Source organism: Dermacoccus nishinomiyaensis (assembly GCF_900447535.1).
GTDB lineage: Bacteria > Actinomycetota > Actinomycetes > Actinomycetales > Dermatophilaceae > Dermacoccus > Dermacoccus nishinomiyaensis.
The window spans coordinates 1-48,247 of record NZ_UFXX01000001.1; the positions used below are offsets into that span (position 1 = coordinate 1).

Genomic DNA, 48,247 nt, shown 5'->3' on the forward strand with positions numbered 1-48,247 from the left:
CCTGGCGATCTGGTGGCCGTCGTCGTCCTGGCCAGCGCTCGCACGATGCCGTCGCACGCGGTGATGGTGCACGCGCCGAGCGCGAGGCGTGGCCGCTTGTGCCCGAAGACGACGTTGGTGACGGCGTCGGCGCAGTCCTCAAGTTCCTGCAGCGCGTCGAGGTTGGCTTCGTGCGTGGACATGAGGTCGACGTGCTTGCGCAGGTAGGCGCACAGCCCGAGCGTGTCGTGGCCGTCGGGCGTGCGATCGTCGAGGTCGTGGTCTTCGATGAGCACCTGGCACCACCCGCGCACCTGCCAGTTCACTTCCTGGCGCACGTTGCAGACCTGGATGACGCGTGGGTCTCCGTGCCCGCCACCGGTGGCAGTACCGGTGGGCTCGAGCATGTCGGGCCACAGCGACGTGATGGTGGCGAGGGCGGCGGTCTACTGCGGCCGGCGATCTGGGCGGGCGTCAGCGGTTCCAGCCAGTCACCGGTGGGCGGGCCGTTCTCTGTGAGGTGGGCGGGGCATGTTGGATTCTCCCGTCGAGTGTTGGATTCAACAGAAACGAACACGAGCGCCCCGCACGATGGCGGGGCGCTCGCGGTCACCCTCCCGAGTCGCACTTGCGGTCGTCACGCGCAAGCATCGTCGAGCCGGTATCGGTGTCCTTGATGAGCGCGTGCCCATCCGACGTGCACGTCCAGTAGATCGAGCCACGGTCATGCACCCACTCGGGGCCGGGCGAGTCGTCATGCGTCACTGCGATGACACCGACAGTGACGATGCCGACGAGCGTCAGCACGGCTATGGCCATGTGCGCGATGAACCACGGGTCGCGCCACATGCTCCACGGCTTCATGCTTCCTCCCGATCGACAACGGTATGGAACCACTGGTCGACGGGTCCGGGGAGGTTGAGCTTCGTCTGGTAGCGGCGTCGCCACACGAAGATCAACCAGCGCCACCCGCGGTCGGCAGTCCTCACGGGTCGCCACGCGAACCACCGGAACCACGGGCCAACCGGCGTTCCGAACAGCGGCGCGCTCACGCTTCCTCCTTCACGATGTCGTATCGGACGAGAGCGCCGACTACTAGTGCGTATAGGCGAACAGTGCTCATGCGCACGTCGGCCTGGCTGGTCTCGAACTCCGTGACGGCAGCCTCCGAGACGCCCATATCTCGTGCCATGTCAGCGCGGCTCATGCCGTGTAGAAGCCGCAGGTACACAAGGCTTGCCATCGGCTCTTCTGGCAGGTGCCGGCCTCCCCGCGCGAAGGCGAGGCGGCGGTCATATCGGGCGATCGCAATACGGGCTCGGACGTCGCCAGGCTTCCTCATGCTTCCTCCCCGAGCGCCCGGGCTGTCTCGCACGGCCACACGTCATCACAGTCGCGGCAGCGCGACACGGGCCGGTCAGGGTACGCGTTCTCCCGGTGCAACTCCCTCACCCGCTCGATCGTCGCGTCGGCCTCCCTCAGGTCGTAGATGAGCGCGAGCACGTTGATCGGCGTCGCGGCCTTGAGGAACGTCTCCCACTCTCGGCGCACGCGCCCAACCTGGTCGATGCTGGGCGCCGTCACACGTGCCGTAATCTCGGAGCGCGCCGCCGCCTCGATCTCGTCGAGCTGGTCGGGCGTGAGCTTCCTGTTCATCGGGTCTGCTCGATCTGCGCGACGATGCTTCGGTAGGCGGCGGCGAGAGTGCGCAGGGCGTCGTCGATGTCGCTCTGGTCGTATTCGACGTGGATGGACACTTCGGGCGTCTTCTGGTCGAGCGTGCAGTGTCCGAGCTTGATGAAGCTCTCGATGTGCTCGTCGACGTGGATTCGGGCACTCATCGGGTCTCCTTGAGTAGGTCGAGCATCTGGTCGTGGCTGATCTGTGCGACGACTTCGTAGCTGACGATGGCGGTCGCGCCGTCGTCGCGGATGGTCGCGGTGCCGACGGGGTGTGCGGGAGCGTCGAGCCATCGCAGCCACGCATCTACGCCGGCGGCTGGCCGCTCGTGCATCGTCGCCATCGGGTCTCCCTCGCAGTCGACACACACGAAGTCGGGGCTCTCGTGCTCGCTGAGGCAACATGCGCAGTAGTAGGTCATCGTGTCTCCTTGATCTCGATGACGAGCACGTTGGCGCTCGCCTTAGGTGCGGTGCGATAGGTGACGGCGTGAACGAACTTGGGCGAGTCGTCGGGCAGTAGCCCGGCGTCGACGAGCCCGTCGATCGCCGCTTTCGCTGAGGGCGCGATCCCGTCGGCGTCGAGGGCGCGACCGGTGCGGTGCGCGGTAAGGGTGATGTGCACGGGCCGCGCGAAGACGTGCAGGGCGGCGATGGGCTCAGCGGCGTCGGCTGCTGCTTGGCGCCACGCCTTCGTGATGGGCGCCTTGACGCGGTGGTGCAGGCGCTGGTTCTGGGTGAGCCATGCGGCCTTCCCGTCGCGGCCGAGGGGCGCTGGCACCTCGACCGCGACGATGGGGCCTGGCGTCCGCTGGGGCATGGCCTAGAACGGGGCGGGCGCTGACGTGCCGCCCTGCCCGGCCCACGGGTCATCGCCGCCCTGCTGCCCGAACCCGCCGCGGCCGGTCGCCGAGTTGAACGACGACTCGCGGTTCGGCGTCCATGAGCCGTCGTCGCGCTGATGGCCGGTGTAGCCCTGCTGCTTGCGTTCCGCCTTCGCCACATTCGCCGTCGCGTAGCGCAGGTCGGGGCCGATCGCGTCGATCTCGTACTCGGTGACGGTGCGCTTCTCGCCCTCCTTCGTGTCGTACGAGCGCGACTTGATCCGCACGTCGGCGATGACACGCGTGCCCTTCGTCAGCGACTCGCTGATGTGCTCGGCGAGGTCACGCCAGGCGGTGCAGCGCGCGAAGAGCGCTTCGCCGTCGACCCACTGCCCGGACTGGTCTTTCACCTTCGGCGTCTGCGCGATGGTGAGGTTGACGACGGCAGCACCGTTCGGGGTGTATCGAAGTTCAGGCTCCGCGACGAGGTTGCCGACGAGGGTGGTCTTGGGTTCGTTCATGGTCATGCCTTCTTCGTGTTGGCTCGTTCGGTTGGGGTGAGTCCGCCTCGGATGCTGAAGCGTTCTGCGCTGCGTGTGCCCTTTTCGATGCGTAGCGCGTCGGTGGTGCACTGCGTTTTGACGGGGCACCCTCCGCAGATGGCGAGGGCGTCGTTGGTGGCGTCGAATGTTGGTTTGCGGCTCGTGGTGTGCTGTTCGAGGTCGGCGTCGTCGAATGTGCGTTCGTGGCCGATGCATGCGGCGCGGTTGTGCCAGTCATCTCCACGCGTGGACGGTGCGGGCTTCGGTGGGAGCCAGAGCGGTGAATGGGGCATCTGAGGGCCTTTCGTGGTCGTGGGGGTACTGGGAGACGTTTTCGGTGTCAGAGGCCGGGAGAATCGCGCTGGTGGCGCTTCACGGGCATGGTGGCGCTCACTCGTCCCAGCCGAGCGTCACGGTGCCGCGTCCGCAGAGGTAGGCCCACGTCATGAGTTCACTGTCTTCGTTGGCCCAGTACCCGTCGTGCTGGCGGCACCACCGCTCAGCCTTGCCGGACAGGCCATCGGTGACGACGATGCGCGCGCCGAACTCCTGCGGCTCGTCGGGCTGCGCGGGCGGGCAGGTGTGCCATTCGAGAGTCACCCACGCGAGGGTGCGCGGGCTGCCGGTCCACACCTGAGCGGTGCGCGTGATCGCTTCCCCGCAGTCGGGGCAGGGCAGCGTGACGGTGGCGTTCGTGGGCTTCTCGTCGGCGGGGCGGCGTGCTCTCGGTGCGCTGAGCGGTCGATTCTTCGTCCGCCCTCCTCCGCTCCATGACGACGTTGTTGCTGGTGTCGACGTACGTGTACCCGTACCTCGATACACGCTGGTAGATGTCAAGGATCGTGCGTTCGCGCTCCGTGCAGGTCTCGACGCGCTCCCAGCCGTCGGGGTCGAAGGCGGCGTACACGAATCCGTCACGAGCGAGGTACAAGATCTGCTTGCCGCCTCCTACGAGGCCAGGTCCCCACTCGGGGTGCTGGACGATGTCGCCGGGCTTCAGGGTGGTCATGGCTTTTCTCCTTGGTGTAGTTCGGCGCGGGCTGCGTCGAGTTGTTGGGCTTTCTTGCGTGCGGCTTCGTGTCGTGCGGCGTCTCGGCGTGCTTCCTGGTCGGCGGTCATCTGCCGGCGCTTCTGGGCTTCCTGTTCGCGTCGCTGCTTGTACGTCGCGCGCCATGACTTCGGGTCGTCGAGTGGCTTGAGGTTGGGGTCGGTCTTGCAGTCGTCGCAGGGGAACGGAAGGCCATGCGTGGTGCAGATGGCGCGTGCTTTGCGGCCTTCGATGGGTGTGTGTGTCCAGTGCTCGCCTTCGTCGGCGAGGAGGGCTGGTGTGGTGAAGCGGGGGCGTCCGTCTTCGGTGAGTGCGCTGACGTAGCGGCCGACGACGCTGACGTAGAACGCCTGGTGCTGGAAGCGTCCGGTGGCGTCCATGCGGTCGATTGCTTCGCCGCACGCTTTCGGATTCCAGTCGCGCGCTTCGACCATCGTCGTGACGAGCGCCGCCCGCATGCGAGGTGTCAGCACGCCACCCACCTCGAATCGCTCTCGTGGCCGCCGTCGCGTCGCGAGCCTCGCGCGTTACTACCGCAACGCTCGGCGGCAACAGTGACCACCGCTAAGGGAATGGCCCGGTTCGGTACGGTTCGGTTCGGTACGGGTCCCGTTACTACCCCTGTTAGTAACGCGTTACGTTCGGCGTTACGCGGGGTCGTCCTTCTTGCCTTCGCGAAGCCGCTGACGCCAGGCCCGCTGACGTTCACGGTTGCGCTCACGGTCGCGTTCGATCTCGTCGGACGACGGCTGGATATCGAGCCAGTCGTGGAACTGATAGCCAACCTCGCCGTCACGAGTTCCGTTGTGCCACAAGCCAGACGCGATGAGCGACTGTGCGAGTTTGCGGCCACGTGGGAAGTCGTGGGCGAACCATTCGGGCACGAAGCCGTCGGTCTTGTACTGCATCGACCACGACCCGCACAGGCACCACAGGCCCATGGCTTCGAGTCCGGCGCGGCGTGCTTTCGGGTGGCTGTGGAGCGTGTCATCTGTGCGGAACCACGCCATTGGTTTCGGCCCTCGTTTCGGTGGTTACTCATGGGTATCTCCCTCAGTTACTCGCGGGTATCGCGGCCGGTTTCGGTGCGGATGCGTGGCACGTACGTGTCGTGTGCGGGGCATTCTGGGTGGCCGCAGTAGCAGCGGGCGGGTGCGCAGTAGCGGGGGTGGCAGCGCGGGCAGGTGCTCATGTGCCGGCCTGCTGCGTACTGGGGTACGGGCACCACGCGCACGCCTTGAACGGGCATGGCGGGCAGTGAATCTGCTGCTGCCCGCTGACGGGGCCTTCGGTGTCGAAGTCGCTCATGCGGTCACCTCCGCGGCGGGGTGGCAGTCGCAGACGCTCCACTCGGCGATGTTGCGTTCGTATCCGATGCGCTTACCGACTTCGCTGCCATGCGAGGCTTCGTAGACGGAGCACTGGTAGATGTGCGTGTGCAGGCCTTGCAGCTTGACGTGTCCGCATTCGCAGTCGGTGGTGCCTGTCGCGGGTGTTGTCGTGACGAGTTTGTGCGTGACCATGTCGCAGGCCGCGCGTTCCGGGTGCAGCGGTGCCGGTTCGTCGAGGTGCGTGACGATGTGGCCGTCGCCGACGTCGACCGTTCGGGTGCTCATGCCTGCTCCTCGATGACTTCTCCGGTGGTCGTGTCGACCGCGGGTTCCTCGTCGGTCGCATCGGGCATGCCGAAGTCGGCGGCGCTGATCGCGGGGGCCTGGCGGGTCGCGGTGTGGCGGGAAGGGCCGCCGTCCTCCCTCGTCTCGTCGATCGAGGGGATGCCGTTGACGTCGAAGGCTCGGCGCAGCGCGTGGGATTCGGCGGCCTTGAGCGCCATTTCCTGCGCGTACTGCTTGTTGCCGCCGTTGACGGGGTAGCGGCCTGGGAACGTGAACGGGAAGCGCATGTCCTTGCGGTAGACGCTGACGGTGCACACCCACTCGCCGTCTTCGATGACGGGGTTCTTCTCGACGACGATGCCGTCGAGCTGGCCGGAGCGGTGCGCGATGTGCAGCAGCCCGTCTCGGGTGATGTAGACGCCGCCCTTGGGGATGACGATGACGTGCTTGAGGACGGGGTCGAGCTCGTAGCGTTCGCAGACGGCGACGACGGCGTGGCTCTTGGCGTCGTTCGGGTTGAGGCCGAGGTACTGCGCGATCGCCTGCTGGTTCGGTGCGAACGGCGTGTTCTGGGGTGCGAGTTCGTTGCTCATGCTTCGTCGATGTCCTTCCATGCCCAGGCGGGCACGTTCGCTTCGTGGGTGGGGTAGCCGGGCCAGGTGTCGGTGTTGGCGCATTCGGCGTAGAGGCGGATCGCTTTCTCGTTCTTCGCGCGGCCCATTCGAGGGCGTCGTCGCTCGGCGTGGCGAGGGTGACGAAGTGGGGTGCGGTCTTCTCGACAAACAAAAAGATGAAGGACGCGTCGGGTGTCCCGTTGAGGGCGAGCAGGTCGATGTACCAGGCGGCCTGCATCGCGTACCCGTAGTCCGCCATCGCGCGGTCGATGTTCTTCGGGGCGGCGCTGACGGTGGTCTTGACGTCGGCGACGACGGGGGTGCTGTCTGCCTTCTTGGTGATCCAGTCGGCGCGGCCCCGCAGTAGGACGCCCGTGTCGGCGTGCTCGGCGTAGATCGCCTTCTCGGCGTGACCGTTAGCGAGGATCGCCGCGGCCGTCGGGTGCGCCTTCACCGCGTCGGCGAGCGCAAGAGCGCGTTCGTGCTCGGCGGTGAGGATGGGCGCGACGCCGTCGGCGTGGGCCTGCTCCTTCGCTTCGCGGGCGTCCTTCGATCGCCATGAGTCGAAGTCGAGGACGCGATACCCGGCGCCCTTGCCGAGGATGAGTTCGTGGGCGACGTGCCCGAAGTCGTAGGCGTCCTTGTGTACCGGGTTGTCCTGCTGCCATCGGTAGCGGGCGGGGCAGTCGAGGAGAACCTTGGCGCCGCTGACGGAGAGGCTGCGACGGTCGCCGTGGTAGTCGCTCTCGGGCACATCGTGGATGCCGCTGGTGTGCTGGATCATCAGTCCTCCTTGTTCTCGTCGATGTAGCGGGTGATCATCCAGGCGACGAGTGCGAGCGCGAGGATGAGGAGTGCGGCGAGTTCGGCGACGTTGCTCATGCGGTCACCCCGATGCGCTCGAAGAGGCGTGCGAGGTCGTGGCGGCCGGCGCGCCGTAGGGCACGGCTCATCGCGGCGAGGGTCATGTCGAGGCGTTGGGCGATGCGCCACGGGTGCTCACCGGTGGCGAGCATGAAGGTGACGTCCTCGATGAGGATGTGGGGGCGGCGGGCGCTCATGCGGCGACCTGCTCGAGGTATTTGGCTTTGAGAAGCCCGTCCCACATGTAGAACTGCGGGAATCCGACCATCTCGCGGCGCGCGCTCTTGAGGTGTTCGCTCAGATCGTCGAGAGCTTCGGCGAGCAGGTTTGCTGTCGGCACGTTTGGGTCGACGATGGGCCACGAGCATTGGTTCACATGAGGGCCGCGTGCGATGTCGACGCGTTCACGCATCGCTTCGATGTATGCCCAGTCTGGGTACTTTGCGTGCCCGATGTGCCAGGTGTGGCAGTGCTCGCAGCAGTAGGCGTGCATGTTCGGCTCGTCCGGGTAGATGGTGACGATGGCTGCCCACGCTTCCCCGGCTGAGAGGTACTTGACCTTAGGTCGGCGTGAGTTGCAGTGCCCGTTCCGGTAGATGGAGATCCTGAGTTCCGTGTCCGAGAAGCGGGATGCGTCCTTGGCGAACTGTTTGCGGGTGGCGATTCTGCGCTTGCGCTGCTGTTTGCGGGCTTCGGCGGTGGTCATGTCAGTCGCCTTTCATTCGGCGCGGCTGGTACGCGGATGCTTCGGCGGGGCGCGCGGGTTGGCAGGTGTGGCCGAGCTTCCAGCGCAGCGCGGGCAGGAAGCGGGCGGTGTGCGCGGTGTGGCATGTCGCGCAGGTGACGGTGATCATTCGGTGCCTCCTAGTCGCAGTCGCGGTCGTCGTCGGGGTCTGGGTGGTCGGCGTCAGGGCGCTCGTGGAGCCAGTCGGTGAGGGCGTCGTATTCGGCGGGGTGGTGGTCGGCGGGACCGAACTCGCGGCTCATTCGCGCCACCACCAGTCGCCGAGCGCCTCAAGGCCTGCGAGGGCGCCGAAGATGGGGAAGGGGGAGGCGAGGGCGAGCCAGACGTCGAGGGTCATGACGCGCTCCAACCTGCGGCGTTCGCGGCGTCCTCGTGCACCTGGCAGCGTGGCGCGTCGTACTCGTCGCGGCCGACGGACGGCACGTCCCCACAGCGGCTGCACGGCGACTGCGCGAGGCGCATCATGGCCAGCAGGTCGGGCATGTCACCAGCGGCGGTGACATCGGCGAACGCTGCGAGGATGCGCGGTGTGATGAGCACCTGATCGGTGTCCGTCGTGACGGTGACGCCGAGACCGTCGACGTCGCTCGTGATCGTCATCGGGGTCATGACGCACGCTCCAGTTCGGCGCGGTTCGGGGTGCCGTACTGGCGGCGCCACTCGAACAAGTCCTCGCACGTGATCGACCACTTCGTGCCGGGATGCTGCACCGCCGGCAGCTCGCCCGACTTGATCGCCGCGAAGATCACCCGCTCCGACGCCGCGTGACACTCGGCCGCGTCCTGGATGCTGTGCAGCGCCTTCCCGCACGGGCTAACAAACGGCTCCTGGGTCTTCTGCTTAGGCATTCGGGGCCTCCTTGACGGTGGTGAGGTGGCGGCGCTGCAGCTGCTTCGAGCAGTCGGGGCAGGTCGTCCACCAGTAGGTCGTTGCGGTGTCGGGACTGACGAGGCCGAATCCCTTGCTCTGCGGCATGTCAATGCCGCACACGGTGGCGGTGGGCATGTCGGCGACGGCGAGGCCGCAGCGCTGGCAGCGCTCGTTCCGGCACCCGAGGCCATCGTCGAGAAGCCCGGGCGGGCAGTCGCACTGATCCATCCACAGCTCTGGGTGCTTGCCGGCCCACTCGACGTCGGCTTCGCGCGCTTGCTGCTCGCACTGCTCGGCGAACTCGGCGGGGGTGAGGGCGCCCATGTCAGATCGCCTCGGGGAATGCTTCGCCGGACTTGTGGCGCAGGATCTTGATCTTCTTGCCCTGGCGCCACGCGTTCCATGCCTTGATGAACCAGGCGAGGACTTCGCGCTGCTCACCGGACAGGCGCGTCGATCCTTCGACGGACAGTCGGTTGCGCAGGACGAGGATCGGGTCGCCCGCGTCGAGGCCTGCTCCGGTGCGTAGGAGCTGGAAGAACAGGTCTGCGTCCTTGCGGCTTTTCTGCGAGAACATGTAGTGCGCGAGGCCGAGGGTTGAGGCGGCGCAGCGCACGCCGTGACCGTTGCGCACGTGCTCGGCCATGGCGGCGGAGTCCTTCACCTCGGGGTGCGCTTCGAGGTAGGCCTGCATTTCGCGTTTGGTGGGCGCGAAGCTGTTGTTGTGCAGGTTGCCGCGTTCGAGCATGACGGCGCGTCGCAGGATGCTGGCGGTCGTCTTTGCCTTGTAGCCTTCCCCGGACAGTTCGAGGACGTTCGCCATGGTGCGTTTGCGGCCGTCGTCCATGGTGTCCTGGGTGGAGTTGGGCAGGTTCCACACGATGCCGAGGTCGAGGCTGATGCCGGATTTGACGATCGCGGCGAGGCGGTGTTGTCCGTCGAGGAGTGTTCCGTCGGCGGCGAAGCGGATGTTGTCGCCGTTGTAGACGAACGTGCCGTTGCTCATGTCGCGGGCGAGTCGGTTGATGTGGCGCTCGCTCATGTTGCGGTTGTTGTTGTTGCGGTGGTCGAGGACGCTTTGCGCCCAGTCGGGTGTGGCGACGATGAAGCCTTGCTGGGGGCCGATGACTTTGGCGCGCTTCCAGGTGACGGGGTTCATGGCGTAGCTGGACATGGGTAGACTGCCTTTCAGATTTCAGGGATGGAATCGATGACCTGGTGGAGCAGGTCGCTTGCTCGGAGAAGGTCGCTGCGGTTCGCTGTGGCGACCTTTTCCGCGTTCTGGGGGAATCGGTCGTCTTGGGTGAGGCGTCCGAGTCGTTCGGTGACCTTTGTGAGGTCGTAGGTTGCGCGCCAGAATGCGTCGGGTAGGGGCGCGCGGCGCGGCGTCTGCGGTTCGGGGCGCGTGTACTGCTTGCCGTTGGGGCTGGAAGCCGAGTGGGCTGGGGGCGAGTCTGCGTCCGGCGTATCGAACCCGGCGTCCGCGAGCGCGGTGTCGAGGTCGGCCTGGTCGGTGACGTAGTCGGCGGCCTGGTCGGTGACGTAGTCGGCGGCTGGGGTGGGCCGTGTCGCGGGGCGCTCGCGTCCATCGGCGGAGAGGCGACTGTCCAACTTGGACAGTTCACCCATTTCCTCGAGCGTCGACCGCAGGTTGCCCACCGTCGTCGGGCTCGCGCCGACGCGTTCGGCGTGCTGCCGGTCGGAGAGCTGCGGGTCAGCCATCAGTGACTTCGCGATGACTTCGCGCTTCTGCTCGCGGTTGAGGTGGCGCCGGTCGAGGTTGAGGCTGCAGGCGAGGGTGCGCTTGCCCGTCTCGTCGAGGTCGCGTGCCGTGTTGCGAGGGCACGGCAGACCGAGGCGGTCGGCGATCTCCTTGCGGTGGTGCCCGTCGATGACCGAGCCGTTCTCGTCGACAACGATCGGCACCTGAATGCCGTGCTCGCGGATCGACTTCTCGAGCGACGTGTATTCGTCGTCCGAGAGGCGGGGGAGGAACTGGTACAGCATCAGGCGTCACCGCCCGGTGTTGCGTCGCGGGAGCCGCCCGAAGCGGCTCCCGCTCCGCTACCTTCAGGAGTTCCACCACCTGAAGAAATGGAGGAGCCCTTATGGCTCGCATGCAGTTCCTTACCCCCGGCGGCCCCGTCGTCCTGAACTTCAAAACCGACGCGGAACTCGCCGACATGCTTGTCCAGACCAGGACGCAGTTCGCCGAAGACGGGGAGGCGAACTTCGGATGGGCGAACGAAGGGGGGGATGGCGTGACCTACTTCTTGATCCCGAGCAGTACGGCGTTGATGTTCGAGTTCGACGGTGATGTCCCAGATGACCTTCGCGACCGCATTGAGAAGGCGCGCTCGGCAGCGAGGTAGTAGTCGTCCGGTGACCGCCCGGTCCTGGCCGTCGCGCTGGGGCTGGGCGGTCATGCCGCTGCCATTTCGTCGAGACTCTTCGCATATGCGATAAAGGCAAACGCGTCTTTGAAGCCGAGGGCCTGCGCCATCGAGTCCATGTGGTCGGTGTCGAGGCGACGGCGGCCGGCGAGACGGTTGGAGAGGGTGGCCTGGCTGATGCCGAGCTTGGCTGCGAACTCTCCCTTGCTGAGTCCGATCTGTTCGAGGCGGACATTGACTGCCCGGGCAAACATCATCCGTGTTGTTTCCATGGCATGACAGTAACGCATATGCGATGACGGAGCAACGTGCGCGATAAAAAACGTCGTGATGGTGCTACTCTTATCGCATGGTGAAAAACGAGCAGATGCGCGCGCAGGGCCAGTTCTCCAGGCAGATCAGCCGCTTCATCGCGGGGATGCTGCGGGAGCGCGACGTGAAGCAGCGCGAAGTGGCCGAGCGGCTGGAGCGCACTCAGGCGTACGTGTCCGAGCGCGTCAACGGTAAGCGTTCATGGACGCTTGACGAGCTGGACAGCATCTCAAGCCTCCTGGGCTTCACGTCCGGCCTGAGCATGCTGGAGGAGGTGGCGGAGCGCGCACGCCTCACGCGGCAGCGCACCGACGAGCTCGCCGCTCGCCGCGACAAGGCGGGGTTGTCGGTGCCGCCTCGTAACCTCAGGGCCGTTGCCGACTCGAACGTCGGCGCAGACGAAGAGGTCGAGGGACGCCAGGAGGAACCGTGATCGAGATCGCCGAGTTGGTGCTGCTTGCCGAGGCGATGGGGGTACACGTCGAGTGGGGGCGCGACCTGCCGGTGCCGGCCGAGTATGACCACGCGCGGCGCGTCATCCGCATGGCCGACGGGCGCGGCGACTGTGTCACGCGATGCAGCCTCGCGCACGAGCTCGGGCACGCCGCGCTCCACCATGAGCCGGACGATGACTACCTGGCGCAGGAGCGCAGCGCGAACATGTACGCGGCGAAGCTACTGATCAGCGAGGACGCCTACCGTCGCGCCGAGCGCATCGTCGGTCACGACCCGCGCGCCTTGGCGAAGGAACTCGACGTCACGCTCGTCATGGTCGTCGCGTGGAGGATGTGCCACAAGGCCGCATGACGTTGCGATAGGGACATGGAGACACGAAAGCGCCCCCACCGAGATGGCGGGGGCGCTGATGATTGGCGGTTACTTGCAGGCCGACGTCTGTGAAGCGCCGTACGCAGCCTGGGCGGGCGTGAACTTCTCGCCATAGGCCGACGAGAGCTGATCGGTCAGCCCGGCGCACGAGAAGGCCTGCGTCTTGAGATAGCTCTGGGCGGACTTAACGGCCTGCTCGTTCCAGTCAACGTCCGTCAGCGAGTTGACGGCCTGGGTGGCGACCGACAGTGGGTACTTCTCGCCGTAGGGTGACGAGAGTTGATCGATCAACCCCTGCTTGGAGAACGCCGAGTAGGCGAGGTAGCTGCGCGCGGACGATATCGCGGAGTCGACTTGTCCGCCGGCCGCTGGCGTTTCGGCGGTTGTGGCTGGGGTATCGGCGGGGGATTCGCTTGTGGCTTCGTCGGTGGGGCCGTCGCTTGTCGTCGTGTCCGCCGCTTCGGTTCCTGGCGTGTCGGCGGTGTCGCTGGTCGGGTAGTCGCTCGTGCTCGCGGCTTCGGTGGCGTCGCTCGTTGCGGTTTGCGTTTCCGCCGAATCGTCCGTCTCGGTGGTTGCGGTGGTGTCGTCCGCAGCATCGGTCGGTGTGTTCGTTGCGCTCGATGGCGTATCACTCGGGGATGCGGCGCCTGACGGTGTCGCGCTGACGGTGACGGTCTTGGTCGCGTCACTCGATCCGCTCGAGCAGGCGGTGAGGGCGAACAGGGGCAGGGCTGCGAGCGCGGCGAGCTTCTTCATGTGCTCAGGGTAGGGCCTCCGCGAGCCCCGGAAAGCGAAAACCCCCGGCCAAGTTGGCTCGGGGGTTTTCGTGTGGCTGTCACGCCATCGACATCGCGTACTCGCGTACGCCTACGCGGCGTCGCATGTGGGCTGGGATGGCGCGCTGGGCGCGAACTGACATCTCCAGCGCCTCGAAGACCATTCCGATCGGGCTGTCGTCGTGGATCTCCGAGCCGCGCACCTGCACGGGGCGGTCGATGCCGTCGTAAGAGGACAGCATGGACTCCAGTTCGTCCCCCTTGCGCATGAGGATGACAGTGTGGATCTGACCCAGCATGTAGTAGTGGTGGAGGATCTCGCGAACTTCGCGTGCCGGGGTTTCGTACTCGACGGCGATGATGGGGTCGCCTGCGTCCATGCGCTCTTCGACGAAGTCCGTCAGGGCTGGCGATCCGAAGGCGAGGGCGTCGGCGACGGCGCGGGCTGTCGCGCGGCGTTCTTCGGTCAGAGTTGTTCGTTCAGTAGCCACGTTCCCACCTCTCTTGGTGCCAATCCCATTTGTCGAGCATGTGCTCTTGGGAGACCTTGAGTTCTTCTTGCATCGTAGTCCACGCCGTCGACTGCTCAAGCTCTTTGATGTTGACGTAGCACTGCGGGTTGCCGTTCTTGAAGAACTGGTGTTCGTGGATGTGATGGTGACAGCAATCGATCCGGGCGATGTCCTTCACCTTGGCGCCAGTGTCGTCGCCTTCGCAGTGCTGGTTGATGGCGTAGTCCACCAGTCGGCCGTTGTAGCGCCAGATACGGATGGTGATCTCCCAGCCCAGGCCGTAGTTGACCTTCCTGTCCTGGCCAGGGTCGGCAGTCGGGGGGCGTCGGTATGGCTTCGGTTCTGGGGTCCCGTCCATCTTGACGAGGCCCCGGTTGCGGCCTGACTTCCCTGGCTTCTGCACCAAACCACTCTACGTCCCTGCAGTACGATTCTCTGCATAACGCCGCATAGCGTTCCGCGTAAAGACCAACAGATAGACAACAGCGGTACGCTACAGGCGTAGTTGGTGAGGCGAATTCCGTTGTCTCGCAACGTAAGGGGCGGTAGCTCAGCTGGTCAGAGCAGGGGACTCATAATCCTCTCGAACGATCTTTGGTCAGCCGAAGCGAGTCTCGAAAAGCGTTGCACTGCAACGGAATACGTCTCACCCTGCCGGGTTGTCGGTGGCGCACGCTAGCGTCTGACAGCGTGCGATAGACAACAGATAGACAACAGCACGGGGTGAAAATGACGGACGACGACCACCGCACGCGGCCACGCAGACGCCGCGGCGAAGGAACCTACTGGACTCGGCCCAACGGCGTCGAGGTCTTCACGATGAAGCTCGACGGTGGCGGCACCCGATCCGTCAGCGCGCCAACTCACAAGGAGCTGCTGAAGAAGGTCGAGAAGCTCAAGTCCGAAGTCGCACGAGGTGTCGGCGCCGGCGGAGCTACCAAGCTGTCGGTGTGGGGCCGGTACTGGCTCGACGAGATCTGCACGACCAGGGTGAAGCCGACGACACTGCAGTCGCACCGCTCGAAGATGGAGCAGCACATCATCCCGGCGCTCGGGCAACGCCGGCTTCGTGACATCAAGCCCGAGCACGTGCGCGCCTTCTACGCGGACCTCGCTGAGCGCGAGTACTCGACAGCGACGATCCGCCAGGTTCACGTCATCCTGTCGCGCTGCCTGAAGGTCGCCACGATGGAGGGCAAAATCGAGCGGAATCCGTGCGACAACGTTGAGCCGCCGAAGACGACCGGGCCGCCCGAGATTCGGCGGCTCAGCGTGGCCGAATGCGCGACCGTCCTCGCATGGCTGCGCAAGAACCGCGAACCGAAGGAGGTTGCTCGCTGGTCGGTGGCGTTGCTCGGTGGGCTGCGTCAGGGCGAGGCGCTCGGCTTGGACTGGGAGCACGTCGACTGGGCGGCGCGCGCCATCCACGTGCGTCAGGCTCAGGCGTACGTCGGCGGCGAGTACATCCTGCAGACTCCGAAGACGGCGCGGTCGGTGCGCAGCGTGCCGATGATGAACGACCTGTATGCCGACCTGCACGCTTACTGGGTGGAGGCTGGTAGCCCGCGAACGGGCCTAGTGTTCGGCCCCGCCAACACCGGAGTCGACTCGCGGAAGTGGAAGAACCATCAGCGCCTCGCACGGATCGCTGAGCCCGTGTCGGTGCACTCGTGCCGCAAGACGACAGGCAGCATGCTCTCCGACGCTGGCGTGCCGTCACGCATCATCGCGGACATTCTGGGGCAGGAGAACCCGGAGGTCACCGACGCGCATTACATTCGGACGGAGTTGGACATCCGCCGGAAGGGCATCGACAAGGTCGGGAAGCTGCTGACGAAGGCGACGAAGCAGCTCGAGAAGAAGGACGCGCCCTGATGGACATCGACTCCCACCCCACGCCGACGCCGCCCGCTGAGGGCGAGGTCTCGCAGGACGTCGAGGTCGTGACGGCGGCTGATCTGCGCGCGGGCGACCGTGTCGTCATGGATGGTGACGTCGTCGTGGTCGAGTCGGTGATGCGCTCGGGCGATCGCGTGTACGTGCGCGCGGATGGCGTGCCGGTGTCGGCGCTCGCTGGCGTGAGAGTGGAGCGGGTGCTGTAGACGCACGAAAAGCGCCCCCCACCTCGCGATGAGGTGGGGGGCGCTTCGTTGCACCTGGCGGATGCCGGGGTGCTCTACTTTGCACGGTAGGGCTACAGCGTACCAGCAGCGTCGGGCTCTCACTCTCACTCAGAGTTGCACCAGAGTGCGACTGAAGTGTGAGAGTGAGAGTCAGCGTGCAGCGTCGGCTTTGGTATCGCTCGCCGTCTGGTCGGGGGGGATGACCTGCAGGTGGTCGCCCGCGTCGTCGGGGATGCCGTTGCCGTTGTCGGCGTGACGGCCACCGCGTGCATGCTCGTCCTCGCTGTCGCGCAGGATTCGCCCGTACTCGACGAGCTTGTCCGGGGTGAGGTACGCGGCGATGACGCCAGCGAGCCAGGGGATACCCGCGATCACCGCGTCGGGCACGCTGACGCCGGACGCGGTGATCGCCCACATGATCAGGGCCGTAATGAAACCGACCGCACCGCCGGCCGCTACCTTCGTGGTCGGCATCTTGTCCGTGCTCGTCACAGCTCGCCTCCTTCGATGGCGACGCCGAGCTTGAAGTACGTCTCGCCGCCAGGGATGCCGTCAACGACTGCACCGACCTTCGCCTGCACCTTGCTCCACGTCTCGCGGCCCGCGATGCCGTCGACCTTCGCGCCGACGAGCTTCTGCAGCGCGGAGATGGTGAGCTTGCCGGGGATGCCGTCGACGACGAGGCCGTGTGCCTTCTGGAACGCGCGCACGGGCCATGCGGGCAGGGTAGGCCGCGCTGCCTTCGGGGTGCGGAACACGCCGCGCTTGTCGCCGACGTTCGACCAGGGGCCGTCGTCGATGTGCAAATGCATGTTCGCGCCGGAGTGGTTCTCGACGTAGCCATAGATGCCGCACGTCACGGACAGGCCGTGGCCCCATGCGATGTGCTGGCCGACCTTCTCGAACCATGCGCGCTCGTCTTCGCTGTTCGGACCGCGGGGGTCGCGGTTGACGTCGCACGCGCACGCGCGACCGCCGTAGCCGGTCGCGGCGTGTCGCGAACCGTTGATGTGGAACGACGGGTTCGCCTTCGGATACTCGAGCGCGTAGCAGCCGAGCGCCTTGAGATCGTTGACGGCAGCGAGGAGGTGGGCGGCTGCGAGCTTGGAGTCAGCCCATGCGGAATCGACCATCAGACGTTCATCGCCTTCCACGTGAGGGGGCCGACCAGGCCATCAGCCGTGAGCTTGTGAGCGGCCTGCCATGCGGCGACCTTCGCCTTCGTGGCTGGGCCGTAGATGCCATCCGCGCTGGCGCCGACGGCCTTCTGGATGCGCGCTACGACGCCCTTGTCGGCGACGCGCACGCCGGAGTGCGAGCGCACCGTGCCGTCGTTGGGGCCGTACCAGTGGCCGGGGGGCAGCGGGAACGTGTTGCTCGGGGCAACGGCCGCGGCCTGGCCGAGGTAGCCGCGCACCTTCGCGATGTAGGTGTCCCACGGGAACGACGGGCCGGGGTCGGTGTGCCCGCCTCGGGGGCCATAGGCGTTCGTCGCGTCGACGTGGCCGATGATGCCGCGAGCGCCCGCAGCGAGCTGGCTGGGCGTCAGGTGCACGGCGGGGATGGCGTATCGGCGGCACAGGTCGGCGGTCAGGCGCGCGGACAGCTCGAGCATGGCGCGGGAGTAGTCGTCGCCCCACTGGCCGGGGTTCTGTGCGGCGTAACCGGCGTGTTCGATCTGGAGGCCGTCGGCGTTCGCGCCGGGGGTTGCCCACGCGGTGTTCGCTTCGTCGACGCAGCGCACGATCGAGTCGCTGTCGACGACGTAGTGCGCGCTCGAGCGGGCGGCCGCGGTTGCGAACCAGTTGCGCGCGACGTCCTCGGCGATCGTGCCGCGCTCGGGTGCTTCGACGGTGTGGATGACGACGACACGCACGTTGCGGGCGCGGCCTCGCGTGAAGTTCGGGGACGGGATCGTCGTGATGGGCAGGGACATCGCTTCTCCTTGCGCGGGGCATGCGAACGCCCCGGCCAGGTGGCGCGGGGCGTGGATGGTGTGGGGGTCAGAAGATGGACGGCGGCGGGTCGATGTCGATGCCCGCTTGGACGAGTGCCGCGTAGGCCTTGCGGTCCCATTTGGCGTGCTCGGTGAGGTAGTGGCGCTGTGATCGCTCACGCTCGTCGGACGCTTCGATGCGCTCCGTGAGATTTGCGACCTGGCGGCGCAGGTCGGCGATGTCGGCGCCGTCGCGTTCGATTGCGGTGCGTCGCTTCGCGTCTGACCATTCACGGAAGGTCGACAAGAAGCTGCGCGAGAGGATGCCGAGGACGCCGGCGAAGATCGTCGCTGCGATCATGATGCTCGACTGGCTGACGTCGACCTCGTTCACCTCGGCCCCTCCACTTTCTCGACGGTGACGGCTTCACCGGCCTTGATCGGCGCCGGGCCCGTGCGCCACCAGATCAGCCAGTGCATGAGCGTCGGCAGGATGAGTACCGACGCGCCGCGCACCCCGTCCAGCCAGGGGCGGGTCAGGGAAGCGGCGAGGATGCCGACCGCGAGCGCCGAGTACGTCACCGCGAGGATGCTGTGCCCGAGGTAGACGATGAGGTGGCGGCGAGCGCGCACGCCGTAGGCGAGGACGAGCGCGCCGAGGTAGAAGAAGATCGCCCACGCCCACATCGGCGCGAAGCCTTCGACTGCGGTGAGCGAGGCCGAAGCGTCGTCTCCGCTGCTGTAGTCGAATGCCCTGACGATCGGCATGATCATCAGGGCGTACAGGATGAGCATGTGGTCGGCGCTCGTGAGCCTGGCGGGCTGCCATGAGCCGCGCCGCAAGCGGTGCAGCCGGCGGCGTTTCACCCCTCGGCCCTCGCCTCGCGCACCTTCTGGACGACTGCTTTGATCTGGTCGTCGGTGACGGCTTCCGGGTTGGCGCCGGGGCGGGGGGTGGGCTGGTAGGTCGCGACGGCGTAAGCGTGCACGTCGCTGAGGGTATGGTCGTCGTCGACCCGGGCGGCGACGAGTTCGCCACGGTGCTGCTCGGCCCACCCCTGGGGGTTGTCGATACCGGCGACTTCGGCGGCAGCGATGAAGCGGGCGAGGAGGTCGTTGTCGTTGCGTGCGGCGATGTGCTGAGCGAGGGTTGCCATGATGGATCCTTTTGGGTTGGGGGTTTAGGCGGGAGTGCCGGGGAGTGTTGTGGGCCATCTGGGGGACGGGATGGTGACTTGTCCGCGTGCCTCCCCCCCGTGCGGTCGATTCTGAACCGGCCATTGGGGAGCACCCAGCCTTCCGCGCCCTTTAGCGGCACGAAGAATTGAGATGGGGTTGAGTAGTCGAGCGGGACATCCCAGCGGGAGGCTCCTGCGTCGAGCAGGCCGTCGATGATGAGGCGCAGGATGCCAGGCTCCCAGCGGGCGAGGACGATGAGCGAGGACCATGCGGCGGGCTGGTCGGTCGTGATTCGTCGCCAGCCCGTGCATCCGTAGACCACTACCCACGAGCTGCTGGACGTGCCCGTAGCGATCCAGCGCCATGCGCCGTTCGTGCCTGCCGTGTCGGTGTAGCAGGTGCCTGCTGCGGGCGGGGTGATGACGCCGTATGGTGAGCCTGTGCCGCGCATCTCGTACGCCGTCTGCCCTGTTCCCGACCCGCCGGCACCGTCGGCACCACGCGGGATTCCGAACGTCAGCTCGAGATTCGGGTACGTGCCCGAAACTGCGGCAGTCGCGGCAGCCCCGGCCGAGAGCGTCGACGCTGACGCCGTGAACACTGGCGCGGGCGGTGATGCGCCGTCCTTGCCGGGGGGGCCTGGGTCTCCCTTGGGTAGCGTCAGGTTGAGTACCTGGCTCGGCGATGTGCCCGTGATCGACGCGGCGGCCTGAGCGCCCGACGTCACGCTACCGATGGTGAGCACGTTCGCGGGGCCGGGAGAGCTCGTGCCGCTCCCGCCGCCGTCACTTTTCGGTAGCACGAGGTCAAGAATCTGGTCGGGCGAGGCGCCGCGAATCGAAGCCGAAGCTGTCGGCCCGCTCGTTACTGACCCGATGCTCAGCGTGTTCGCAGGCCCAGGGTCGCCCCGCAGTCCCTCGGCTTGGAGGCGCTTAATCTCCTCGCGTAGCAGGGATGCCTCGTCCGGGGCGAGCGGCCTTACCGTCGACACGTCGGCGGCGAGGTCGATGACCGATCCGTCGCCAGGGTCGGCGATCTCGACGCGCTGCCTGCGTGGCAGGAGGAATGTCCACGTCGCGCCCGGCACGGACTCGAGGGCAACGTCGCCGACCTGCCCACCCGAGACGGGGATCGCGACACGGTCATTGTCGATGAGCTTCCCGCTCGTCGAGCGCGCCGGGGTGGGCGACACGATCGCGACGATCGCACCGTCGGATGGGGTGCCGTCCGGGTCGACGATCGTGCCGGTGATGGTCCATGACATGTGGTGTCCTCTCAGCCCTTGTCGGCGCGCGTGTAGGTGATGCGAATCTGCGGGGGTGCGCTCGGGTGGCGGTGATTCGCGAAGTAGCCCTGGTTCGTGGCGCCGTAGAACCATGTCGGGCCGAGGCGCACGCCCGTTGACGTCGGGGTGATCCACGACGTCGGCACCGTCACCCATTGCCACTGCGAGCGCGTCGTGAACTTCTTCTCGACGCCCTTCTTCGGGTCGCCCGGGCTGGTGTCCGTCGCCGGGATCGACGTAGCACCCAGCGGTAGGAGCGTGAGGGTGCCGCCTGTCGCGTTCGACCAGTACAGCGATTGCACGCCGATCTCGACCTTGGTGACCGTCGCGCCGGTGAGTGCTTGCGCGATCGTCTTTCCCTTCTCGCCGAAGAACGCGGGGTCATTGCACACGAACGCTGAGTGCGTGAGGGCGTCGCCGCCGTGGCGCAGGATGCCCTGCTGATAGTCGGCATTGGAGTCGGCGCCGGCCTTGTCGAAGGAGCGGCTGACCGACGCCTTCCACTGGCTGACGAACTGGCTGACAGCCGCACCGCCGACCGGGTAACCCGTGTCGGGCACGTACGGTCCGATGTCCTGCACGGTGAGCAGCCACGCCGCCGCCGTTGGAACCGAGTATGTCATCGTCGCGTTCTTCACGGCGCTCGCCACGAGGATCTTCATCTGCACAGGCCCGCCCGCCTCGATCTGCGGCGTCAGTGTCGCCACGAGCGTGTCACTGACAGGCCCACCCGCCGCGGTCGAGGGCCTTACGCTGTACACGGTCGGCGACGTCGTCGTCGGCGTCGCAGGCGACGGCGACGCTTGCGTGCCAACCGCCGTGTAGAGGCACAGACCAACAGACGCGCCCGACGAAGGCGCGTTCACGTAGTAGGCATATGGCATCGTCACCTGATAGGTGCGTCCGGGCCACACTGTCGCGGTCACCACATGCAGCGGCGTGATGACTTCCGTCGTCTGCGCGGTAACTGCCCTCCCGGCGACGGTCTTGCCCATGTTGCTGATGCCCGCGAGCGCCCACGGCAGCGTGTCGAGCCATGACGCGCCCGACGATCCCGCGTATGGCAGGCGCTGGCCGATGAGGTCGGCGCCCGCGATCGACACGTCATCCGCGACCGTGACCGAGTTCGCGGCGACGTCACCGTCAGGGCTGATCGAAGCGCGCGTCACGCCCGCCGAGTCCGCGATCGTCAGCGAGTTCGTCGCCGCCGACCCGAGCGCCGTCGCCATGTACTGCGTTCCGTCCTCGGCGACCGTGTACGTCGAGAAGCCCTTGTCGTCGATGCGTGCGTAAGACTTCGACCAGTCGCCCGCCATGATCGCGCCCGTCGTGCCAATGCCGATCGACGCGTTCAAGAAGCCCGACTGGATATTCTCGGCCTTGACCGTCTGGATCGTCGCGAGCGCCGCGGCGATCTTGCCGGCGTCGATGTCGTCTGCGGTGATCTTGTGCGCGGCGAGGATCTGCGCGGTCAGCTTCTCGATGACGGCGTCACCGATCTTCGCGTCCGACGCCACAAGGTGCGACACGTCGAGCGTGAGGATCTGAGCGACGAGCGCGCCGAGGCTGTTCGTGTCGAGCTTCGGTGCGTAGATCGAGCCGTCGGTGATCCGAGTCGCGTCGAGCGGCATCGTCGCGATCTCTTCCATGCGCGCATCGACGCGCGCCGCTGATTCGGCGAGGTCGACCTTGAGCTGCTCGAAGACTTCCGGGTCGACGGCTGCGCCCACCTCGACCATGACGAGCTCGCGATGCTCACTGACCTTGCCCGGCAGGGAGCGTGCGACGATCGTCACCCACACCTCGCCCGGCTCGGCCATCCACGTCACCGACGCGCCACCAGGCGACTCGATCGTCGCGACGCGTGTCGTCGACATGGGCAGCGGGTCGACCTCGAAGTCCTGCGAGGCGCCGACGTGCACCTCGACACGCGCGAAGTCCATCGGTGCGACGGCGCCGTCCGCCCACGAGCCGTCCCACGTCGCCGTCACCTGCAGCTGCCCGCCGACGACGTCGAGGCCGGTCGGCGCCGGCGGGGGTGGGCCGGTCACGACGACGGGCGCGGTCGTGTCGTCGTGCTGCTTGCCGACGATCGCCGTCAGTTGCCCGTCGGCGTCGTAGTGTTCGATCGCGCCGTCCTCGACCGAGGAGTGCGCGAGCTGCGGGACGTTCTGCGCCTTCACGCCCTCCTCGAGGCGGCGCAGGCGCCGGGCGAGCTCACGGAACTCTCCGCTCATGTCGTCACCTCTCCTCGAGCCACCGTGAGGGTGGCTGTGTCCTTGTCGGGGCTGAGGGTGTAGCTGATGATGCGTAGCTGCATCGTCCAGTCACCCGCCCAGCCTTGCCCGTCGCCGCGGACGGTGATCGTGTCGCCCAAGCCCCATGAGCCGAGCGGCGCGTTCGGGTGATCGCGTACGACGATGGAGGCGATGTCAGCGCCGAGCGTCGCGGCCTTTCCCTCACGTGCGGCGCGGGCGTCAGCGTCGGCCTTCGTGCGCAGGCTCTTGTCGGTGACCGTCTTCACGCGGCGCAGCCGGCCGGGCGTCGACGCTTTCCAGGTGCCGCGCACCATCGCGCGGCCCTCACCGGCGCCGAGGACGACGACCTCCGTCGCGATCTGCTCGGCCTTCTCCGTCAGCGCAGGCGCCTCGACGATGTTCTCGCCGACGACGAAGCGCAGGTCATCACGCACCCGCCCGGCGAGCGGCGCGGCGAAGCGCAGCACATGGCGGGGCGCGTCACCGTCCCACGAGTGATCCTCGACGTAGTCGAAGTTGCCCTGCTCGCAGATCGTGTCGAGCTTCGCGCCGAGGTCAGCGTCCGCGTACCAGGCGAGGGTGAACGGCTCGAGCTGCTCGCCCTCCGTGTCCTCCTTCGGGGCCTGCTTCGTGGCGATACCGACCACGTCGAACAGGTCGGCCGGGATACCGTCTTCCGGGCCCTCCACCCACGAGACCTGGGTGTTCTTACGCTCACGCACGATCACCTCCGACCCAGCAGGCAGTGGCTTGGGCACGGTGCGCCGCGATTCGCCGTAGAGGGTTTCGACCACGGCAGGTTTCGCCGGCGTCGTCGTCACCGTGACCTTCTTCGTCTTCGGGTCAACCCGCTTCACCTTCACCGCCGGTTTCGCGGGCGTCTTCGTGCGCTGAAACCGCCACAACGTGCCCTCTGCCGGGAGCGCAGGCAAACGCGAGTTGTCCACGTACAAGGGCAACTGGTCCACGCTCTGACGGCCCAGCAGCACGCCCGACTTGTCAGACTCGAGCGTCAGCCCGAGATTCGCGCCCGGCTGTGCCTGAATGTGCTCCCACACGTGGCGGAAGACGTCGAGGGCGTCGGTGTTGACGAAGCTCTTTTCCCCGCCGTACGGGGTGCCCTTCGCGAAGCCGACGAAGCCGAGGCCGGACAAGCTGAGCTTGGGGCCAGCCTTCTCGACGTCGGTGAGAATCCACGCGCCGCGCGCTCGCCCGTCGAGTTCGACCCAGATCACCGTTGACCAGGCGATGAGCACGTCGAGGCCCGCGTCGGTGAGGTTGGCGACCTCGACGGGGATCGTCGCGCGCAGCGACGACGTACCTGACAGCGTGAACTCTGGTTCGACGTCGGCGAGGGGGAGGTCGGGGTGCAGCATCGTCTCGGTGCCGTCGCCGTGCAGTCGTGTCGCGAAGAATCGCCACGCGGCGGGCTGCCATTCCTTCGCGCGCTGCGCGTCGACGCGTGAGACGACTGCGGGCGCGTCGGGTAGCTCGACGCGCTTGTCGCGCCGCTCGAGCGTCGTGACGAGGATCGACGACGACTCCCACGGCCTCGTGACGTCGTCCTCGGCAGCGAACACGCACGTCAGCCCCTGCGGGGACTGTGCGAGCGCGCCGTACAGCATGAAGCGCCCATCGGAGGGGAAGTCATCGCGGCGAGCCCACGAAGCGCCGTCGTCGTAGCTGACGAGCCACGCCCACTCGCCATGCCATTCGACCTTCGCGGGCCGGCGGCGCACGAGGATGACGATGACACCGTCAGCCGTGACGGCGATCTCCGGCGAGCCGGACACGTCCGAGGCGATGCGCCGCTCGTACGTCCACGACAGACCATCCGGGGAGGAGGCGAGATGGATGCCGTAGTCGAGGTCGTTGCGGATCGCCATGAGCCACCGACCCGAGGGAAGCTTCACGACCTGCGGCTCTGACCAGCCCTTCTCACCGAAGTCGGGCAGGCCCGCCGGGATCGTCGGCGCGCTCCATGTCGCACCGCCGTCGCGTGTCGTCGTGATGATCGGCTGCCAGGTGCGCCCGCCCGTGAGCGCGCCGTACCCAGCGACGACCCACAGGTCAGCGTCGATCGCGAGGTCGCAGGCGAAGAACCACGACCACCGCTCGGCGAGGTCGACCTTACGCGTCCACGACCCGCCGGACGGTGACGTCCATAGGCTCGAGCGTAGGCCGCTTGCTGCCGACAGGCCGAGCATGACCCACCGCTTGCCGATCGGATCCCACGCCAGACCAGCAGGTGCCGTACCCGGCGGCGGTCCAGACTGCGCTACCGCGTCAGACCACGCCTGCGACTGCGCGTCGAAGCGAGCGCCGCGGATGATCGCCGCCGGGTCGTCGGCGTGCCCGTATGCCTTCGCGGAGCGCCACAGCGCGAGCGTCGACGCGCCATTCGTCGCGGCGTAGGGGAATGCCTCGTACCCGCCGGTGTGGCTGAGGGTGCGTGCCGTGGTCGGCTGCAGCTCAAGCATGTCGACCCTCCTGTCAGGTGGTGGAGGAGTCCGCGACTTCCTCGAAGGTCAGGTCGAGCGAGAAACCGGACCAGCCGTCGATGACGGGGCCGACACTTCCGAGCTTCTTCGCCCACGCCTGGAAATGCACCGAGCGGCCGCGTAGGTTCGCGGGGATGAGCATTTCGTCGACGACGGTGATGTTCTGTCGGCTCGGGTTGGACGCTTGGACGTTGTCGAACGCGAAGTCCTGCGACGCCTTGCCCCACGACTTGCCGTCCCAGTCACCGAAGCTGACCCACACGCGGCCCTGCACGTTACCGGCGGGCATGAGGATCGAAAGCCAGTCGGCGCGGATCTTCACGCGCGTCGCCCACTCAGGGATGAAGACGTCCTGCGTGCCGCCCTTGTTCGGCCAGTATTCGCCCTGCGCCGTCGCATTCGACAGGGTTTCCTTCTCGGTCCAGATCAGCGCGTTCGGGCGTAGCACGCGCTTCGTGCGAGGGTTCGCGACCTGGCGAAGGTCGGTGATCATCGCGGGCGTGATCGTGCCCGTCGACGCGGGGATCGTGATCTTCGCGAGCGGCACGTACGGGTACGCGATGCCCGTCAGGCTCGTCACGCGCTGCAGCGAGCAGTACGTCGCATCGAGCGGGTTGCTGGGCTGCTGCGAGGAGTCGAAGTGCCAGTCGTCGACGCGCAGGATGAGGTAGTCGGTGCGCGCCGTGCTCGACGTCGGCGGGATCGCCACCTGAATCGTCGCGTCGTTCGCGGTGACGTACGTCTGCGCCTGCGCGCGGCCGCCGAAACGGTTGACCATGAGCGCGCCACCGGGCGCGACGTTCACCGCGCCATCGGGCACGGGCAGCGCCGTCACCGCGAGGTCAGTGGCTTGCACGACCCCGTTCGAGCCGTTGGTCGCCGCCCACGCGAGCATCCGGGCCACGCTTGCGGGCACACGCCCACCATCGACCGCCCACGCCGGGGAAAGAGTCATCGTCAAGCCTTTCGATCAGAGGGGCACCGCGTCGAACCACTCGAACCGGCAGCGTGCCGTGTTCGACGGGTCCGACCCGGCGAAGGTGAGAGTCTGCGCGCCAGGCGTCAGCCGGGCCGTCAGCCGTGAGGCACGCGAGAGGCTGCCGGGCACGTTGACGCCGTCGAGCTGGATCGTCTGCGTGCGCGTGTCGATGACGAGCGTCGAGCCGGGCGGCACCGTCACGCTCGAGGCGATCTCCCAGCCGCCACCCGCGATGCGCGGACGCGACAAGGCGCCCGAGACGGGTCCGGTGATCGTCGCAGTGAACGGCGCATCGCCCGTGCCGCCGACGACGGTGCCGCCGTGACGCGTCGACGAGCCAGCCCGGAACTCGAACGGCGCGATCGCCGGCCACACGAGACCTCCCGACGTGTCCGTCGGCAGCAACGTCAAGTCGACGACATTCGCGCCCTGACGGGGCGTCTCGAGGTACATCGACGGCTCGGCGAGCATGAACGTCGCGACAACCTGCTGGAAGCCGTCGTCCTTGCGCGCGGCAGGCTTCAGGTCGAGCTTTCGAGGGCGCCCGTACATGCGATACGAGCGCCCGTTCCTGCGGTATCGCAACACCGACACGCCGCCAGGGCGACGGTTCGACGGGGCACGCCACACGCGAGTGAGGCCCGCGAGCTCCTCCCACACGTCGAGGTCAGAGCGCACGCCGAGCGTGAAACTCCACTCGGGCGCACCGAGCACGTCACGCCCGAAGCGCACACCGTCCCAGCCGTCGATCTCGGCGTCCTGCGCGCGGATCGACACTGAGCCCGGGTCAACACCCGAGCCCAGCGTCGTCACGCGCCGGTGGTAGCCGTGAATGCCGCCGAAGACGTACCCGTCGAGCTCGAACTCCTCCTCGAGCAACATCGTCATGCCCACACCTCCCGGTAGCGGCCGGCAGCGTCATGACGACGCAGCTCGTGAGTGATCTCCCGGGCGATGTCGGGCGCGGAGTCGTACTTCACGCCGGTGACGTTGACGTTGATGTCACCGCGACGATCACCGAGGACGTCTTCGGCGCGCACGAGCGGCTCGGGGCGCCCGAGCTTGTTGTGCACGACGTTGATGCCGGGAGCCAGCGTGCCGCCACGGTCGAAGACCGGCACGTCGCGCACCATGCCACCGTCGGCGTAGCCGTGCCTTGCACCACGGCCGATGTATCCCATGCCGGGGCCGTAGCGGTGCCGTGCATAGTTGATGCCCGCAGCGAGGTTCGCGATCGGGTCGAACACGTTGTTCGGTGTGCCGTCGACGTGGTACGCGCGGAACGTGGAACCGATGACCTGGACGAGCCCCTTGGCGAGGTCGCCCGTCTTGTTGTTGATGTCACCGATGTTGCCCTGCACGGCGTTGGGGTTGCCCGACGACTCCCACCCGATCTGCGTGATCCACTTCTGCACCATCGCCTCGGTCGGCGTGATCCCGTTGAGCCTGAGCGCCTCCTCGATCTGCGGACGCCACGCGGCGGCAGCCTTCGTTCCAGCACCCTCGCCGCCCTCGAGCGTCGCATCCGACGACTTACCGTTGCCCCAGCCAATCGCGCCGTCAACAGCCTTCTTCGCGATGCCACCGAGGATCTTCTTCGTGAAGTCGCCACCACCGAACTTGCCGACGGCGCCGTCGATGAGCTTGTAGGCGCCAGCCTTCAGCGGGTCGAAGACGGCCGACATGATCGCGCCGCCCACGCTCTTGAGACCTTCCACGATCATGTTCGTCTTCGAAATCGGGCCGTACTGCTTTTCATTCAGCACGCCGTAAAGGCCTGTGTCGACGTGAAGGTGGTCGTAGTGGCCCGGCCCGCGCCAAATCGTCGCCCACCCGGCGTCGATGAGCGCGGGAGCGAGACGATCAAAAGCCGCCGCCTCGCCGCCCGCCATGCCATCGGCGTTGACGTCCAAGGCCTGGCCGACATAGTGCAGCGACGTTGCCATGTGCGTCGGACGCGGTGCCACGCCACCGAACGCAGGGTGCTGACCGACGTCGAAACCCTTTTCGCGCAGCCATTTCCCGAGCGCGACGATGGACACCGACGGCCTATAGGACTCGTAGCGGCCCCTAGCCGTGTGCCCGACACCGGTATTCGCGTGCGGCATGCCCGCGAAGCCGCCGTCAGCGTGCCCCGGCAGCGTCCCGTGACGGTTGATGTACGCGAGGGCGCCGGGGTGCTTGCGCTCCATGCGCTGCGTCGAAGCCACCTTGGTGATGTACTCGCCAGGGTTGACACGCGCCGTCGGCACGCCCTTGTCGGAGATGCCGAGGACGTTGTCCGCACGCGGGCCGCGCCACGGGCCGGGGATGGTGCCGCCGCCAGCACGTCCGGGGATGCGCCCACCGTCGGCCTTGCCGCCGATCTTCGACAGCTCGTCGATGTGCAGCCCGAATGGCTTGCCGAGCTTGTTGAATCCCGAGATGAAGGGGTTGTTGATGATGCCGATGACGCCGTTGATCGGCGTCGTCACGATGCCCTTGAGCTTGTCCCAGATCTTGCCGACAGCCTTGACGGCAGAGTTGAACATGCCACGGATTCCGCCGTTGTCGTCCTTGCCGAGGATGTTGTTCAAGGCGGTCTTGGCCCCATCGACGGGAGAGGTGATGAGCTTCTTCAGTCCATCCCAAGCTCGCTTGAAAGCGCCGAACACCCAGTCCTTTACCGTAGTAAAGTTGGTCTTGATGTTTTCCCAACGCTGATGGATTTCATCTCGAGCCCAACCGAGAGGAGCAGAAAGAACGGTCTTGAGCGTGTCCCAGGCGCGCTTGAATCCACCAATCACCCAGTCCTTTACCGTAGTAAAGTTGGTCTTGATGTTTTCCCAACGCTGATGGATTTCATCTCGAGCCCAACCAAGAGGAGCAGAAAGAACGGTCTTGACCGTATCCCAAGTCCGCTTGAACCCACCGATCACCCAGTCCTTGACGGAGGTAAACTTCGAGACGATTCCGTCCCAATGCTTGACAATCCAACCCTTAGCCGAGTCAATCGGCCAAGAAAGAATCCGGACAATTCCGCCCCACCAGGACTTGAAAACGCCAGAGACCCAATTCCAAGCCTCGGTGAACTTTCCAGTGATCTTGTTCCACGTTCCGACGATGGAATCCTTGACCACTACGAAACCCAGGGAAATGTTGTCCCACACGCCCTTGATGCCGGGCCACAGCGAATCGCGCATCCAGTTCCACACGCCGAGCGCGGCACCCTTGATCGCTTCCCATGCGCCCGTGACGATGTTGCGGAACGTCTCAGACTTCTGCCACGCGATCATTAAGCCGACACCAAGGGCGACAAGCGCGAGGATGATGAGCCCGATTGGGTTCATGCTCATCGCGAGGTTTAGCATGCGCTGAGCCAAGGCCCAGGTCTTCGTCGCGCCAGAGATCAGCTTGGCCTTCCCCGCAGCGATCACCGACGCCGCACCCTGGCGCCCGACGTTCAACGCGGCGCTCGCCGCGTTGCGCCCAGCCTGAAGCGCGTTCTTCGCGAACTCCTTGCTCGCCGACCCTGCATTGCGCATCGAGTTACCGGCCGCAGTCCACGCCGTAGCGTTCGGCGGCTTCGCACCCGACAAGCCCGCCTTGAGCCCAGACAGCGCCTTCGACGTCGACGAAGCCGCCGACTTCACGCCAGAGATCGCAGTCTTTCCCGCGTCCCAGCCAGCCTTCGCAGCGTCCACACCAGACCTCACGCCACGGAACGCCGACGAAACACCGTCTACGGCCTTCTTCGCCGCATACAATCCCCCGAGGCCGCCGACGAGACCCTTCGTCAGGTCAGGATGCGCCTGCACGAACGAGGACACAGACTGCAGCGAGCCGCGCACCTTCTCGAGGGCGTCACGGAACTGCCCGCCCGCGCCCTCGCCGTCCTCAAACTGCTTCTGGAACTTCTCCATCGCAGGGATGACCTTCGTGCCGAGCACCTCGACAAGGCCGCCCTGCAGGGAGCGGATGAAGTTCTGCAGCTTCGCCTGCGGCGTCGAGTTCACCGCGGCGTTCGCCTTGTCGGTTGCGCCCGCGATCTGCCCGAGACCCTTGGCGGCCGTCTCCGGGTGCAGCGAGAACAGTGCCTTGCCGAGGTCTTCGGCCTGCGTGCCGAACAGCGACGTCGCGATCTGCGCCTGCTGCGCGGGGTCCTTCACCGCGCGCAGACGGGTCAGGATCTCGCCGAGACCCTGCTTGGCTGCCGGGCCGCCCTTGGCGATCTTCGACGTCATCTGCTCAGCGTTGAGGCCGAGATCCTTGTACGCCGCGACCGTCGTCTTCGACCCGTCGACGGCGCGGATCGAGAACTCCTTGACGGCATCCGCGACGAGGTCGGCGTCACGCGCGCCGCCCTGCAAGCCCTGGTTGATCAGGCCCGTCGCGTCCGCACCAGACAAGCCGACCTTGCGGAACTGCGTGCCGTACTCGTTCAGCGTGTCGAGCAGGTCATCGCTCTTGTTCGCGCCGGACTGGAAACCCTTGGTGATGATGTCGAACGCCTCATCGGCGCTCTTCGCCATGCCGGTACGCATCATCTGCGACACGGCACGCGTCACGCCACCGAGATCCTGGTCGAACGTCTTTGACACGGTCAGGGCCTTGCCGGACATCGCTGCGAGCGTCTTATCCGACGCCCCACGCATGCCGTCGATGTCCTGGATGACCGACTTCATGGCCTCGCTGATGTCGGCCGAGTCGCCCATGTTGCTGGAGAACAGCTTGCCTGCCGCGGTGCCGGCGCGAGCCGCCTGATCCTGCGACAGGCCGAGCTGCGCGGTGAGCTTCGCGGTGCCCTGCTTGAGGTTGAGGGTGTCGGCGAAGCCCTTGGCCATCATCGCGCCCAGGCCGCCCACGCCGGCGGCCGCGACGAGCTTCGTCGAGTCCTTCAACTTCGACGCCATGCCCCGCGAGAATGACGTTCCCGCCTGCTCGCCCTCAGCCTGAGCGGGCGCGCTCGCACCCGAGAACAGGCCCCGGAACGACGTCGACGCGGACGCCATGCGCGAACGCAGGCCAGCGGCGAAGCCAGTGCCGGCGTTCTGCCCCTCGCCCTCAGCGGCGTTGGAGCCGTTCGACAGGGCGTTCTCGATGTTCGACGTGATGGCCGAGCCGGACTGGGAGACGCCCGAGACGAGGTGCTGCCCGATCGTCTGCCCCGTGCTCTGCGCGTCACGCTCGACGAGCCGGAACTCGTCGCGCACGCTCTCACGCAGGCCCTGAGCGGACGCTGCGAGAGAAACGTACGCGGTCGCGAGCTCAACACCGGACACAGGTCACCTCATGTTCTCGAACACTTCGCGGAATCGCTCGTCGCCGAGCCAGTCAGCGAGTTCATCGGTCGTCATGGAATCGGGCCGGTCTTCGGCGTCCGGGTCGGGCTCCCACGCGAAGGAGATCGGCTGTGGCGGCTCGCCCTTGCCGCCGCCGTTCTGCCAGAGCGCGTAATCGAGGCGCAGCAGGATCGCGCGCAGCATCTCGAGGGAGTCGGTCTGGCGCCATGCCGGGTCGACGGCGCGGCGTGTGGCCGCGTCATCGGGCAGGTGCGCCACCCAGTCGGCGAGTTCGGTGGCGGTGATGTGCTCGCGCACCTCGACGAGCCGCACCCCGTGATAGCGGTGCAGGTCGGCCACGAGGGCCGATCGGTGCTCGGCGAGCAGGCGCGCGAGCGTCAGGAGGAAGGGTTGAGCTCCTGCATGAGCTCGGCGACGAAGTCGGCGCCAGCTTCGATGCTGACGCGGCCCGTCGTCTCGTCGCGCAGGGCGTCCATCGCGTCACGCATCTGCTCGTTGCCGAGCAGGCGACGCAGGATCGACGGGAAGCGCGCGGCGTTCTGGTGCTGCTCGAGGGCGTTGAAGTCGTCGAGCAGCTCGAAGTCGTCGAGCGCGTCGGCGGGGACGACCCACTCGCGCCCGCGCAGCGTGCAGCGCAGCTCGGCGGGCGCATCCTCGGCCTTCGCCTGGTGGTCGGTGGGCTTCTTCACGCCGGCGGGAACGGCGGTCTTCTTCGCGGTGGTGCTCATGGCTGCTGGCCTCTTTCTCTACTGGCCCTGGTGGTGGAGCACCTGCCCGGGGCGGGCCAGCGTGGAACCCCGGGCAGGTGGTATGAGTCAGCCCCCGACGCGAACATGAGCGCGTCAGGGGCTGAGATGGGGGGAGGTCAGGCAGCGAGCTTGTCGCTGTCCTCGCTGTACTCGTAGACGCGCACGCCGGTGGCGTCCTTGATGGCCTCGACCTCGACCGAGTAGCCGGACAGCTTGCCGAGGACGTACGCCTCTTCGCCCTTGATGACGGGGTCGGCGACGGGCACGATCTTGCGGATCTTCTTCGACCCGAACTTCATGTCGAGGACGAGGACGCCCTGGTCGGGCTTGCCGCCCTTGTCGAGGACAGCCGTCTTCGTGCCCGACGTCGGCGTCGGCGCCGTGACGGTGACGTTCGTCGCGCCGAACGCGAACTCGAGGACGTCCTTGTCGAGCGGCGACAGGAGCGTGAACTCGAACGAGCGCGACTCGTCGGTGAGCAGGTTGGCGAGCGTGCTGCCGTCCCACTCCTTGACCTGATCGGTCTTCGCCTCGATGCTCGGCTTCACGCCATCATCGGAGATGGCGCCGAGGCACTTGAACTTCTCGTCGAGCGCGGTCGACGCATCCGTCGGCAGGACGGTGCCTCGAGGCGCCCAGAACACGCCGCCGCCCGCCTTCGGGCTGTAGGCGGCGACCTTCGAGCCGTTGTTGGCTCCCATGATTCCTCCAGAGGTGCTGGCCCTGGGGTGTTATTTCGGAACCTGCCCGAGCGTCGCCGCCTAGCAGGGGAACGGGGCGCGTCAGCCCTGCGCGACCGTCACGTTCGGGTCGCTCGCGGGCTTCGCGGCCGGCTTGTCAGCGTCCGCCTTCTTCGCGGGTGCCGACAGGCGCCAGCCTGCCTCCTTCCACGCATCCGCGTCGGCCTTCGGAACCTCGCGGGTGTGGTCGGGGAAGTCGGGGTGATACACGGTCTTCGTGGTGGGCTGGTCGCTCACAGCGATGCTCCTTCGGTGATGACGATTGGGGAGTAGATGAATTGGTAGCGCGGCGTCCCCGTCGCACTGTCCGGATAGTTGACGGGGTCAGTGAGTGACGCCGTGGTGACGTCGACGGCGCCCATGCGGATACCGTCGCGGTGGCTCGCCAGCAGCGGCCACGCCTTCGACGCGAGCGACCACGCGGCCGTCTCGTCGCTGCCCCAGCACTCGATGAGCACCGTCGGGCGCGACTGTGCACGATCCAACGGCGCGCCACCCGTCCGGGTCAGACGGATGAACGACGCCGGGCGCGTCGCAGGCACACGCGTCCCGACCTGCACACCGAGCTCGTCACGCAGGTACTTGACCAGCGCGGCCTCGAGGTTGGGCAGGACGTCGCTCATCGAGCCGCGTCCAGCCCGCGAATGAGCCGATTGTTGCGTGACTCGTCGTCAGCCGCGCCAGCCTTGACGTTCCACACGCGAGCGTGCGCGCGACGTCCCTCACCGGACGCGTCCGACACATACCCGCCCCACGACGACTCACGGTTCGCGGCGTCCGCGACACGCTCAGCACGCCGGCGCAGATCTTGCACCATCGCGGGACTCGTGAGGAGACGCTCGATCGCGTCACCGTTGAAGGTGACCTCGACACGTGACTGCTCAGCCATCGACGACCTCCACTTCCACGGTCACGCCCGGCGCGAAACCGAACGGGCCGCGCGTCCAATCCTTCGGTGCACCGTTGACGGCGTACCACGTGCCGTCGATGCGCACCTCGTCCCGGTAGCCGGGCACCAGGCCGGTCTTCGGCGCGCCGATCGTGAACGCGACCTTCGACAGGTCGCGGGTGCCGTCGTCGACGTCGGTGAGCGCGCCCGGCGCGATGAAACTCACCGGCCACTCGTGCTCGCTCGTCGTCGTCGTGGCGTTGCCGAACTCGTCCAGCTCGCCCTCGGTGCGGGTGCGCACAGCGAGCGTCCACGGCGTCGGCAGACTCACCGCTGCCACCACTCGAGACCAGAGCGCATCGGCGTCAGGCCGCTCGCGTCACCGTTGACGACGACGCCGTCGAGCGGTGAGCCCGGCGTCATGTTCGGGATCATGCTGATCGTCGCGGCAGCACCGTCACCGGAACCGTCCCCAGCCCGGTAACGCTTGCACGCCTCCTGCAACTGCTCGATCTCGGACGGAAACAGCATGCCGCGCCGCTGCTGGCGCGTGTCCATCGTGACGCCGAACGGGCCGGCCGTCTGCGCCTGGTAGGCGCCAGTGCCGGACTCGTTCCAGCGCAGGACAGCGCCGCGGATGACGGCCTTGACGTATGCCTTGCGTGTCGCGTCTTCGAGGAAATCGTCCTCGAGGATGCAGGGGGCGACCGTGGCGGCCGTAGCCTCGGCATCCTCGATCATCGCCAGAGCCTTCGCCTGCTCGATGTCAGCGAACGGCTCAAGGTCGCTCGGTTCAAGTAGATGAACCACAGTCACCCCCTCGCGTCACTTCTTGACCGAGCGCGGACGCGTCTCGGACTCGTCGCGCTCCCAGCCGAGAGCCTCGAGAGCAGCGACGCCCTCAGCGTCGATCTCGTGGTGCTCACCCTCGGGCGAGATCATGCCCGCCATCACGCAGCCGCCGGAGTGATGACGCCGGCCGGGTACGAACCACCGAGGCGCGTCATCGGAACAGCCGTCTGGAAGCCGACACGGAACACGACGCGCAGGGCCTTCGTGTCCTGCTGCATGAGGTTGAGCACGACCTTGCCGGTCGAGTCGGAGATGACACCCTCCTTGAAGATGTCGTACGTGATGTCCTGGCGGACGCCGACGACGAACTTCGACCAGTCGAGCGCGATACCCGTCGCGGCGGCCGTGTTCCACGCGCCGTTGCGCACCTCGTCCAGCGTGTAGCCGTAGAGGGTCGAGTTGCCACCAGCGGTGGGGGAGCCGAACAGCGGCTGACCGTTCTTGTCCTTGAGCCCACGCAGGCGCCAGTTCAGGCCCGGCGTCGCGAGGAAGCCGTTAACACCGAAGCCACCCTCGGACGCCTTCGCAGCCGTCTCGAGGAACGCGTCGGCGAGGTTGTTCGTCGCGGACAGCTGCGAGACGTTGCCGGCCTTGATCGCCGCGGGGACGATCGCCTCGGGCCACGACGCGGGCTTGTCCGTACCGAACAGCGTCGCCTGGTCGACCTTCTTGCCGATGGCCTCCTTGAGCAGCGGCTTGATCTCGTCCCACAGCGGGACGTTCGAGTCGTCGATGACGGCGTCGGGGATCGGGACGATGACGGCGAGCTCCTCGGCCGTCATCGTGATGCCCTTCCACGACACCGAGTCGGTCTGCTTGAGACCCGTGTCGCCGTCGACCCAGTAAGCCTCGGGCAGCGACGCGAGGACGGGCTGCTTGGCCTTCTTGGAGGACATGCGAACCTGCTTCGCGCGCGAGAGGACAACGGAGTCCTCGGGCGTCGTCTGCAGGATCTCGTTGATGTGCTGGTCGGGGATGAGCTGGTCAGTGACCTCAGCCCGCCCGACGATCTCGGCGAATCCAGCCATGATCTAGTTACCTTCCGGTTCAGGAGTTGGCGAACTTGGCACGCAGCCAGTCGCCCTGGGGGGTTGCGTCCCCGCCCGACTGGGCAGGGTTGGGACGGGGAGACCTCGCCTTCGGAGCCAGATCCGCGAGCAGCTCGTCGGCGTCCGCCTCAAGTTCCTCACGCGTCGAGCCGACGAGGCGCTTGGCCTGCGTCTTCGTCAGACCCTTCTCGAGCGCGATCTCTAGGCGGTCGCGAGCGAGTTCGGCGTCCTGCGCGCGCGTCTTGTGCGAGTCGCGCTCTTCGGCGATGCGCTCGAGCTCGGTCTTCTTCTGCTGCTCGAGCTGGTCGAACTTGCCGGCCTTGGCCTTGACGTCGTCGTAGTCGGCGAACTTCGCGCGCTCGCGCTGCAGGCGGGTCCCGAGACGCTTCTCGAAGTCCTCCTGCGACGTGATGGGCTCGAAGTCCTCCGACTTCTTGGCGTCGACCTCGGCAGGCTGCTGTTCGGTCTGCTCGGGTGCTTCGTCGGACATGGTTTCCCCTTTCAGGCCACGGATTGACCGCTCCGTGTGATGCGTGGTCCCCGCCCTATGGCGGGGTGGTCTAGTAGTCGCGCAACAGGCGCGCATTCCTCACGCGCGCCTCGTCGCTGCGGAAGCGTGTCGAGTGCGTGAAGTCGTCGTTGACGTGCGAGCGGTCGACGCGTCGCGGATCCCACGCCGGCGCTGCTGCGCACGAGCAGTGATCGTGCGCGCGGAAATGCACTGACGTGTCGGTGTAGACGGCGCCGCGCCCGAGCAGCTTCGCGCAGAAATCGCACGTGTCGCCACTGCCGACGCGCTTCCAGCCTTTCGCGGCCGGGTCGGCGATCGACGAGCGCATGATCGTCTCGCGGTGCTGCGCGGCGATGCTGCGCTGCAGACCGCCGTCGACACGCTTGAGGACGATGCGCCGGACGTCCTTCGGCGGATCAGGCTTGAGCATCGACTCGGTCGCCCAGTTCGCCAGGGACGCCCAGCGGCCCTGGTCAGGCTGCTCAGCGAGCACCGGAGCGAATGACCCCGGCGCACCAGATGCCTCACGCGCCGTCTCGAACCACTCAGCGCCGAGCGCCGCGGCCGCGTCACCGTACGTCAGCCCAATGCCAGGAAGCACCTCGGCCAAGGCCTCGCGCAACTGGCCGACGGGCAACTCGCCAGCAGCCTGCCAGAACGCGGCGAGGTCACGCTGTGCGAGCGCCACCAGTTGCGCGAGCGCCTGACGCTGCTCAGCTTCGGCCGGCAGCATCGGCGGCGACCTGCGGTGTCACGTCCTGCGCCGGCGGCGCAGGGGTGGCGATGAGAGACTCGACAAGCGAACGGCCCGCGTTGCGACGAGCCTCGGCCTCGAGCGCGCGCTCTTCGCTGCGTGAGAGGTTCAGGCGCTTGCGAGTGACGACCGAGTCGGGCGCGAGAATGTTCGCGCCGACGAGCTTCGTCACCTCGTCAGCCGTCGCGGCGCGCGTCGGCGTCGCGGCGGACTGCCACTCAGCCGTGACACGAGAGTTGAAGTCAGCGGGGATCTCGCCGTCGCGCACGAGCAGCGCAAGCCGAGCGACCTCCATCCACGAACGCCCGAACGTCGCCTGGCGACGCTCAGCGCGCTTGACGAGGCGGGCCTCACCGGCACGGATCGCGTCAGCACTCGACGGGTTCGACGTCTGGATGCCGAGGTAGTCGGCGGGCATGCCGGCTTCGGCCGCGATCTGCATGCGGAACTCGCGCAACTGGTCGATGAACGGCGTCGGCGACGCGGTCGTCAGCTGCTTGACATCGGGGGCGTCGCCGTCCTCGTCCTTGTCGATGGCGAGGGCGTGGCCGGCGAGAATCTTCCATCCGGCGACGGGGTTGCCGTTGCGGTCCTTGAACGCATCGGCGCCACGCCCAAGCAGCATGAGCTGCGGGATCGAGTAGAACATCGAGTTGACGTTCATCCCAAGCCCGGCGCGCATCATGTCCTCAGTCAGCGAACGGATGCCACGGGTGATCTCGGAGCGCCCACCCGGACGCGAAGCGCGAGCACGGTTGGCGAACTGCACGACCGGCACGCGGCCCATGCCGTGTTCGTCGATGTCCTCGATGATCCACGCGCTACCACTGCGGCGCAGCGTGATGCTCGCGTCGGCCAGGTCAAGAACGCCACGCTCGGAGCGCCCATCCTTGACGAGCAGCGTCGTCCACGCCGCGTCGAGGCGGCGCGTGTGCGGGTTACGCACGCCAGTCGTCGTCATCGGCGAATGCACGGTGATGAGGGGCGTGTCAGAGCTCTCACTACGCCCGACACGCACGAACGACGTACCAAACACAAGCGCGTCGAGGTGAGCGAGCGAAGACTCGAAGTCAAGCTCGTTCTCGTCGTAGATCGCGTCGAGCCCGTAGGACGTCGCGCCCGAGTCATCCCAGCCAGTGAAGTCGAGGCGCTCCTCGAGCACGTCGACGACGATGCCGGGAGCGCCCGTCACGGGCGCGATACGGCCGGCGACCTCAGCAGGGACAGCGAAACCAGGCGTGCCGAGCTTCTTGTTCGCCTCGTAGTAGGCATTGGCCTCGAAGTTCGCTTGGTTGTGCGACTCGAGCCCCTCGGTGAGTGCCTTGACAAGCGCGAATGCGTCCTCACCAGCGGTGATCTGCGCAGGGACGATACTCACAGCACCACCACCTCACCCTTGCTCTCGGTTCCGCCCGTGCGGCGCTTGCTCCACTTGACTGCCCCGTGACGTGCGCACGCGGCGGCGTACAGGGGAGCGGACTGCAGGTCTCCGACGCGCGCCATGCGCCAGCCGCCGGACTTCACGCCCTGGCGCGTCGACTCACGCACGCACGTCTCGAGGACGGCGTCGTCGACGTGCGAGACGGTGCCGTCACGCGCTGCCTGCGCCAGGCCGGTCGAGATCTGCGCGATCTCGGTGATGTTCAGTCGATAGGTCTTCATGCCCTTGGCCTGCAGCGGCGCCTCGAGGACGCTCGCGCCCGAATCGGCCGGGAAGACGACGGGGATGCGGCGGCGGCACTGGCGCCACAGCCACGCGACAGCAGCGTCGACGCCCGCATCGAGCGGATCATGGTCGACGAGCTCGACGTGCACGACGCCACCGTCAGCGTGCGCAGCGATCGACAGCCACATGCGCCCAGCGGCGTCCATGTCGAGGCCAATCGCGGCGAGCTTCCACTCGGGAGGCGCAGCGGGGATCGTCAGCGCGTCCCACTGCTTCGGGTCGATGGCGCGTTCTGACGCGGCCTCTTCGTCCCAGATGCCGAGGCCCTCGCGCTGACGGGACTCGAGCGACGTCAGGTTCTTCGCGAGGCGCTTGATGCTCTCCTTGGACGTGCGCGCCGGGAAGGAAGGGTTCGCCTTCGCGACCTGCTCCCAGTCGCTCATGTCCGCGCCGGCGTCCGCCGAGAACTCGACGTAGACCATGTCCTCGCTCTCGCCGGACAGGGCCTCACGTCGACGGTTGAGGAACTCCTCACCGTTGTCGACAGGGCGCGGCGGGGTGCCCATGAAGAACAGCAGCGCGCCGGCCTCGTGCCGCGACTGGTTCGTCGCCGCGACCATGTCCTCGAGGGCCTTCTCCGTGAGGATCTGCGCCTCGTCGAACACCTCGATGTCGACCTCGTCGAAGCCACGGCCGAAGCCGCCCTCACGAGCGCCGAACATGATGATGGAGCCGTTCGCGAACAGGATCTCCTGCTCGCCGTTGGCTGAGCGTACGCCGTTGTTCTGCGTCGGGGCGAGGAACGGCGCGATCTTCTTGCGCCGCACCATGCCCTGCATCGTCTTGAACGTCTGTGTGCTCGTGCGCGTGCGGTGCGCCGTCCACAAGATCGTCATGCCCGGGTACAGCGTCGCCAGGGCGATGACGACCATGCCGACGAAGAACGTCTTGCCGACCTGGCGGGGAATCGACATGACGACGCCGCCCACAGTCGCTGCGTACTTGCCATCGGAACGCTTGCCGAACGTCACCGCGCCGAGACCCTGCTGCCAATCGTCGAACACGACGCCCATTTCGCGGCAACGCTCATCGACGATGGGCCAGTCGGTCGTCACGATCCCATCGGGAATGACGAGGTGACGCGCAGCCTCAGATAGCCGCGGCATCGAACACGACCGCCACCGCGCGCCCACCCTGAGACTTCGCGGCCTCTTGCTCCTCGCGAGCGTCGAGCGCGCGGATCTCGCGGTCGTACTCGCGGATCTTCGCGGACACGCTCGCGAGGGCATGCGCAGGAACCTTGCCAGCGTCCATCTCGCGCGCCAGGTGGCGGCGCAGAGCGACCAGCAGGGCCCGCTCAGACGCGTCAGCAGCCTCAACGACGGTCTCAGGCTCCCTGACCGGAGCCGGCTCATTCGTAGCGTCTCGCAGGTGGCGTTCAGACATGCCAACCACCTCCTACGAGGGACGTTTTTTCTGAGCCGGGGAGAGAGAGGCCCTATGCCCTGAGTGGGCCTGAGAGCGCGGCTTGGGGGATGCCCCCCTGGGTCAGACGAACCAGTCGCGGCTTGTCGTTGGCTCGAGCGTCGTCGTGACGCGTTGGCCGGCGGTGTCGAAGCGCGGCTGGTCTGCTTTGAGCCGAGCACGAGCGAGATGGATCGGGCCGTGCCAGCGGAGCCGATTGCAGTAGCGATGGCTCAGTGCACAGTTGGCACGGTCGAAGGGTGAGCCGCCGTACGTGACGGGGATGAGCTCGTCGACCTCGGGTGAGCCTGGCAGGCCGTGGGGTAGGCGAACGTCGACCCATTGGCCGCACAGGTGGCAGGTGTTCTCCTCGCGCAGGACGCGTGCCCTGACCTTGTCGCGCTTGCTGCCGTTCGCGCGACGCGGGTTGCTCACGTGTACGTGATGATCTCGCCGCTCGCCGCTGCGACAATCGCCTTGAGATCGGCGTGCAGTCTGAACATCTGGTCGAGGTAGTAGACGTCGTCGATGACGACGATGTCGGCGCTGTGCCCTCGCCCGCCGCCCCGCTCGGGGTGCACGAAGATGATGCCGCCGCCGCTGGTGAACATCACGCGCTCGTCGCCGTGCGAGCGGCGAAGCAGTGAAATGCCTGATGCTCTCTCAAGCCTGGTGATGATGTGCTGCACTTCGCGGGACGGGATAGCACAGATGACACGCTTGCCTGCCTGCGCGTCGCGGGTGATGCCGTCGATGACGTACCTGTTCATGCCAATCTCCCTTGCTTGCCCCACCTGCATTCATCCACGATGACGCCACGCTCGGGCATCATGAGGTCGCGCATGTCCTGCTCGTGTCGCTGCTCGGCGTACGCGCGTTCGACGTCGGCCCAGTCGATGTGCTCGCGGTAGGTGTCACGCTTGCTCACGTCACGGCCCCCTGAATCCGATGTGCATCTCGGGCGGGTGGTAGTCGGGGGCTTGCTCGGCTTGCGTGTATGCCGTCTTGTCGTCGTACTGCTGTGGGTGCTCGTCAGGCTCGGGGCCGATGGTGAGCGACAGGTTGAACGTCCAGCGTCGACGCACGCGCTCACCCCATTCACGTTGTGGCCGCAGCTCCCCGCCATTCCCTAGGGCGCGCGGGGTGTGTCACGCCATCCGCTGCGGCTTGCCGGATGGTGGGCCACACGCTGCGTCCGATGCCAGAGGCTAGGTGGGCGCGTGCACGTGGACTTGGCTTAACGACCGGGCTGGCCTCGCCACGAGTAGGCCCGGACACGCGAAACGCCCCGGTCACAATGACTCGGGGCGTCGGAAGGAGCGCCTGCCAGTAGAGACACTGGTGCTGCTCACTTGTGACTATCGGCTATATCGTCGCCCGTGTCAAGTACCCGATGCACTGCGCCGTCGTGAACGCTTGTGGCCGCGTGTTCGGCAGGGGCGTGAGCATCTGACGCTTGACGGCCATCTTGATCGCTGACGGGGTGAGGCGCCGCCCGTACTGCTGGTGCGCGAGAACGATGAGTTCGGCGCCGGTGAGCGTGTCACGCACGGGCATACGCATCTGCTCAGCCCACCATCGAACGCCTGCTGTCGTTCCGCACTGAGTACACCTGGCGATCTGGTGGCCGTCGTCGTCCTGGCCAGCGTCTCGCACGATGCCGTCGCACGCGGTGATGGTGCACGCGCCGAGCGCGAGGCGTGGCCGCTTGTGCCCGAAGACGACGTTGGTGACGGCGTCGGCGCAGTCCTCAAGTTCCTGCAGCGCGTCGAGGTTGGCTTCGTGCGTGGACATGAGGTCGACGTGCTTGCGCAGGTAGGCGCACAGCCCGAGCGTGTCGTGGCCGTCGGGCGTGCGATCGTCGAGGTCGTGGTCTTCGATGAGCACCTGGCACCACCCGCGCACCTGCCAGTTCACTTCCTGGCGCACGTTGCAGACCTGGATGACGCGTGGGTCTCCGTGCCCGCCACCGGTGGCAGTACCGGTGGGCTCGAGCATGTCGGGCCACAGCGACGTGATGGTGGCGAGGGCGGCGGTCATGCGGCCGGCGATCTGGGCGGGCGTCAGCGGTTCAGCAGTCACGGTGGGCGGGCCGTTCTGTGAGGTGGCGGGGCATGTTGGATTCTACCCGTCGAGTGTTGGATTCAACAGAAACGAACACGAGCGCCCCGCACGATGGCGGGGCGCTCGCGGTCACCCTCCCGAGTCGCACTTGCGGTCGTCACGCGCAAGCATCGTCGAGCCGGTATCGGTGTCCTTGATGAGCGCGTGCCCATCCGACGTGCACGTCCAGTAGATCGAGCCACGGTCATGCACCCACTCGGGGCCGGGCGAGTCGTCATGCGTCACTGCGATGACACCGACAGTGACGATGCCGACGAGCGTCAGCACGGCTATGGCCATGTGCGCGATGAACCACGGGTCGCGCCACATGCTCCACGGCTTCATGCTTCCTCCCGATCGACAACGGTATGGAACCACTGGTCGACGGGTCCGGGGAGGTTGAGCTTCGTCTGGTAGCGGCGTCGCCACACGAAGATCAACCAGCGCCACCCGCGGTCGGCAGTCCTCACGGGTCGCCACGCGAACCACCGGAACCACGGGCCAACCGGCGTTCCGAACAGCGGCGCGCTCACGCTTCCTCCTTCACGATGTCGTATCGGACGAGAGCGCCGACTACTAGTGCGTATAGGCGAACAGTGCTCATGCGCACGTCGGCCTGGCTGGTCTCGAACTCCGTGACGGCAGCCTCCGAGACGCCCATATCTCGTGCCATGTCAGCGCGGCTCATGCCGTGTAGAAGCCGCAGGTACACAAGGCTTGCCATCGGCTCTTCTGGCAGGTGCCGGCCTCCCCGCGCGAAGGCGAGGCGGCGGTCATATCGGGCGATCGCAATACGGGCTCGGACGTCGCCAGGCTTCCTCATGCTTCCTCCCCGAGCGCCCGGGCTGTCTCGCACGGCCACACGTCATCACAGTCGCGGCAGCGCGACACGGGCCGGTCAGGGTACGCGTTCTCCCGGTGCAACTCCCTCACCCGCTCGATCGTCGCGTCGGCCTCCCTCAGGTCGTAGATGAGCGCGAGCACGTTGATCGGCGTCGCGGCCTTGAGGAACGTCTCCCACTCTCGGCGCACGCGCCCAACCTGGTCGATGCTGGGCGCCGTCACACGTGCCGTAATCTCGGAGCGCGCCGCCGCCTCGATCTCGTCGAGCTGGTCGGGCGTGAGCTTCCTGTTCATCGGGTCTGCTCGATCTGCGCGACGATGCTTCGGTAGGCGGCGGCGAGAGTGCGCAGGGCGTCGTCGATGTCGCTCTGGTCGTATTCGACGTGGATGGACACTTCGGGCGTCTTCTGGTCGAGCGTGCAGTGTCCGAGCTTGATGAAGCTCTCGATGTGCTCGTCGACGTGGATTCGGGCACTCATCGGGTCTCCTTGAGTAGGTCGAGCATCTGGTCGTGGCTGATCTGTGCGACGACTTCGTAGCTGACGATGGCGGTCGCGCCGTCGTCGCGGATGGTCGCGGTGCCGACGGGGTGTGCGGGAGCGTCGAGCCATCGCAGCCACGCATCTACGCCGGCGGCTGGCCGCTCGTGCATCGTCGCCATCGGGTCTCCCTCGCAGTCGACACACACGAAGTCGGGGCTCTCGTGCTCGCTGAGGCAACATGCGCAGTAGTAGGTCATCGTGTCTCCTTGATCTCGATGACGAGCACGTTGGCGCTCGCCTTAGGTGCGGTGCGATAGGTGACGGCGTGAACGAACTTGGGCGAGTCGTCGGGCAGTAGCCCGGCGTCGACGAGCCCGTCGATCGCCGCTTTCGCTGAGGGCGCGATCCCGTCGGCGTCGAGGGCGCGACCGGTGCGGTGCGCGGTAAGGGTGATGTGCACGGGCCGCGCGAAGACGTGCAGGGCGGCGATGGGCTCAGCGGCGTCGGCTGCTGCTTGGCGCCACGCCTTCGTGATGGGCGCCTTGACGCGGTGGTGCAGGCGCTGGTTCTGGGTGAGCCATGCGGCCTTCCCGTCGCGGCCGAGGGGCGCTGGCACCTCGACCGCGACGATGGGGCCTGGCGTCCGCTGGGGCATGGCCTAGAACGGGGCGGGCGCTGACGTGCCGCCCTGCCCGGCCCACGGGTCATCGCCGCCCTGCTGCCCGAACCCGCCGCGGCCGGTCGCCGAGTTGAACGACGACTCGCGGTTCGGCGTCCATGAGCCGTCGTCGCGCTGATGGCCGGTGTAGCCCTGCTGCTTGCGTTCCGCCTTCGCCACATTCGCCGTCGCGTAGCGCAGGTCGGGGCCGATCGCGTCGATCTCGTACTCGGTGACGGTGCGCTTCTCGCCCTCCTTCGTGTCGTACGAGCGCGACTTGATCCGCACGTCGGCGATGACACGCGTGCCCTTCGTCAGCGACTCGCTGATGTGCTCGGCGAGGTCACGCCAGGCGGTGCAGCGCGCGAAGAGCGCTTCGCCGTCGACCCACTGCCCGGACTGGTCTTTCACCTTCGGCGTCTGCGCGATGGTGAGGTTGACGACGGCAGCACCGTTCGGGGTGTATCGAAGTTCAGGCTCCGCGACGAGGTTGCCGACGAGGGTGGTCTTGGGTTCGTTCATGGTCATGCCTTCTTCGTGTTGGCTCGTTCGGTTGGGGTGAGTCCGCCTCGGATGCTGAAGCGTTCTGCGCTGCGTGTGCCCTTTTCGATGCGTAGCGCGTCGGTGGTGCACTGCGTTTTGACGGGGCACCCTCCGCAGATGGCGAGGGCGTCGTTGGTGGCGTCGAATGTTGGTTTGCGGCTCGTGGTGTGCTGTTCGAGGTCGGCGTCGTCGAATGTGCGTTCGTGGCCGATGCATGCGGCGCGGTTGTGCCAGTCATCTCCACGCGTGGACGGTGCGGGCTTCGGTGGGAGCCAGAGCGGTGAATGGGGCATCTGAGGGCCTTTCGTGGTCGTGGGGGTACTGGGAGACGTTTTCGGTGTCAGAGGCCGGGAGAATCGCGCTGGTGGCGCTTCACGGGCATGGTGGCGCTCACTCGTCCCAGCCGAGCGTCACGGTGCCGCGTCCGCAGAGGTAGGCCCACGTCATGAGTTCACTGTCTTCGTTGGCCCAGTACCCGTCGTGCTGGCGGCACCACCGCTCAGCCTTGCCGGACAGGCCATCGGTGACGACGATGCGCGCGCCGAACTCCTGCGGCTCGTCGGGCTGCGCGGGCGGGCAGGTGTGCCATTCGAGAGTCACCCACGCGAGGGTGCGCGGGCTGCCGGTCCACACCTGAGCGGTGCGCGTGATCGCTTCCCCGCAGTCGGGGCAGGGCAGCGTGACGGTGGCGTTCGTGGGCTTCTCGTCGGCGGGCGGCGTGCTCTCGGTGCGCTGAGCGGTCGATTCTTCGTCCGCCCTCCTCCGCTCCATGACGACGTTGTTGCTGGTGTCGACGTACGTGTACCCGTACCTCGATACACGCTGGTAGATGTCAAGGATCGTGCGTTCGCGCTCCGTGCAGGTCTCGACGCGCTCCCAGCCGTCGGGGTCGAAGGCGGCGTACACGAATCCGTCACGAGCGAGGTACAAGATCTGCTTGCCGCCTCCTACGAGGCCAGGTCCCCACTCGGGGTGCTGGACGATGTCGCCGGGCTTCAGGGTGGTCATGGCTTTTCTCCTTGGTGTAGTTCGGCGCGGGCTGCGTCGAGTTGTTGGGCTTTCTTGCGTGCGGCTTCGTGTCGTGCGGCGTCTCGGCGTGCTTCCTGGTCGGCGGTCATCTGCCGGCGCTTCTGGGCTTCCTGTTCGCGTCGCTGCTTGTACGTCGCGCGCCATGACTTCGGGTCGTCGAGTGGCTTGAGGTTGGGGTCGGTCTTGCAGTCGTCGCAGGGGAACGGAAGGCCATGCGTGGTGCAGATGGCGCGTGCTTTGCGGCCTTCGATGGGTGTGTGTGTCCAGTGCTCGCCTTCGTCGGCGAGGAGGGCTGGTGTGGTGAAGCGGGGGCGTCCGTCTTCGGTGAGTGCGCTGACGTAGCGGCCGACGACGCTGACGTAGAACGCCTGGTGCTGGAAGCGTCCGGTGGCGTCCATGCGGTCGATTGCTTCGCCGCACGCTTTCGGATTCCAGTCGCGCGCTTCGACCATCGTCGTGACGAGCGCCGCCCGCATGCGAGGTGTCAGCACGCCACCCACCTCGAATCGCTCTCGTGGCCGCCGTCGCGTCGCGAGCCTCGCGCGTTACTACCGCAACGCTCGGCGGCAACAGTGACCACCGCTAAGGGAATGGCCCGGTTCGGTACGGTTCGGTTCGGTACGGGTCCCGTTACTACCCCTGTTAGTAACGCGTTACGTTCGGCGTTACGCGGGGTCGTCCTTCTTGCCTTCGCGAAGCCGCTGACGCCAGGCCCGCTGACGTTCACGGTTGCGCTCACGGTCGCGTTCGATCTCGTCGGACGACGGCTGGATATCGAGCCAGTCGTGGAACTGATAGCCAACCTCGCCGTCACGAGTTCCGTTGTGCCACAAGCCAGACGCGATGAGCGACTGTGCGAGTTTGCGGCCACGTGGGAAGTCGTGGGCGAACCATTCGGGCACGAAGCCGTCGGTCTTGTACTGCATCGACCACGACCCGCACAGGCACCACAGGCCCATGGCTTCGAGTCCGGCGCGGCGTGCTTTCGGGTGGCTGTGGAGCGTGTCATCTGTGCGGAACCACGCCATTGGTTTCGGCCCTCGTTTCGGTGGTTACTCATGGGTATCTCCCTCAGTTACTCGCGGGTATCGCGGCCGGTTTCGGTGCGGATGCGTGGCACGTACGTGTCGTGTGCGGGGCATTCTGGGTGGCCGCAGTAGCAGCGGGCGGGTGCGCAGTAGCGGGGGTGGCAGCGCGGGCAGGTGCTCATGTGCCGGCCTGCTGCGTACTGGGGTACGGGCACCACGCGCACGCCTTGAACGGGCATGGCGGGCAGTGAATCTGCTGCTGCCCGCTGACGGGGCCTTCGGTGTCGAAGTCGCTCATGCGGTCACCTCCGCGGCGGGGTGGCAGTCGCAGACGCTCCACTCGGCGATGTTGCGTTCGTATCCGATGCGCTTACCGACTTCGCTGCCATGCGAGGCTTCGTAGACGGAGCACTGGTAGATGTGCGTGTGCAGGCCTTGCAGCTTGACGTGTCCGCATTCGCAGTCGGTGGTGCCTGTCGCGGGTGTTGTCGTGACGAGTTTGTGCGTGACCATGTCGCAGGCCGCGCGTTCCGGGTGCAGCGGTGCCGGTTCGTCGAGGTGCGTGACGATGTGGCCGTCGCCGACGTCGACCGTTCGGGTGCTCATGCCTGCTCCTCGATGACTTCTCCGGTGGTCGTGTCGACCGCGGGTTCCTCGTCGGTCGCATCGGGCATGCCGAAGTCGGCGGCGCTGATCGCGGGGGCCTGGCGGGTCGCGGTGTGGCGGGAAGGGCCGCCGTCCTCCCTCGTCTCGTCGATCGAGGGGATGCCGTTGACGTCGAAGGCTCGGCGCAGCGCGTGGGATTCGGCGGCCTTGAGCGCCATTTCCTGCGCGTACTGCTTGTTGCCGCCGTTGACGGGGTAGCGGCCTGGGAACGTGAACGGGAAGCGCATGTCCTTGCGGTAGACGCTGACGGTGCACACCCACTCGCCGTCTTCGATGACGGGGTTCTTCTCGACGACGATGCCGTCGAGCTGGCCGGAGCGGTGCGCGATGTGCAGCAGCCCGTCTCGGGTGATGTAGACGCCGCCCTTGGGGATGACGATGACGTGCTTGAGGACGGGGTCGAGCTCGTAGCGTTCGCAGACGGCGACGACGGCGTGGCTCTTGGCGTCGTTCGGGTTGAGGCCGAGGTACTGCGCGATCGCCTGCTGGTTCGGTGCGAACGGCGTGTTCTGGGGTGCGAGTTCGTTGCTCATGCTTCGTCGATGTCCTTCCATGCCCAGGCGGGCACGTTCGCTTCGTGGGTGGGGTAGCCGGGCCAGGTGTCGGTGTTGGCGCATTCGGCGTAGAGGCGGATCGCTTTCTCGTTCTTCGCGCGGCCCCATTCGAGGGCGTCGTCGCTCGGCGTGGCGAGGGTGACGAAGTGGGGTGCGGTCTTCTCGACAAACAAAAAGATGAAGGACGCGTCGGGTGTCCCGTTGAGGGCGAGCAGGTCGATGTACCAGGCGGCCTGCATCGCGTACCCGTAGTCCGCCATCGCGCGGTCGATGTTCTTCGGGGCGGCGCTGACGGTGGTCTTGACGTCGGCGACGACGGGGGTGCTGTCTGCCTTCTTGGTGATCCAGTCGGCGCGGCCCCGCAGTAGGACGCCCGTGTCGGCGTGCTCGGCGTAGATCGCCTTCTCGGCGTGACCGTTAGCGAGGATCGCCGCGGCCGTCGGGTGCGCCTTCACCGCGTCGGCGAGCGCAAGAGCGCGTTCGTGCTCGGCGGTGAGGATGGGCGCGACGCCGTCGGCGTGG

The 48,247-nt window shown here is 66.9% G+C and carries 79 protein-coding genes and 1 pseudogene (1 of these 80 cut by a window edge); 5 read left to right on the top strand and 75 right to left on the bottom strand.

The window, feature by feature from the left end:
• The 26 genes and pseudogenes from DYE07_RS00005 to DYE07_RS00105 form a co-directional block, all read right to left on the bottom strand.
• On the bottom strand, positions 1-386 hold a 386-nt coding region (locus DYE07_RS00005), incomplete at its 3' end, for a hypothetical protein (RefSeq protein WP_147286864.1).
• Positions 387-588: 202 nt separating this feature from the next.
• Complete coding sequence (locus tag DYE07_RS00010; protein WP_115296038.1) at positions 589-843, bottom strand: hypothetical protein; 255 nt, start codon at positions 841-843, stop codon at positions 589-591.
• Positions 840-1,031, bottom strand: a complete 192-nt coding sequence (locus DYE07_RS00015; protein ID WP_115296039.1) for a hypothetical protein — start codon at positions 1,029-1,031, stop codon at positions 840-842. Before DYE07_RS00015 ends, DYE07_RS00010 begins: the two co-directional genes overlap by 4 nt.
• Positions 1,028-1,321 (bottom strand): helix-turn-helix domain-containing protein, encoded by a 294-nt coding sequence (locus DYE07_RS14580; protein WP_115296040.1) that lies wholly within the window; start codon positions 1,319-1,321, stop codon positions 1,028-1,030. Before DYE07_RS14580 ends, DYE07_RS00015 begins: the two co-directional genes overlap by 4 nt.
• Positions 1,318-1,635: a hypothetical protein gene (locus DYE07_RS00025; RefSeq protein ID WP_115296041.1), complete on the bottom strand. Its 318-nt coding sequence runs from the start codon at positions 1,633-1,635 to the stop codon at positions 1,318-1,320. Before DYE07_RS00025 ends, DYE07_RS14580 begins: the two co-directional genes overlap by 4 nt.
• Complete coding sequence (locus tag DYE07_RS00030; RefSeq protein WP_115296042.1) at positions 1,632-1,820, bottom strand: hypothetical protein; 189 nt, start codon at positions 1,818-1,820, stop codon at positions 1,632-1,634. The genes DYE07_RS00025 and DYE07_RS00030 overlap by 4 nt, the downstream gene beginning before the upstream one ends.
• Positions 1,817-2,080, bottom strand: coding sequence for a hypothetical protein (locus tag DYE07_RS00035; protein WP_115296043.1), 264 nt, complete (start codon positions 2,078-2,080; stop codon positions 1,817-1,819). Before DYE07_RS00035 ends, DYE07_RS00030 begins: the two co-directional genes overlap by 4 nt.
• Entirely contained in the window at positions 2,077-2,478 is a 402-nt protein-coding gene (locus tag DYE07_RS00040; protein ID WP_115296044.1) for a hypothetical protein, read from the bottom strand. Before DYE07_RS00040 ends, DYE07_RS00035 begins: the two co-directional genes overlap by 4 nt.
• Positions 2,479-2,481: 3 nt before the next feature.
• Positions 2,482-3,003, bottom strand: a complete 522-nt coding sequence (gene ssb, locus DYE07_RS00045) for a single-stranded DNA-binding protein (RefSeq protein ID WP_115296045.1) — start codon at positions 3,001-3,003, stop codon at positions 2,482-2,484.
• Between the two features lie 2 nt (positions 3,004-3,005).
• Positions 3,006-3,317 carry a WhiB family transcriptional regulator gene (locus DYE07_RS00050; RefSeq protein WP_115296046.1) on the bottom strand — a complete coding sequence of 104 codons (312 nt, stop codon included), beginning with the start codon at positions 3,315-3,317 and terminating at the stop codon, positions 3,006-3,008.
• A 97-nt stretch (positions 3,318-3,414) separates the two neighbouring features.
• Positions 3,415-3,624, bottom strand: coding sequence for a hypothetical protein (locus DYE07_RS00055; RefSeq protein WP_147286865.1), 210 nt, complete (start codon positions 3,622-3,624; stop codon positions 3,415-3,417).
• Between the two features lie 405 nt (positions 3,625-4,029).
• Positions 4,030-4,545 carry a hypothetical protein gene (locus DYE07_RS00060; RefSeq protein WP_147286866.1) on the bottom strand — a complete coding sequence of 172 codons (516 nt, stop codon included), beginning with the start codon at positions 4,543-4,545 and terminating at the stop codon, positions 4,030-4,032.
• Between the two features lie 174 nt (positions 4,546-4,719).
• Entirely contained in the window at positions 4,720-5,082 is a 363-nt protein-coding gene (locus DYE07_RS00065) for a hypothetical protein (RefSeq protein WP_115296049.1), read from the bottom strand.
• 294 nt (positions 5,083-5,376) lie between these two features.
• Positions 5,377-5,688 (bottom strand): hypothetical protein, encoded by a 312-nt coding sequence (locus tag DYE07_RS15010; protein WP_115296092.1) that lies wholly within the window; start codon positions 5,686-5,688, stop codon positions 5,377-5,379.
• Positions 5,685-6,281 (bottom strand): recombinase family protein, encoded by a 597-nt coding sequence (locus DYE07_RS15015; RefSeq protein WP_115296093.1) that lies wholly within the window; start codon positions 6,279-6,281, stop codon positions 5,685-5,687. Before DYE07_RS15015 ends, DYE07_RS15010 begins: the two co-directional genes overlap by 4 nt.
• Complete coding sequence (locus tag DYE07_RS15020; protein ID WP_256594758.1) at positions 6,278-6,409, bottom strand: hypothetical protein; 132 nt, start codon at positions 6,407-6,409, stop codon at positions 6,278-6,280. Before DYE07_RS15020 ends, DYE07_RS15015 begins: the two co-directional genes overlap by 4 nt.
• A 23-nt stretch (positions 6,410-6,432) precedes the next feature.
• Positions 6,433-7,086 (bottom strand): annotated as a pseudogene (locus DYE07_RS15310) (PD-(D/E)XK nuclease-like domain-containing protein); the annotation flags it as partial.
• Between the two features lie 94 nt (positions 7,087-7,180).
• Positions 7,181-7,363 carry a hypothetical protein gene (locus tag DYE07_RS00075; RefSeq protein WP_115296050.1) on the bottom strand — a complete coding sequence of 61 codons (183 nt, stop codon included), beginning with the start codon at positions 7,361-7,363 and terminating at the stop codon, positions 7,181-7,183.
• Positions 7,360-7,872 carry a hypothetical protein gene (locus DYE07_RS00080; protein WP_115296051.1) on the bottom strand — a complete coding sequence of 171 codons (513 nt, stop codon included), beginning with the start codon at positions 7,870-7,872 and terminating at the stop codon, positions 7,360-7,362. The genes DYE07_RS00075 and DYE07_RS00080 overlap by 4 nt, the downstream gene beginning before the upstream one ends.
• A gap of 1 nt (position 7,873) precedes the next feature.
• Positions 7,874-8,020 carry a hypothetical protein gene (locus tag DYE07_RS14585; protein WP_172462921.1) on the bottom strand — a complete coding sequence of 49 codons (147 nt, stop codon included), beginning with the start codon at positions 8,018-8,020 and terminating at the stop codon, positions 7,874-7,876.
• Positions 8,021-8,030: 10 nt separating this feature from the next.
• The gene (locus tag DYE07_RS15030) at positions 8,031-8,153 is read right to left on the bottom strand and encodes a hypothetical protein (protein WP_256594760.1); all 123 of its coding nucleotides are present in this window, start codon (positions 8,151-8,153) and stop codon (positions 8,031-8,033) included.
• 91 nt (positions 8,154-8,244) lie between these two features.
• On the bottom strand, positions 8,245-8,520 hold the full coding sequence (locus DYE07_RS00085; protein WP_147286867.1) for a hypothetical protein: 276 nt from the start codon (positions 8,518-8,520) through the stop codon (positions 8,245-8,247).
• Positions 8,517-8,759, bottom strand: a complete 243-nt coding sequence (locus DYE07_RS00090) for a helix-turn-helix domain-containing protein (RefSeq protein WP_074040729.1) — start codon at positions 8,757-8,759, stop codon at positions 8,517-8,519. The genes DYE07_RS00085 and DYE07_RS00090 overlap by 4 nt, the downstream gene beginning before the upstream one ends.
• On the bottom strand, positions 8,752-9,105 hold the full coding sequence (locus DYE07_RS00095) for a hypothetical protein (RefSeq protein WP_115296053.1): 354 nt from the start codon (positions 9,103-9,105) through the stop codon (positions 8,752-8,754). Before DYE07_RS00095 ends, DYE07_RS00090 begins: the two co-directional genes overlap by 8 nt.
• Before the next feature lies 1 nt (position 9,106).
• Positions 9,107-9,955 (bottom strand): hypothetical protein, encoded by an 849-nt coding sequence (locus DYE07_RS00100; RefSeq protein WP_074040727.1) that lies wholly within the window; start codon positions 9,953-9,955, stop codon positions 9,107-9,109.
• Between the two features lie 14 nt (positions 9,956-9,969).
• A complete protein-coding gene (locus DYE07_RS00105; RefSeq protein WP_115296054.1) occupies positions 9,970-10,788 on the bottom strand; it encodes a ParB N-terminal domain-containing protein in 819 nt (272 codons plus the stop codon).
• Between the two features lie 110 nt (positions 10,789-10,898).
• Between DYE07_RS00105 and DYE07_RS00110 the strand changes: the two genes are divergently transcribed.
• Positions 10,899-11,153, top strand: coding sequence for a hypothetical protein (locus DYE07_RS00110; RefSeq protein WP_218564385.1), 255 nt, complete (start codon positions 10,899-10,901; stop codon positions 11,151-11,153).
• A 50-nt stretch (positions 11,154-11,203) separates the two neighbouring features.
• Here the strand turns inward: DYE07_RS00110 and DYE07_RS00115 are convergent, their stop codons facing one another.
• Entirely contained in the window at positions 11,204-11,446 is a 243-nt protein-coding gene (locus tag DYE07_RS00115; RefSeq protein ID WP_202774998.1) for a helix-turn-helix domain-containing protein, read from the bottom strand.
• A 77-nt stretch (positions 11,447-11,523) separates the two neighbouring features.
• Here DYE07_RS00115 and DYE07_RS00120 point away from each other — a divergent pair, with 77 nt between their 5' ends.
• Both DYE07_RS00120 and DYE07_RS00125 read left to right on the top strand, forming a co-directional pair.
• A complete protein-coding gene (locus DYE07_RS00120; RefSeq protein WP_115296057.1) occupies positions 11,524-11,919 on the top strand; it encodes a helix-turn-helix domain-containing protein in 396 nt (131 codons plus the stop codon).
• Positions 11,916-12,293, top strand: a complete 378-nt coding sequence (locus DYE07_RS00125) for an ImmA/IrrE family metallo-endopeptidase (RefSeq protein WP_202774997.1) — start codon at positions 11,916-11,918, stop codon at positions 12,291-12,293. The genes DYE07_RS00120 and DYE07_RS00125 overlap by 4 nt, the downstream gene beginning before the upstream one ends.
• A gap of 69 nt (positions 12,294-12,362) precedes the next feature.
• Here DYE07_RS00125 and DYE07_RS00130 read toward each other — a convergent pair whose 3' ends face one another.
• The 3 genes from DYE07_RS00130 to DYE07_RS00140 all read right to left on the bottom strand — a co-directional run bounded on the left by DYE07_RS00130 (position 12,363) and on the right by DYE07_RS00140 (position 14,005).
• Complete coding sequence (locus DYE07_RS00130) at positions 12,363-13,070, bottom strand: Ltp family lipoprotein (RefSeq protein ID WP_115296058.1); 708 nt, start codon at positions 13,068-13,070, stop codon at positions 12,363-12,365.
• Positions 13,071-13,149: 79 nt separating this feature from the next.
• Positions 13,150-13,581 (bottom strand): hypothetical protein, encoded by a 432-nt coding sequence (locus DYE07_RS00135; protein WP_115296059.1) that lies wholly within the window; start codon positions 13,579-13,581, stop codon positions 13,150-13,152.
• Positions 13,571-14,005 (bottom strand): hypothetical protein, encoded by a 435-nt coding sequence (locus DYE07_RS00140; protein ID WP_147286868.1) that lies wholly within the window; start codon positions 14,003-14,005, stop codon positions 13,571-13,573. Before DYE07_RS00140 ends, DYE07_RS00135 begins: the two co-directional genes overlap by 11 nt.
• A 326-nt stretch (positions 14,006-14,331) precedes the next feature.
• Between DYE07_RS00140 and DYE07_RS00145 the strand changes: the two genes are divergently transcribed.
• Complete coding sequence (locus DYE07_RS00145) at positions 14,332-15,477, top strand: tyrosine-type recombinase/integrase (protein ID WP_115296061.1); 1,146 nt, start codon at positions 14,332-14,334, stop codon at positions 15,475-15,477.
• The gene (locus tag DYE07_RS00150) at positions 15,477-15,704 is read left to right on the top strand and encodes a hypothetical protein (protein WP_115296062.1); all 228 of its coding nucleotides are present in this window, start codon (positions 15,477-15,479) and stop codon (positions 15,702-15,704) included. Before DYE07_RS00145 ends, DYE07_RS00150 begins: the two co-directional genes overlap by 1 nt.
• A 171-nt stretch (positions 15,705-15,875) precedes the next feature.
• Here the strand turns inward: DYE07_RS00150 and DYE07_RS00155 are convergent, their stop codons facing one another.
• The 45 genes from DYE07_RS00155 to DYE07_RS00365 form a co-directional block, all read right to left on the bottom strand.
• Complete coding sequence (locus DYE07_RS00155; protein WP_115296063.1) at positions 15,876-16,217, bottom strand: hypothetical protein; 342 nt, start codon at positions 16,215-16,217, stop codon at positions 15,876-15,878.
• Positions 16,214-16,858 carry a peptidoglycan-binding domain-containing protein gene (locus DYE07_RS00160; protein ID WP_115296064.1) on the bottom strand — a complete coding sequence of 215 codons (645 nt, stop codon included), beginning with the start codon at positions 16,856-16,858 and terminating at the stop codon, positions 16,214-16,216. Before DYE07_RS00160 ends, DYE07_RS00155 begins: the two co-directional genes overlap by 4 nt.
• Positions 16,858-17,661, bottom strand: a complete 804-nt coding sequence (locus tag DYE07_RS00165; RefSeq protein ID WP_115296065.1) for a peptidoglycan recognition protein family protein — start codon at positions 17,659-17,661, stop codon at positions 16,858-16,860. Before DYE07_RS00165 ends, DYE07_RS00160 begins: the two co-directional genes overlap by 1 nt.
• A 67-nt stretch (positions 17,662-17,728) precedes the next feature.
• Positions 17,729-18,055: a hypothetical protein gene (locus DYE07_RS00170; protein ID WP_115296066.1), complete on the bottom strand. Its 327-nt coding sequence runs from the start codon at positions 18,053-18,055 to the stop codon at positions 17,729-17,731.
• Positions 18,052-18,456: a hypothetical protein gene (locus DYE07_RS00175; RefSeq protein ID WP_115296067.1), complete on the bottom strand. Its 405-nt coding sequence runs from the start codon at positions 18,454-18,456 to the stop codon at positions 18,052-18,054. The genes DYE07_RS00170 and DYE07_RS00175 overlap by 4 nt, the downstream gene beginning before the upstream one ends.
• 68 nt (positions 18,457-18,524) lie before the next feature.
• Positions 18,525-18,818, bottom strand: coding sequence for a hypothetical protein (locus tag DYE07_RS00180; protein ID WP_115296068.1), 294 nt, complete (start codon positions 18,816-18,818; stop codon positions 18,525-18,527).
• A gap of 1,297 nt (positions 18,819-20,115) precedes the next feature.
• Positions 20,116-22,362 carry a hypothetical protein gene (locus DYE07_RS00185; protein ID WP_115296069.1) on the bottom strand — a complete coding sequence of 749 codons (2,247 nt, stop codon included), beginning with the start codon at positions 22,360-22,362 and terminating at the stop codon, positions 20,116-20,118.
• Positions 22,359-24,863: a sialidase family protein gene (locus DYE07_RS00190; RefSeq protein ID WP_115296070.1), complete on the bottom strand. Its 2,505-nt coding sequence runs from the start codon at positions 24,861-24,863 to the stop codon at positions 22,359-22,361. Before DYE07_RS00190 ends, DYE07_RS00185 begins: the two co-directional genes overlap by 4 nt.
• Before the next feature lie 13 nt (positions 24,864-24,876).
• Positions 24,877-25,839 (bottom strand): hypothetical protein, encoded by a 963-nt coding sequence (locus DYE07_RS00195; protein ID WP_147286869.1) that lies wholly within the window; start codon positions 25,837-25,839, stop codon positions 24,877-24,879.
• A gap of 15 nt (positions 25,840-25,854) precedes the next feature.
• Complete coding sequence (locus tag DYE07_RS00200) at positions 25,855-26,751, bottom strand: phage distal tail protein (protein ID WP_147286870.1); 897 nt, start codon at positions 26,749-26,751, stop codon at positions 25,855-25,857.
• Positions 26,748-31,124 (bottom strand): phage tail tape measure protein, encoded by a 4,377-nt coding sequence (locus DYE07_RS00205; RefSeq protein WP_115296073.1) that lies wholly within the window; start codon positions 31,122-31,124, stop codon positions 26,748-26,750. Before DYE07_RS00205 ends, DYE07_RS00200 begins: the two co-directional genes overlap by 4 nt.
• Positions 31,125-31,127: 3 nt before the next feature.
• Positions 31,128-31,484: a hypothetical protein gene (locus DYE07_RS00210; RefSeq protein ID WP_115296074.1), complete on the bottom strand. Its 357-nt coding sequence runs from the start codon at positions 31,482-31,484 to the stop codon at positions 31,128-31,130.
• A 38-nt stretch (positions 31,485-31,522) separates the two neighbouring features.
• Positions 31,523-31,873, bottom strand: a complete 351-nt coding sequence (locus DYE07_RS00215; protein ID WP_115296075.1) for a hypothetical protein — start codon at positions 31,871-31,873, stop codon at positions 31,523-31,525.
• 137 nt (positions 31,874-32,010) lie between these two features.
• Positions 32,011-32,595: a phage tail tube protein gene (locus DYE07_RS00220; RefSeq protein WP_115296076.1), complete on the bottom strand. Its 585-nt coding sequence runs from the start codon at positions 32,593-32,595 to the stop codon at positions 32,011-32,013.
• Positions 32,596-32,676: 81 nt separating this feature from the next.
• Positions 32,677-32,871 (bottom strand): hypothetical protein, encoded by a 195-nt coding sequence (locus DYE07_RS00225; RefSeq protein ID WP_115296077.1) that lies wholly within the window; start codon positions 32,869-32,871, stop codon positions 32,677-32,679.
• Positions 32,868-33,257 (bottom strand): hypothetical protein, encoded by a 390-nt coding sequence (locus DYE07_RS00230; RefSeq protein ID WP_115296078.1) that lies wholly within the window; start codon positions 33,255-33,257, stop codon positions 32,868-32,870. Before DYE07_RS00230 ends, DYE07_RS00225 begins: the two co-directional genes overlap by 4 nt.
• Positions 33,254-33,523 carry a hypothetical protein gene (locus DYE07_RS00235; RefSeq protein ID WP_115296079.1) on the bottom strand — a complete coding sequence of 90 codons (270 nt, stop codon included), beginning with the start codon at positions 33,521-33,523 and terminating at the stop codon, positions 33,254-33,256. Before DYE07_RS00235 ends, DYE07_RS00230 begins: the two co-directional genes overlap by 4 nt.
• Complete coding sequence (locus tag DYE07_RS00240; protein WP_147286871.1) at positions 33,516-33,854, bottom strand: hypothetical protein; 339 nt, start codon at positions 33,852-33,854, stop codon at positions 33,516-33,518. Before DYE07_RS00240 ends, DYE07_RS00235 begins: the two co-directional genes overlap by 8 nt.
• Positions 33,851-34,333, bottom strand: a complete 483-nt coding sequence (locus tag DYE07_RS00245) for a hypothetical protein (protein ID WP_115296081.1) — start codon at positions 34,331-34,333, stop codon at positions 33,851-33,853. Before DYE07_RS00245 ends, DYE07_RS00240 begins: the two co-directional genes overlap by 4 nt.
• 140 nt (positions 34,334-34,473) lie before the next feature.
• On the bottom strand, positions 34,474-35,403 hold the full coding sequence (locus DYE07_RS00250) for a phage major capsid protein (protein ID WP_115296082.1): 930 nt from the start codon (positions 35,401-35,403) through the stop codon (positions 34,474-34,476).
• Between the two features lie 19 nt (positions 35,404-35,422).
• Entirely contained in the window at positions 35,423-35,914 is a 492-nt protein-coding gene (locus tag DYE07_RS00255) for a hypothetical protein (RefSeq protein WP_115296083.1), read from the bottom strand.
• Positions 35,915-35,984: 70 nt separating this feature from the next.
• Positions 35,985-36,668: a VG15 protein gene (locus DYE07_RS00260; RefSeq protein WP_115296084.1), complete on the bottom strand. Its 684-nt coding sequence runs from the start codon at positions 36,666-36,668 to the stop codon at positions 35,985-35,987.
• Entirely contained in the window at positions 36,649-38,067 is a 1,419-nt protein-coding gene (locus tag DYE07_RS00265; RefSeq protein WP_115296085.1) for a phage portal protein, read from the bottom strand. The genes DYE07_RS00260 and DYE07_RS00265 overlap by 20 nt, the downstream gene beginning before the upstream one ends.
• Positions 38,064-39,470 (bottom strand): terminase, encoded by a 1,407-nt coding sequence (locus DYE07_RS00270; protein ID WP_115296086.1) that lies wholly within the window; start codon positions 39,468-39,470, stop codon positions 38,064-38,066. Before DYE07_RS00270 ends, DYE07_RS00265 begins: the two co-directional genes overlap by 4 nt.
• Positions 39,471-39,504: 34 nt before the next feature.
• Positions 39,505-39,801, bottom strand: coding sequence for a hypothetical protein (locus DYE07_RS00275; protein WP_115296087.1), 297 nt, complete (start codon positions 39,799-39,801; stop codon positions 39,505-39,507).
• A 102-nt stretch (positions 39,802-39,903) separates the two neighbouring features.
• Positions 39,904-40,254, bottom strand: coding sequence for an endonuclease (locus DYE07_RS00280; protein WP_115296088.1), 351 nt, complete (start codon positions 40,252-40,254; stop codon positions 39,904-39,906).
• Positions 40,251-40,619 carry a hypothetical protein gene (locus DYE07_RS00285; RefSeq protein WP_172462922.1) on the bottom strand — a complete coding sequence of 123 codons (369 nt, stop codon included), beginning with the start codon at positions 40,617-40,619 and terminating at the stop codon, positions 40,251-40,253. Before DYE07_RS00285 ends, DYE07_RS00280 begins: the two co-directional genes overlap by 4 nt.
• Positions 40,586-40,747: a hypothetical protein gene (locus DYE07_RS14590; RefSeq protein WP_172462923.1), complete on the bottom strand. Its 162-nt coding sequence runs from the start codon at positions 40,745-40,747 to the stop codon at positions 40,586-40,588. The genes DYE07_RS00285 and DYE07_RS14590 overlap by 34 nt, the downstream gene beginning before the upstream one ends.
• 1 nt (position 40,748) lies before the next feature.
• Positions 40,749-40,904: a hypothetical protein gene (locus DYE07_RS14595; RefSeq protein ID WP_172462924.1), complete on the bottom strand. Its 156-nt coding sequence runs from the start codon at positions 40,902-40,904 to the stop codon at positions 40,749-40,751.
• 280 nt (positions 40,905-41,184) lie between these two features.
• Positions 41,185-41,901, bottom strand: a complete 717-nt coding sequence (locus tag DYE07_RS00290; RefSeq protein ID WP_147286872.1) for a hypothetical protein — start codon at positions 41,899-41,901, stop codon at positions 41,185-41,187.
• 111 nt (positions 41,902-42,012) lie between these two features.
• Complete coding sequence (locus DYE07_RS00295; protein WP_115296038.1) at positions 42,013-42,267, bottom strand: hypothetical protein; 255 nt, start codon at positions 42,265-42,267, stop codon at positions 42,013-42,015.
• Positions 42,264-42,455 (bottom strand): hypothetical protein, encoded by a 192-nt coding sequence (locus DYE07_RS00300; RefSeq protein WP_115296039.1) that lies wholly within the window; start codon positions 42,453-42,455, stop codon positions 42,264-42,266. The genes DYE07_RS00295 and DYE07_RS00300 overlap by 4 nt, the downstream gene beginning before the upstream one ends.
• Positions 42,452-42,745: a helix-turn-helix domain-containing protein gene (locus DYE07_RS14600; protein WP_115296040.1), complete on the bottom strand. Its 294-nt coding sequence runs from the start codon at positions 42,743-42,745 to the stop codon at positions 42,452-42,454. The genes DYE07_RS00300 and DYE07_RS14600 overlap by 4 nt, the downstream gene beginning before the upstream one ends.
• A complete protein-coding gene (locus DYE07_RS00310; RefSeq protein ID WP_115296041.1) occupies positions 42,742-43,059 on the bottom strand; it encodes a hypothetical protein in 318 nt (105 codons plus the stop codon). Before DYE07_RS00310 ends, DYE07_RS14600 begins: the two co-directional genes overlap by 4 nt.
• A complete protein-coding gene (locus DYE07_RS00315) occupies positions 43,056-43,244 on the bottom strand; it encodes a hypothetical protein (protein ID WP_115296042.1) in 189 nt (62 codons plus the stop codon). Before DYE07_RS00315 ends, DYE07_RS00310 begins: the two co-directional genes overlap by 4 nt.
• Positions 43,241-43,504: a hypothetical protein gene (locus DYE07_RS00320; RefSeq protein ID WP_115296043.1), complete on the bottom strand. Its 264-nt coding sequence runs from the start codon at positions 43,502-43,504 to the stop codon at positions 43,241-43,243. Before DYE07_RS00320 ends, DYE07_RS00315 begins: the two co-directional genes overlap by 4 nt.
• A complete protein-coding gene (locus DYE07_RS00325) occupies positions 43,501-43,902 on the bottom strand; it encodes a hypothetical protein (RefSeq protein ID WP_115296044.1) in 402 nt (133 codons plus the stop codon). Before DYE07_RS00325 ends, DYE07_RS00320 begins: the two co-directional genes overlap by 4 nt.
• Before the next feature lie 3 nt (positions 43,903-43,905).
• Complete coding sequence (ssb, locus tag DYE07_RS00330; RefSeq protein WP_115296045.1) at positions 43,906-44,427, bottom strand: single-stranded DNA-binding protein; 522 nt, start codon at positions 44,425-44,427, stop codon at positions 43,906-43,908.
• A 2-nt stretch (positions 44,428-44,429) separates the two neighbouring features.
• Entirely contained in the window at positions 44,430-44,741 is a 312-nt protein-coding gene (locus DYE07_RS00335; protein ID WP_115296046.1) for a WhiB family transcriptional regulator, read from the bottom strand.
• Positions 44,742-44,838: 97 nt separating this feature from the next.
• Positions 44,839-45,456 (bottom strand): hypothetical protein, encoded by a 618-nt coding sequence (locus tag DYE07_RS00340; RefSeq protein ID WP_115296091.1) that lies wholly within the window; start codon positions 45,454-45,456, stop codon positions 44,839-44,841.
• Positions 45,453-45,968 (bottom strand): hypothetical protein, encoded by a 516-nt coding sequence (locus tag DYE07_RS00345; protein WP_147286866.1) that lies wholly within the window; start codon positions 45,966-45,968, stop codon positions 45,453-45,455. Before DYE07_RS00345 ends, DYE07_RS00340 begins: the two co-directional genes overlap by 4 nt.
• Before the next feature lie 174 nt (positions 45,969-46,142).
• Entirely contained in the window at positions 46,143-46,505 is a 363-nt protein-coding gene (locus tag DYE07_RS00350; RefSeq protein ID WP_115296049.1) for a hypothetical protein, read from the bottom strand.
• A gap of 294 nt (positions 46,506-46,799) precedes the next feature.
• On the bottom strand, positions 46,800-47,111 hold the full coding sequence (locus DYE07_RS00355) for a hypothetical protein (protein ID WP_115296092.1): 312 nt from the start codon (positions 47,109-47,111) through the stop codon (positions 46,800-46,802).
• On the bottom strand, positions 47,108-47,704 hold the full coding sequence (locus tag DYE07_RS00360) for a recombinase family protein (protein ID WP_115296093.1): 597 nt from the start codon (positions 47,702-47,704) through the stop codon (positions 47,108-47,110). Before DYE07_RS00360 ends, DYE07_RS00355 begins: the two co-directional genes overlap by 4 nt.
• On the bottom strand, positions 47,701-48,247 hold the 3' portion of the coding sequence (locus DYE07_RS00365; RefSeq protein WP_115296094.1) for a PD-(D/E)XK nuclease-like domain-containing protein. Its footprint extends 263 nt past the window's final position; 547 of the gene's 810 nt are visible here — the last part of the coding sequence; its start codon lies beyond the right edge, outside the window; the stop codon is at positions 47,701-47,703. The genes DYE07_RS00360 and DYE07_RS00365 overlap by 4 nt, the downstream gene beginning before the upstream one ends.

Excerpts from the sequence above, each read along its gene's own strand:
- ssb (WP_115296045.1), bottom strand. The coding sequence starts at position 44,427 with ATGAACGAACCCAAGACCACCCTCGTCGGCAACCTCGTCGCGGAGCCT.
- DYE07_RS00215 (WP_115296075.1), bottom strand. The coding sequence starts at position 31,873 with ATGAGCACCACCGCGAAGAAGACCGCCGTTCCCGCCGGCGTGAAGAAG.
- DYE07_RS00195 (WP_147286869.1), bottom strand. The coding sequence starts at position 25,839 with ATGACTCTTTCCCCGGCGTGGGCGGTCGATGGTGGGCGTGTGCCCGCA.
- DYE07_RS00285 (WP_172462922.1), bottom strand. The coding sequence starts at position 40,619 with ATGCAGGTGGGGCAAGCAAGGGAGATTGGCATGAACAGGTACGTCATC.
- DYE07_RS00080 (WP_115296051.1), bottom strand. The coding sequence starts at position 7,872 with ATGACCACCGCCGAAGCCCGCAAACAGCAGCGCAAGCGCAGAATCGCC.
- DYE07_RS15015 (WP_115296093.1), bottom strand. The coding sequence starts at position 6,281 with ATGAGCAACGAACTCGCACCCCAGAACACGCCGTTCGCACCGAACCAG.
- DYE07_RS14580 (WP_115296040.1), bottom strand. The coding sequence starts at position 1,321 with ATGAGGAAGCCTGGCGACGTCCGAGCCCGTATTGCGATCGCCCGATAT.
- DYE07_RS00115 (WP_202774998.1), bottom strand. The coding sequence starts at position 11,446 with ATGGAAACAACACGGATGATGTTTGCCCGGGCAGTCAATGTCCGCCTC.
- DYE07_RS00040 (WP_115296044.1), bottom strand. The coding sequence starts at position 2,478 with ATGCCCCAGCGGACGCCAGGCCCCATCGTCGCGGTCGAGGTGCCAGCG.
- DYE07_RS00010 (WP_115296038.1), bottom strand. The coding sequence starts at position 843 with ATGAAGCCGTGGAGCATGTGGCGCGACCCGTGGTTCATCGCGCACATG.
- DYE07_RS00180 (WP_115296068.1), bottom strand. The coding sequence starts at position 18,818 with ATGGCAACCCTCGCTCAGCACATCGCCGCACGCAACGACAACGACCTC.
- DYE07_RS00065 (WP_115296049.1), bottom strand. The coding sequence starts at position 5,082 with ATGGCGTGGTTCCGCACAGATGACACGCTCCACAGCCACCCGAAAGCA.
- ssb (WP_115296045.1), bottom strand. The coding sequence starts at position 3,003 with ATGAACGAACCCAAGACCACCCTCGTCGGCAACCTCGTCGCGGAGCCT.
- DYE07_RS00130 (WP_115296058.1), bottom strand. The coding sequence starts at position 13,070 with ATGAAGAAGCTCGCCGCGCTCGCAGCCCTGCCCCTGTTCGCCCTCACC.
- DYE07_RS00220 (WP_115296076.1), bottom strand. The coding sequence starts at position 32,595 with ATGGGAGCCAACAACGGCTCGAAGGTCGCCGCCTACAGCCCGAAGGCG.
- DYE07_RS14600 (WP_115296040.1), bottom strand. The coding sequence starts at position 42,745 with ATGAGGAAGCCTGGCGACGTCCGAGCCCGTATTGCGATCGCCCGATAT.
- DYE07_RS00120 (WP_115296057.1), top strand. The coding sequence starts at position 11,524 with ATGGTGAAAAACGAGCAGATGCGCGCGCAGGGCCAGTTCTCCAGGCAG.
- DYE07_RS00150 (WP_115296062.1), top strand. The coding sequence starts at position 15,477 with ATGGACATCGACTCCCACCCCACGCCGACGCCGCCCGCTGAGGGCGAG.
- DYE07_RS00325 (WP_115296044.1), bottom strand. The coding sequence starts at position 43,902 with ATGCCCCAGCGGACGCCAGGCCCCATCGTCGCGGTCGAGGTGCCAGCG.
- DYE07_RS00250 (WP_115296082.1), bottom strand. The coding sequence starts at position 35,403 with ATGGCTGGATTCGCCGAGATCGTCGGGCGGGCTGAGGTCACTGACCAG.
- DYE07_RS00355 (WP_115296092.1), bottom strand. The coding sequence starts at position 47,111 with ATGAGCACCCGAACGGTCGACGTCGGCGACGGCCACATCGTCACGCAC.
- DYE07_RS00315 (WP_115296042.1), bottom strand. The coding sequence starts at position 43,244 with ATGAGTGCCCGAATCCACGTCGACGAGCACATCGAGAGCTTCATCAAG.
- DYE07_RS00035 (WP_115296043.1), bottom strand. The coding sequence starts at position 2,080 with ATGACCTACTACTGCGCATGTTGCCTCAGCGAGCACGAGAGCCCCGAC.
- DYE07_RS00275 (WP_115296087.1), bottom strand. The coding sequence starts at position 39,801 with ATGTCTGAACGCCACCTGCGAGACGCTACGAATGAGCCGGCTCCGGTC.
- DYE07_RS00360 (WP_115296093.1), bottom strand. The coding sequence starts at position 47,704 with ATGAGCAACGAACTCGCACCCCAGAACACGCCGTTCGCACCGAACCAG.
- DYE07_RS00320 (WP_115296043.1), bottom strand. The coding sequence starts at position 43,504 with ATGACCTACTACTGCGCATGTTGCCTCAGCGAGCACGAGAGCCCCGAC.
- DYE07_RS00335 (WP_115296046.1), bottom strand. The coding sequence starts at position 44,741 with ATGCCCCATTCACCGCTCTGGCTCCCACCGAAGCCCGCACCGTCCACG.
- DYE07_RS00075 (WP_115296050.1), bottom strand. The coding sequence starts at position 7,363 with ATGAGCGCCCGCCGCCCCCACATCCTCATCGAGGACGTCACCTTCATG.
- DYE07_RS00105 (WP_115296054.1), bottom strand. The coding sequence starts at position 10,788 with ATGCTGTACCAGTTCCTCCCCCGCCTCTCGGACGACGAATACACGTCG.
- DYE07_RS00145 (WP_115296061.1), top strand. The coding sequence starts at position 14,332 with ATGACGGACGACGACCACCGCACGCGGCCACGCAGACGCCGCGGCGAA.
- DYE07_RS00030 (WP_115296042.1), bottom strand. The coding sequence starts at position 1,820 with ATGAGTGCCCGAATCCACGTCGACGAGCACATCGAGAGCTTCATCAAG.
- DYE07_RS00090 (WP_074040729.1), bottom strand. The coding sequence starts at position 8,759 with ATGCCTAAGCAGAAGACCCAGGAGCCGTTTGTTAGCCCGTGCGGGAAG.
- DYE07_RS00160 (WP_115296064.1), bottom strand. The coding sequence starts at position 16,858 with ATGGTCGATTCCGCATGGGCTGACTCCAAGCTCGCAGCCGCCCACCTC.
- DYE07_RS15020 (WP_256594758.1), bottom strand. The coding sequence starts at position 6,409 with ATGGGCCGCGCGAAGAACGAGAAAGCGATCCGCCTCTACGCCGAATGC.
- DYE07_RS00095 (WP_115296053.1), bottom strand. The coding sequence starts at position 9,105 with ATGGGCGCCCTCACCCCCGCCGAGTTCGCCGAGCAGTGCGAGCAGCAA.
- DYE07_RS14585 (WP_172462921.1), bottom strand. The coding sequence starts at position 8,020 with ATGATCACCGTCACCTGCGCGACATGCCACACCGCGCACACCGCCCGC.
- DYE07_RS00200 (WP_147286870.1), bottom strand. The coding sequence starts at position 26,751 with ATGACGATGTTGCTCGAGGAGGAGTTCGAGCTCGACGGGTACGTCTTC.
- DYE07_RS00110 (WP_218564385.1), top strand. The coding sequence starts at position 10,899 with ATGCAGTTCCTTACCCCCGGCGGCCCCGTCGTCCTGAACTTCAAAACC.
- DYE07_RS00230 (WP_115296078.1), bottom strand. The coding sequence starts at position 33,257 with ATGAGCGACGTCCTGCCCAACCTCGAGGCCGCGCTGGTCAAGTACCTG.
- DYE07_RS00350 (WP_115296049.1), bottom strand. The coding sequence starts at position 46,505 with ATGGCGTGGTTCCGCACAGATGACACGCTCCACAGCCACCCGAAAGCA.
- DYE07_RS00310 (WP_115296041.1), bottom strand. The coding sequence starts at position 43,059 with ATGAACAGGAAGCTCACGCCCGACCAGCTCGACGAGATCGAGGCGGCG.
- DYE07_RS15010 (WP_115296092.1), bottom strand. The coding sequence starts at position 5,688 with ATGAGCACCCGAACGGTCGACGTCGGCGACGGCCACATCGTCACGCAC.
- DYE07_RS00190 (WP_115296070.1), bottom strand. The coding sequence starts at position 24,863 with ATGCTTGAGCTGCAGCCGACCACGGCACGCACCCTCAGCCACACCGGC.
- DYE07_RS00295 (WP_115296038.1), bottom strand. The coding sequence starts at position 42,267 with ATGAAGCCGTGGAGCATGTGGCGCGACCCGTGGTTCATCGCGCACATG.
- DYE07_RS00050 (WP_115296046.1), bottom strand. The coding sequence starts at position 3,317 with ATGCCCCATTCACCGCTCTGGCTCCCACCGAAGCCCGCACCGTCCACG.
- DYE07_RS00235 (WP_115296079.1), bottom strand. The coding sequence starts at position 33,523 with ATGGCTGAGCAGTCACGTGTCGAGGTCACCTTCAACGGTGACGCGATC.
- DYE07_RS00025 (WP_115296041.1), bottom strand. The coding sequence starts at position 1,635 with ATGAACAGGAAGCTCACGCCCGACCAGCTCGACGAGATCGAGGCGGCG.
- DYE07_RS00260 (WP_115296084.1), bottom strand. The coding sequence starts at position 36,668 with ATGCTGCCGGCCGAAGCTGAGCAGCGTCAGGCGCTCGCGCAACTGGTG.
- DYE07_RS00255 (WP_115296083.1), bottom strand. The coding sequence starts at position 35,914 with ATGTCCGACGAAGCACCCGAGCAGACCGAACAGCAGCCTGCCGAGGTC.
- DYE07_RS00165 (WP_115296065.1), bottom strand. The coding sequence starts at position 17,661 with ATGTCCCTGCCCATCACGACGATCCCGTCCCCGAACTTCACGCGAGGC.
- DYE07_RS15030 (WP_256594760.1), bottom strand. The coding sequence starts at position 8,153 with ATGAGCCGCGAGTTCGGTCCCGCCGACCACCACCCCGCCGAATACGAC.
- DYE07_RS00185 (WP_115296069.1), bottom strand. The coding sequence starts at position 22,362 with ATGAGCGGAGAGTTCCGTGAGCTCGCCCGGCGCCTGCGCCGCCTCGAG.
- DYE07_RS00085 (WP_147286867.1), bottom strand. The coding sequence starts at position 8,520 with ATGACCCCGATGACGATCACGAGCGACGTCGACGGTCTCGGCGTCACC.
- DYE07_RS00175 (WP_115296067.1), bottom strand. The coding sequence starts at position 18,456 with ATGCTCATCCTGTACGCCCTGATGATCATGCCGATCGTCAGGGCATTC.
- DYE07_RS00100 (WP_074040727.1), bottom strand. The coding sequence starts at position 9,955 with ATGTCCAGCTACGCCATGAACCCCGTCACCTGGAAGCGCGCCAAAGTC.
- DYE07_RS00340 (WP_115296091.1), bottom strand. The coding sequence starts at position 45,456 with ATGACCACCCTGAAGCCCGGCGACATCGTCCAGCACCCCGAGTGGGGA.